The organism is Ruegeria sp. C9, from assembly GCF_056537585.1.
Genome location: NZ_JBQFRU010000006.1, coordinates 1 through 54,453, shown reverse-complemented (window position 1 = coordinate 54,453; position 54,453 = coordinate 1). Strand labels below are relative to the sequence as shown.

Annotated in this window: 66 protein-coding genes (1 of these 66 only partly in view); 39 read left to right on the top strand and 27 right to left on the bottom strand. The window is 58.7% G+C overall.

Annotation, left to right across the window (positions count from 1 at the left end; translation table 11 throughout):
• The 3 genes from ACR0NE_RS15990 to ACR0NE_RS15980 form a co-directional block, all read left to right on the top strand.
• Positions 1–3,370: the 3' portion of an AAA family ATPase gene (locus ACR0NE_RS15990; protein WP_170597440.1), read on the top strand. It extends 86 nt beyond the left edge of the window; only the last 3,370 of its 3,456 coding nucleotides appear in the window; its start codon lies off the left edge, out of view; the stop codon is at positions 3,368–3,370.
• Positions 3,371–3,423: 53 nt separating this feature from the next.
• Positions 3,424–3,777, top strand: coding sequence for a hypothetical protein (locus tag ACR0NE_RS15985; RefSeq protein WP_170597438.1), 354 nt, complete (start codon positions 3,424–3,426; stop codon positions 3,775–3,777).
• Between the two features lie 125 nt (positions 3,778–3,902).
• The gene (locus tag ACR0NE_RS15980; protein ID WP_170402350.1) at positions 3,903–4,700 is read left to right on the top strand and encodes a class II glutamine amidotransferase; all 798 of its coding nucleotides are present in this window, start codon (positions 3,903–3,905) and stop codon (positions 4,698–4,700) included.
• 10 nt (positions 4,701–4,710) lie between these two features.
• Here the strand turns inward: ACR0NE_RS15980 and ACR0NE_RS15975 are convergent, their stop codons facing one another.
• From ACR0NE_RS15975 to ACR0NE_RS15965, 3 genes are read right to left on the bottom strand one after another with little or no spacing between them, the layout of a single operon-like run.
• Entirely contained in the window at positions 4,711–5,874 is a 1,164-nt protein-coding gene (locus tag ACR0NE_RS15975; protein WP_170597436.1) for a lytic murein transglycosylase, read from the bottom strand.
• A gap of 12 nt (positions 5,875–5,886) precedes the next feature.
• Positions 5,887–6,807 (bottom strand): adenosylcobinamide-phosphate synthase CbiB, encoded by a 921-nt coding sequence (gene cbiB, locus ACR0NE_RS15970; RefSeq protein ID WP_170597434.1) that lies wholly within the window; start codon positions 6,805–6,807, stop codon positions 5,887–5,889.
• On the bottom strand, positions 6,804–7,769 hold the full coding sequence (locus ACR0NE_RS15965) for a threonine-phosphate decarboxylase (protein WP_170597792.1): 966 nt from the start codon (positions 7,767–7,769) through the stop codon (positions 6,804–6,806). Before ACR0NE_RS15965 ends, cbiB begins: the two co-directional genes overlap by 4 nt.
• A gap of 181 nt (positions 7,770–7,950) precedes the next feature.
• Between ACR0NE_RS15965 and ACR0NE_RS15960 the strand changes: the two genes are divergently transcribed.
• On the top strand, positions 7,951–8,313 hold the full coding sequence (locus tag ACR0NE_RS15960; protein WP_008756687.1) for a response regulator transcription factor: 363 nt from the start codon (positions 7,951–7,953) through the stop codon (positions 8,311–8,313).
• Here ACR0NE_RS15960 and ACR0NE_RS15955 read toward each other — a convergent pair.
• Positions 8,295–9,284 (bottom strand): glutathione S-transferase family protein, encoded by a 990-nt coding sequence (locus tag ACR0NE_RS15955; RefSeq protein ID WP_170597432.1) that lies wholly within the window; start codon positions 9,282–9,284, stop codon positions 8,295–8,297. The genes ACR0NE_RS15960 and ACR0NE_RS15955 overlap by 19 nt on opposite strands.
• A gap of 212 nt (positions 9,285–9,496) precedes the next feature.
• Between ACR0NE_RS15955 and ACR0NE_RS15950 the strand changes: the two genes are divergently transcribed.
• Positions 9,497–9,850 (top strand): hypothetical protein, encoded by a 354-nt coding sequence (locus ACR0NE_RS15950; RefSeq protein ID WP_170392635.1) that lies wholly within the window; start codon positions 9,497–9,499, stop codon positions 9,848–9,850.
• 91 nt (positions 9,851–9,941) lie between these two features.
• On the opposite strand, the gene ACR0NE_RS15945 is transcribed toward ACR0NE_RS15950, so the two are convergent.
• Both ACR0NE_RS15945 and ACR0NE_RS15940 read right to left on the bottom strand, forming a co-directional pair.
• The gene (locus ACR0NE_RS15945; RefSeq protein WP_170597430.1) at positions 9,942–10,640 is read right to left on the bottom strand and encodes a fumarylacetoacetate hydrolase family protein; all 699 of its coding nucleotides are present in this window, start codon (positions 10,638–10,640) and stop codon (positions 9,942–9,944) included.
• A gap of 29 nt (positions 10,641–10,669) precedes the next feature.
• Entirely contained in the window at positions 10,670–11,842 is a 1,173-nt protein-coding gene (locus ACR0NE_RS15940; RefSeq protein ID WP_170597428.1) for a PatB family C-S lyase, read from the bottom strand.
• Positions 11,843–11,936: 94 nt separating this feature from the next.
• On the opposite strand from ACR0NE_RS15940, the gene def (ACR0NE_RS15935) reads away from it, so the two are divergent.
• The 6 genes from def (ACR0NE_RS15935) (at position 11,937) to speB (ending at position 15,249) form a co-directional block, all read left to right on the top strand.
• Entirely contained in the window at positions 11,937–12,455 is a 519-nt protein-coding gene (gene def / locus ACR0NE_RS15935; RefSeq protein ID WP_170392632.1) for a peptide deformylase, read from the top strand.
• Positions 12,452–12,946, top strand: a complete 495-nt coding sequence (gene def, locus ACR0NE_RS15930) for a peptide deformylase (protein WP_170402334.1) — start codon at positions 12,452–12,454, stop codon at positions 12,944–12,946. Before def (ACR0NE_RS15935) ends, def (ACR0NE_RS15930) begins: the two co-directional genes overlap by 4 nt.
• A 23-nt stretch (positions 12,947–12,969) precedes the next feature.
• Positions 12,970–13,884 carry a methionyl-tRNA formyltransferase gene (gene fmt / locus ACR0NE_RS15925; protein ID WP_170597426.1) on the top strand — a complete coding sequence of 305 codons (915 nt, stop codon included), beginning with the start codon at positions 12,970–12,972 and terminating at the stop codon, positions 13,882–13,884.
• Positions 13,885–13,890: 6 nt separating this feature from the next.
• Positions 13,891–14,127: a hypothetical protein gene (locus ACR0NE_RS15920; protein ID WP_170392629.1), complete on the top strand. Its 237-nt coding sequence runs from the start codon at positions 13,891–13,893 to the stop codon at positions 14,125–14,127.
• 1 nt (position 14,128) lies between these two features.
• A complete protein-coding gene (locus ACR0NE_RS15915; protein WP_170392628.1) occupies positions 14,129–14,365 on the top strand; it encodes a GlsB/YeaQ/YmgE family stress response membrane protein in 237 nt (78 codons plus the stop codon).
• A 62-nt stretch (positions 14,366–14,427) separates the two neighbouring features.
• Positions 14,428–15,249: an agmatinase gene (gene speB, locus ACR0NE_RS15910; RefSeq protein ID WP_170597424.1), complete on the top strand. Its 822-nt coding sequence runs from the start codon at positions 14,428–14,430 to the stop codon at positions 15,247–15,249.
• Here the strand turns inward: speB and ACR0NE_RS15905 are convergent.
• The 7 genes from ACR0NE_RS15905 to ACR0NE_RS15875 all read right to left on the bottom strand — a co-directional run bounded on the left by ACR0NE_RS15905 (position 15,246) and on the right by ACR0NE_RS15875 (position 19,711).
• Entirely contained in the window at positions 15,246–15,845 is a 600-nt protein-coding gene (locus ACR0NE_RS15905) for a COG3904 family protein (RefSeq protein ID WP_170392626.1), read from the bottom strand. The two genes, speB and ACR0NE_RS15905, sit on opposite strands and share 4 nt — an antisense overlap.
• Positions 15,846–15,869: 24 nt before the next feature.
• The gene (locus ACR0NE_RS15900; RefSeq protein ID WP_170392625.1) at positions 15,870–16,493 is read right to left on the bottom strand and encodes a trimeric intracellular cation channel family protein; all 624 of its coding nucleotides are present in this window, start codon (positions 16,491–16,493) and stop codon (positions 15,870–15,872) included.
• On the bottom strand, positions 16,490–16,957 hold the full coding sequence (gene rnhA / locus ACR0NE_RS15895) for a ribonuclease HI (RefSeq protein WP_170402325.1): 468 nt from the start codon (positions 16,955–16,957) through the stop codon (positions 16,490–16,492). Before rnhA ends, ACR0NE_RS15900 begins: the two co-directional genes overlap by 4 nt.
• A complete protein-coding gene (locus tag ACR0NE_RS15890) occupies positions 16,950–17,537 on the bottom strand; it encodes a class I SAM-dependent methyltransferase (RefSeq protein WP_170565069.1) in 588 nt (195 codons plus the stop codon). The genes rnhA and ACR0NE_RS15890 overlap by 8 nt, the downstream gene beginning before the upstream one ends.
• The gene (locus tag ACR0NE_RS15885; protein ID WP_170597422.1) at positions 17,534–17,986 is read right to left on the bottom strand and encodes a DUF3429 domain-containing protein; all 453 of its coding nucleotides are present in this window, start codon (positions 17,984–17,986) and stop codon (positions 17,534–17,536) included. Before ACR0NE_RS15885 ends, ACR0NE_RS15890 begins: the two co-directional genes overlap by 4 nt.
• On the bottom strand, positions 17,983–18,933 hold the full coding sequence (gene ispH, locus ACR0NE_RS15880; protein WP_170392621.1) for a 4-hydroxy-3-methylbut-2-enyl diphosphate reductase: 951 nt from the start codon (positions 18,931–18,933) through the stop codon (positions 17,983–17,985). The genes ACR0NE_RS15885 and ispH overlap by 4 nt, the downstream gene beginning before the upstream one ends.
• 202 nt (positions 18,934–19,135) lie before the next feature.
• On the bottom strand, positions 19,136–19,711 hold the full coding sequence (locus ACR0NE_RS15875; RefSeq protein WP_039541714.1) for a LabA-like NYN domain-containing protein: 576 nt from the start codon (positions 19,709–19,711) through the stop codon (positions 19,136–19,138).
• A 126-nt stretch (positions 19,712–19,837) separates the two neighbouring features.
• Between ACR0NE_RS15875 and folK the strand changes: the two genes are divergently transcribed.
• From folK to ACR0NE_RS15800, 15 genes are all read left to right on the top strand, one after another.
• Positions 19,838–20,419, top strand: coding sequence for a 2-amino-4-hydroxy-6-hydroxymethyldihydropteridine diphosphokinase (gene folK / locus ACR0NE_RS15870; RefSeq protein WP_170597420.1), 582 nt, complete (start codon positions 19,838–19,840; stop codon positions 20,417–20,419).
• Positions 20,420–20,513: 94 nt separating this feature from the next.
• Positions 20,514–20,867: a DNA-directed RNA polymerase subunit omega gene (gene rpoZ / locus ACR0NE_RS15865; protein WP_010437681.1), complete on the top strand. Its 354-nt coding sequence runs from the start codon at positions 20,514–20,516 to the stop codon at positions 20,865–20,867.
• Positions 20,868–20,892: 25 nt separating this feature from the next.
• Positions 20,893–23,025, top strand: coding sequence for a RelA/SpoT family protein (locus ACR0NE_RS15860; RefSeq protein ID WP_170392619.1), 2,133 nt, complete (start codon positions 20,893–20,895; stop codon positions 23,023–23,025).
• Positions 23,026–23,041: 16 nt separating this feature from the next.
• Positions 23,042–23,740: a DUF2062 domain-containing protein gene (locus tag ACR0NE_RS15855; RefSeq protein ID WP_170392618.1), complete on the top strand. Its 699-nt coding sequence runs from the start codon at positions 23,042–23,044 to the stop codon at positions 23,738–23,740.
• Positions 23,733–24,479: a pyridoxine 5'-phosphate synthase gene (locus tag ACR0NE_RS15850; RefSeq protein ID WP_170392617.1), complete on the top strand. Its 747-nt coding sequence runs from the start codon at positions 23,733–23,735 to the stop codon at positions 24,477–24,479. The genes ACR0NE_RS15855 and ACR0NE_RS15850 overlap by 8 nt, the downstream gene beginning before the upstream one ends.
• A complete protein-coding gene (locus ACR0NE_RS15845) occupies positions 24,476–25,099 on the top strand; it encodes a LysE family translocator (RefSeq protein ID WP_170425202.1) in 624 nt (207 codons plus the stop codon). The genes ACR0NE_RS15850 and ACR0NE_RS15845 overlap by 4 nt, the downstream gene beginning before the upstream one ends.
• A gap of 16 nt (positions 25,100–25,115) precedes the next feature.
• The gene (locus tag ACR0NE_RS15840) at positions 25,116–25,442 is read left to right on the top strand and encodes a Dabb family protein (RefSeq protein ID WP_170565060.1); all 327 of its coding nucleotides are present in this window, start codon (positions 25,116–25,118) and stop codon (positions 25,440–25,442) included.
• Between the two features lie 16 nt (positions 25,443–25,458).
• Positions 25,459–26,436: an NADPH:quinone reductase gene (locus ACR0NE_RS15835; protein ID WP_170597418.1), complete on the top strand. Its 978-nt coding sequence runs from the start codon at positions 25,459–25,461 to the stop codon at positions 26,434–26,436.
• A 1-nt stretch (position 26,437) separates the two neighbouring features.
• Complete coding sequence (gene acpS, locus ACR0NE_RS15830) at positions 26,438–26,857, top strand: holo-ACP synthase (RefSeq protein WP_170392613.1); 420 nt, start codon at positions 26,438–26,440, stop codon at positions 26,855–26,857.
• A 59-nt stretch (positions 26,858–26,916) separates the two neighbouring features.
• Complete coding sequence (gene lepB / locus ACR0NE_RS15825; protein ID WP_170597416.1) at positions 26,917–27,756, top strand: signal peptidase I; 840 nt, start codon at positions 26,917–26,919, stop codon at positions 27,754–27,756.
• A complete protein-coding gene (rnc, locus tag ACR0NE_RS15820) occupies positions 27,753–28,430 on the top strand; it encodes a ribonuclease III (protein WP_170392611.1) in 678 nt (225 codons plus the stop codon). Before lepB ends, rnc begins: the two co-directional genes overlap by 4 nt.
• A 19-nt stretch (positions 28,431–28,449) precedes the next feature.
• Positions 28,450–28,962, top strand: coding sequence for a GNAT family N-acetyltransferase (locus ACR0NE_RS15815; RefSeq protein ID WP_170597414.1), 513 nt, complete (start codon positions 28,450–28,452; stop codon positions 28,960–28,962).
• Positions 28,963–29,130: 168 nt separating this feature from the next.
• Complete coding sequence (era, locus tag ACR0NE_RS15810) at positions 29,131–30,039, top strand: GTPase Era (protein ID WP_170392609.1); 909 nt, start codon at positions 29,131–29,133, stop codon at positions 30,037–30,039.
• Positions 30,040–30,094: 55 nt separating this feature from the next.
• On the top strand, positions 30,095–30,424 hold the full coding sequence (locus ACR0NE_RS15805; RefSeq protein WP_170402292.1) for a DUF1491 family protein: 330 nt from the start codon (positions 30,095–30,097) through the stop codon (positions 30,422–30,424).
• A gap of 110 nt (positions 30,425–30,534) precedes the next feature.
• Positions 30,535–30,858: a SemiSWEET transporter gene (locus ACR0NE_RS15800; RefSeq protein ID WP_170392607.1), complete on the top strand. Its 324-nt coding sequence runs from the start codon at positions 30,535–30,537 to the stop codon at positions 30,856–30,858.
• 9 nt (positions 30,859–30,867) lie between these two features.
• On the opposite strand, the gene ACR0NE_RS15795 is transcribed toward ACR0NE_RS15800, so the two are convergent.
• Entirely contained in the window at positions 30,868–31,257 is a 390-nt protein-coding gene (locus ACR0NE_RS15795) for a VOC family protein (protein ID WP_170402289.1), read from the bottom strand.
• Positions 31,258–31,425: 168 nt separating this feature from the next.
• On the opposite strand from ACR0NE_RS15795, the gene recO reads away from it, so the two are divergent.
• A complete protein-coding gene (gene recO / locus ACR0NE_RS15790; protein ID WP_170597412.1) occupies positions 31,426–32,151 on the top strand; it encodes a DNA repair protein RecO in 726 nt (241 codons plus the stop codon).
• Here recO and ACR0NE_RS15785 read toward each other — a convergent pair.
• The 3 genes from ACR0NE_RS15785 to ACR0NE_RS15775 all read right to left on the bottom strand — a co-directional run bounded on the left by ACR0NE_RS15785 (position 32,135) and on the right by ACR0NE_RS15775 (position 34,990).
• Positions 32,135–32,527, bottom strand: coding sequence for an META domain-containing protein (locus tag ACR0NE_RS15785; RefSeq protein ID WP_170597410.1), 393 nt, complete (start codon positions 32,525–32,527; stop codon positions 32,135–32,137). The genes recO and ACR0NE_RS15785 overlap by 17 nt on opposite strands.
• Before the next feature lie 12 nt (positions 32,528–32,539).
• Positions 32,540–33,082, bottom strand: a complete 543-nt coding sequence (locus tag ACR0NE_RS15780) for a hypothetical protein (protein ID WP_170402284.1) — start codon at positions 33,080–33,082, stop codon at positions 32,540–32,542.
• Between the two features lie 216 nt (positions 33,083–33,298).
• Positions 33,299–34,990, bottom strand: a complete 1,692-nt coding sequence (locus ACR0NE_RS15775) for an acyl-CoA dehydrogenase family protein (protein ID WP_170597408.1) — start codon at positions 34,988–34,990, stop codon at positions 33,299–33,301.
• Positions 34,991–35,134: 144 nt separating this feature from the next.
• On the opposite strand from ACR0NE_RS15775, the gene ACR0NE_RS15770 reads away from it, so the two are divergent.
• Positions 35,135–35,899 (top strand): sulfite exporter TauE/SafE family protein, encoded by a 765-nt coding sequence (locus tag ACR0NE_RS15770; protein WP_170392601.1) that lies wholly within the window; start codon positions 35,135–35,137, stop codon positions 35,897–35,899.
• Here ACR0NE_RS15770 and ACR0NE_RS15765 read toward each other — a convergent pair.
• The 3 genes from ACR0NE_RS15765 to ACR0NE_RS15755 all read right to left on the bottom strand — a co-directional run bounded on the left by ACR0NE_RS15765 (position 35,896) and on the right by ACR0NE_RS15755 (position 38,682).
• Positions 35,896–36,438 (bottom strand): hypothetical protein, encoded by a 543-nt coding sequence (locus ACR0NE_RS15765; protein ID WP_480459728.1) that lies wholly within the window; start codon positions 36,436–36,438, stop codon positions 35,896–35,898. The genes ACR0NE_RS15770 and ACR0NE_RS15765 overlap by 4 nt on opposite strands.
• A 32-nt stretch (positions 36,439–36,470) precedes the next feature.
• Entirely contained in the window at positions 36,471–36,761 is a 291-nt protein-coding gene (locus ACR0NE_RS15760) for a hypothetical protein (RefSeq protein WP_170392600.1), read from the bottom strand.
• Positions 36,762–37,083: 322 nt separating this feature from the next.
• A complete protein-coding gene (locus tag ACR0NE_RS15755) occupies positions 37,084–38,682 on the bottom strand; it encodes a phosphoenolpyruvate carboxykinase (RefSeq protein WP_170597407.1) in 1,599 nt (532 codons plus the stop codon).
• Between the two features lie 344 nt (positions 38,683–39,026).
• Between ACR0NE_RS15755 and ACR0NE_RS15750 the strand changes: the two genes are divergently transcribed.
• From ACR0NE_RS15750 to ACR0NE_RS15720, 7 genes are read left to right on the top strand one after another with little or no spacing between them, the layout of a single operon-like run.
• Positions 39,027–39,731 carry a response regulator transcription factor gene (locus ACR0NE_RS15750; protein WP_170392598.1) on the top strand — a complete coding sequence of 235 codons (705 nt, stop codon included), beginning with the start codon at positions 39,027–39,029 and terminating at the stop codon, positions 39,729–39,731.
• Positions 39,732–39,763: 32 nt separating this feature from the next.
• On the top strand, positions 39,764–41,473 hold the full coding sequence (locus ACR0NE_RS15745; RefSeq protein WP_170597405.1) for a sensor histidine kinase: 1,710 nt from the start codon (positions 39,764–39,766) through the stop codon (positions 41,471–41,473).
• A 3-nt stretch (positions 41,474–41,476) separates the two neighbouring features.
• The gene (locus ACR0NE_RS15740; protein ID WP_170597403.1) at positions 41,477–41,947 is read left to right on the top strand and encodes a phosphoenolpyruvate carboxykinase (ATP); all 471 of its coding nucleotides are present in this window, start codon (positions 41,477–41,479) and stop codon (positions 41,945–41,947) included.
• Positions 41,944–42,825 (top strand): RNase adapter RapZ, encoded by an 882-nt coding sequence (gene rapZ / locus ACR0NE_RS15735; RefSeq protein ID WP_480459726.1) that lies wholly within the window; start codon positions 41,944–41,946, stop codon positions 42,823–42,825. The genes ACR0NE_RS15740 and rapZ overlap by 4 nt, the downstream gene beginning before the upstream one ends.
• The gene (locus ACR0NE_RS15730) at positions 42,822–43,214 is read left to right on the top strand and encodes a PTS sugar transporter subunit IIA (RefSeq protein ID WP_170392594.1); all 393 of its coding nucleotides are present in this window, start codon (positions 42,822–42,824) and stop codon (positions 43,212–43,214) included. The genes rapZ and ACR0NE_RS15730 overlap by 4 nt, the downstream gene beginning before the upstream one ends.
• 16 nt (positions 43,215–43,230) lie before the next feature.
• Entirely contained in the window at positions 43,231–43,500 is a 270-nt protein-coding gene (locus tag ACR0NE_RS15725; protein WP_170392593.1) for an HPr family phosphocarrier protein, read from the top strand.
• A 34-nt stretch (positions 43,501–43,534) separates the two neighbouring features.
• Entirely contained in the window at positions 43,535–44,434 is a 900-nt protein-coding gene (locus tag ACR0NE_RS15720) for a lysophospholipid acyltransferase family protein (RefSeq protein ID WP_170597399.1), read from the top strand.
• 79 nt (positions 44,435–44,513) lie between these two features.
• Here ACR0NE_RS15720 and ACR0NE_RS15715 read toward each other — a convergent pair whose 3' ends face one another.
• The gene (locus ACR0NE_RS15715; RefSeq protein WP_170392931.1) at positions 44,514–45,389 is read right to left on the bottom strand and encodes a 3-hydroxybutyryl-CoA dehydrogenase; all 876 of its coding nucleotides are present in this window, start codon (positions 45,387–45,389) and stop codon (positions 44,514–44,516) included.
• Between the two features lie 163 nt (positions 45,390–45,552).
• On the opposite strand from ACR0NE_RS15715, the gene ACR0NE_RS15710 reads away from it, so the two are divergent.
• Entirely contained in the window at positions 45,553–46,371 is an 819-nt protein-coding gene (locus ACR0NE_RS15710) for a DUF6473 family protein (RefSeq protein ID WP_480459725.1), read from the top strand.
• A 63-nt stretch (positions 46,372–46,434) separates the two neighbouring features.
• Here ACR0NE_RS15710 and ACR0NE_RS15705 read toward each other — a convergent pair whose 3' ends face one another.
• The 6 genes from ACR0NE_RS15705 to ACR0NE_RS15680 form a co-directional block, all read right to left on the bottom strand.
• A complete protein-coding gene (locus tag ACR0NE_RS15705) occupies positions 46,435–47,364 on the bottom strand; it encodes an electron transfer flavoprotein subunit alpha/FixB family protein (RefSeq protein ID WP_170402252.1) in 930 nt (309 codons plus the stop codon).
• Positions 47,364–48,122: an electron transfer flavoprotein subunit beta/FixA family protein gene (locus ACR0NE_RS15700; RefSeq protein WP_170425241.1), complete on the bottom strand. Its 759-nt coding sequence runs from the start codon at positions 48,120–48,122 to the stop codon at positions 47,364–47,366. The genes ACR0NE_RS15705 and ACR0NE_RS15700 overlap by 1 nt, the downstream gene beginning before the upstream one ends.
• Before the next feature lie 185 nt (positions 48,123–48,307).
• Positions 48,308–48,880: a cob(I)yrinic acid a,c-diamide adenosyltransferase gene (locus ACR0NE_RS15695; RefSeq protein WP_170425243.1), complete on the bottom strand. Its 573-nt coding sequence runs from the start codon at positions 48,878–48,880 to the stop codon at positions 48,308–48,310.
• Between the two features lie 3 nt (positions 48,881–48,883).
• Positions 48,884–49,084, bottom strand: coding sequence for a twin transmembrane helix small protein (locus ACR0NE_RS15690; protein WP_170392587.1), 201 nt, complete (start codon positions 49,082–49,084; stop codon positions 48,884–48,886).
• 79 nt (positions 49,085–49,163) lie between these two features.
• Positions 49,164–49,991, bottom strand: a complete 828-nt coding sequence (locus tag ACR0NE_RS15685) for an SDR family NAD(P)-dependent oxidoreductase (RefSeq protein ID WP_170392586.1) — start codon at positions 49,989–49,991, stop codon at positions 49,164–49,166.
• Between the two features lie 69 nt (positions 49,992–50,060).
• Positions 50,061–50,702 (bottom strand): SH3 domain-containing protein, encoded by a 642-nt coding sequence (locus ACR0NE_RS15680; protein WP_480454364.1) that lies wholly within the window; start codon positions 50,700–50,702, stop codon positions 50,061–50,063.
• 200 nt (positions 50,703–50,902) lie between these two features.
• Here ACR0NE_RS15680 and parC point away from each other — a divergent pair, with 200 nt between their 5' ends.
• The 3 genes from parC to ACR0NE_RS15665 form a co-directional block, all read left to right on the top strand.
• Positions 50,903–53,251 (top strand): DNA topoisomerase IV subunit A, encoded by a 2,349-nt coding sequence (gene parC / locus ACR0NE_RS15675; protein WP_170513470.1) that lies wholly within the window; start codon positions 50,903–50,905, stop codon positions 53,249–53,251.
• A 97-nt stretch (positions 53,252–53,348) separates the two neighbouring features.
• Positions 53,349–53,939, top strand: a complete 591-nt coding sequence (locus ACR0NE_RS15670) for a hypothetical protein (RefSeq protein ID WP_170392584.1) — start codon at positions 53,349–53,351, stop codon at positions 53,937–53,939.
• 116 nt (positions 53,940–54,055) lie between these two features.
• Positions 54,056–54,453, top strand: a 398-nt coding sequence (locus tag ACR0NE_RS15665; RefSeq protein ID WP_480780083.1) for a GTP-binding protein, incomplete at its 3' end; no start/stop codon positions are given.

Below are 54,453 nucleotides of genomic sequence, written 5' to 3'. Positions count from 1 at the left end.
GGTTGGTCCGAATGGCTGCGGCAAGTCCAATCTGCTGGAAGCGTTGCGCTGGGTGATGGGTGAAAACCGTCCCAAATCCATGCGCGGTGGCGCGATGGAGGATGTGATCTTTGCGGGCGCTGCCACTCGGCCTGCGCGCAACTTTGCCGAGGTGGTCCTGACGATGGACAACTCGGAACGTTTGGCGCCATCCGGCTTCAACGACAGCGACCAGTTGGAAATTGTCCGCCGCATCACCCGCGATGTGGGCAGTGCCTACAAGACCAACGGCAAGGACGTGCGCGCCCGCGACGTTCAAATGCTGTTCGCGGACGCCTCGACCGGTGCGCATTCGCCTGCGCTGGTGGGGCAAAACCGCATTGCCGAACTGATCAACGCCAAACCCCGCGCACGACGTCGCATTCTGGAAGAGGCCGCCGGCATCTCCGGGCTTTATCAACGCCGCCACGAGGCAGAACTGAAACTGAAAGGCACCGAGGCCAACCTGACCCGCGTGGATGACGTGCTGGAACAATTGGGCGGGCAGTTGGCACAACTCGCCCGTCAGGCCCGGCAGGCGGCGCGGTATCGCGAGATCGGCGAGCTGTTGCGTCAGGCCGAAGGGATGCTGCTCTATCGCCGTTGGAAAGAGGCCGACATGGCCCGTCAGGCGGCCGAGGAAAAGCTACGCGACCGGATCACCGAAGCCTCTCGCGCCGAGGCATCCGCCCGTGAATCCGCCGCCAAACGCGCTGAGATCGAGGAAACCCTGCCGCCCCTGCGTGAGGAAGAGGCCATCGCCGCAGCCGTCCTGCAGCGCCAGCAGGTGCAGCGCGATCAGCTGTCGGATCAGGAAACCCGCGCACGCCAGACGATCGAGACTCTGACCAACCGTATCCAGCAATTGGGCAACGACATCGAACGCGAATCCGGTCTGAACCGGGACGCGGGTGAGATGATCGAACGGCTGGAATGGGAGGCCCGCGAGCTTGCAAAAGCCGCCGATGGCTATGACGAAAAGGTCGCTGAAGCTGCTGAAGTTGCGCGCGAGGCCGCGTCGGTGTTGCAGGATCGCGAAGATCACCTGTCGCAGGAAACCGAAGACATGGCCCGTCTGGTGGCTCGCCACCAATCGGCGCAACGACTGGTTGAAGACAGCCGCAAGACACTGGTTCGTTCCGAGGGCGAGGAAGAAAAGGCCCGCGCCGCCGTGGACGAGGCGCGCAATGCCCTTTCCCGTGCCAGCGAGGCGTTCGAGACCGCGCAAGAGGGTGAGGAAGAAGCTCGCGAAGCTGCTGAGGCAGCGGAAGAAGCACTGGCCGCCGCCGACGAGCTGCGCAACGATACACAGGCGCGTGAGGCCGAGGCCCGCGCCAAACGCTCCGAGGCCGAGGGTGAACTGGGCGCGATAAGGGCCGAGACCACCGCGCTGGCCAAGCTGGTCGAACGCGACACGGCTGAGGGTGGGCAAGTGCTCGACATGCTGCGGGTGGCAACGGGCTTTGAAAAGGCATTGGGGGCTGCGCTGGCGGATGACCTGCGTGCACCGTTGGTCGAGGGCGACGGACCTTCAGGTTGGGTGCAGGTAGCGGGCTATGACAGCGACCAGCCCTTGCCCGACGGGGCCGAGCCGCTGGCGTTGCATGTGTCCGGTCCCGACCGCCTGAGTCGCCGTATTGCGCAGATCGGTTTGGTCGATGCGGATCAGGGCGCGCGCTTGCAGGCGTCGTTGAAACCGGGTCAACGCTTGGTCTCACGCTCGGGCGATTTGTGGCGCTGGGACGGATTCCGCGCCTGGGCCGAGGATGCACCAAGCGCTGCCGCCCTGCGTTTGGAACAGCTCAACAAGCTTGAGGCGCTGAAACAGGAACTGACCCGCACCGAGGCGCAGGCCGAAGGTGCCCGCGCCGCGCATGAAGCGCTGTCACAGCAACTGGCCAATGTAACCGAGGCTGACCGCCGCGCCCGCGAGGCCCGCCGTGCCGCGGATCAGCGCATGGCGGAAACCGCGCGGATGCTCAGCCGGGCTGAGGCGGATCGAAATCTGGCGCAGGGCAAGCTAGAAACACTGACCCTCGCGGTCGACCGTCATAAGGAAGACGCCATGTCCGCCCGCGCACAACTGCGTGAGGCTGAAGGCGCGTTGACTGGCCTGGGCGACCTCGACAGCGCCCGCGCGCAGGTCGAAGATATCAAACAGACGGTCGAAGCGGCGCGGATCACCATGCTGACCCACCGCTCGACGCATGATGAATTGCGCCGCGAGGGCGAGGCGCGCACCCGGCGCACGCAGGAGGTGACTAAGGACCTCAGCGGTTGGCGGCATCGTCTGGAAACGGCGGAAAAGCGGATATCGGAACTGGCCGAACGCAAGGAAAGCTCGGAAGAAGAACTGACGGAGGCGATGGCGGCCCCCAGCGAAATCGCCGAGGCACGGGAAGAACTGAACGAGCTGATCGAAACCGCTGAGGCTCGGCGCGCTGAAGCCGCCGACAAGTTGGCCGAGGCCGAGACCCAGCAGCGCGAGGTGGTTCTTGCCGAGCGCGAAGCCGAACGTCTGGCCTCGGAGGCGCGCGAAAGCCGCGCGGCGGCTGAGGCGCGTTGCGACGCCGCCAAGGAAAGCGTAGTCGCCGCAGCAGAACGCATTGCCGAGGATCAGCAACTGACGCCGAACCAGCTGCTGAACCAACTGGACGTGAACCCTGACCAGATGCCCGCCGCCGACGCACTTGAAGCCGAAGTGAACCGCCACAAGCGTCAGCGCGACGCCATGGGCGCAGTGAACCTACGGGCTGAAGAGGACAGCAAAGAAGTTCAGGAAGAATTCGACACGCTGAACGGCGAAAAGGCCGATCTGGAAGAGGCGATCAAGGCCCTGCGCAGCGGCATCGCCAGCCTCAACCGCGAGGGTCGCGAACGCCTGCTGACCGCGTTCGAACAGGTGAATTCCAACTTCGCCATGCTGTTCAAGCATCTGTTTGGCGGCGGCGAGGCCAATCTGGTCATGGTTGAAAGCGACGATCCGCTGGATGCGGGCCTTGAGATCATGTGCCAGCCGCCGGGCAAGAAACTTTCGACTCTCAGCCTGCTTTCGGGCGGCGAACAGACCCTGACCGCGACGGCGCTGATCTTTGGCGTGTTCCTTGCCAACCCCGCGCCGATCTGTGTGCTTGATGAGGTCGACGCCCCGCTGGACGATGCCAACGTCACCCGCTTCTGCGACTTGCTGGACGAGATGTGCCGCCAGACCGATACGCGTTTCCTGATCATCACCCACCACGCGGTGACCATGGCGCGGATGGATCGGCTGTTCGGTGTGACGATGCAGGAACAGGGTGTCAGCCAACTGGTTTCGGTCGATCTGAAAAAGGCCGAGCAGATGGTCGCCTGAGCGATCACCGCAACGTTATGACCCATTCCCGGCTTGCCGGGTTAGGGTAGCGTATGACCCGATCACTGATCTTTTTTCTGCTATGCGCCACCCCACTTGCGGCCGCCGAATGGGCCACCAAACCCGGAGACCAGCCGCTTTCTCCGCAAGAGCTTGAGGCTTTGGCGGGCCAGACTCTGACATTCTATGATGACGGTCAGTCCAAATACTCGGCCGGAGGGGCCTATTCCTATACCTATGCCAGCGGCGAAACCGCCTTTGGCACCTATTCCATCGCCGGGGACGGCAGCGTTTGCATCGCATATCGTAACGGGTTCAGCCGATGCGACCTATATGTCCGCAGTGGCGAGCGGTTGATCCTGATTGATGAGAAAGGCAACCGCTATCCGGTCAGAGCGAGTAATTGATCTGTTTTTTCCGATCAATTAGATATTTTGATAGAGAGCTTGAGCAAAAACGGAAGAAAACGGGATAATCATCGTCAAATCAAGTTGTAGAATGCCCTGGATCGAAAAACTGATGGGGATGCCAAATGTGCCGTTTTTTGGCTTGGGTTGGGGAGCAGCGATATCTGGATGAATTGATCCAGGAGCAAGAGCAATCGCTTGTCATCCAAAGCCGCAACGCGTTGATCGGGAAGACACCAATCAATGCCGATGGGTTTGGACTGGCCTGGTATTCTGATCGCGAAACGCCTTGTTTCTACAAGGACACTCATCCCGCATGGTCCGATGCAAATCTCAAACAACTGGCTCATCACACACGATCACGACTGTTTTTGGCCCATGTAAGAGCGTCGACAGGCACTGCGACCTCGCGCAACAACTGTCACCCCTTTGGAGTTGGCAAATGGAGCTTCATGCACAATGGCCAGGCTGGAGGGCATGACCAAATCCGGCAGCAGCTCGATGCTATGATCCCGGCACATTTATACGGGCACCGAATGGGTGCGACAGAAAGTGAAGCGATCTTTTTGATTGCTCATGGCGAAGGTCTGGATTCAAATCCGATCGACGCAATGGCACGGGCCGTGGGGCGGGTGGAAGCGCTGTCCCGACAATGCGGATCGTCGCCTTATATGCGGTTTGCTGCGTGCTGGTCAGATGGCAGGCGTGTATTTGCGGCGCGTTATGCGTCTGACCGTTATGCACCCAGTCTGCATTACCGAACCTCAGAAGACGGGATAGTGATATCGTCCGAACCGCTTGATGCAGACAGTGACGGCTGGGTTGAAGTACAGCCCAATACCGCCATCGTCACAGAAGGCTCGCTGGTATCTATCCATGCGTTTGATCCGTCAGTGAAGCGTGAACCAGCAAAGGTCGCCTAGGCGCTGACCCTTATAGCTGGTTCAGCAGCTGTGTCGTTGGCCACGCATCCGCTGGCAAACCCAGACGCAATTGTTCAGCCTGCACAGCCGCACGGGTTCCGGCCCCAAGGATGCCGTCGATCTTGCCTACATCATAACCCCGTGCCTGTAGCTTGCTCTGCAACTGCTTCATCTGTGCGCCCGTCAGCCCCGGCGCGGGGTTGCCTGCGTCGTAGATCTGCGCGCCTTCCAGCCGTGTGCCGAAATAGGCGGCGGTCAGGACGTAAACGAAGCTCTGGTTCCATTCGAAATAGACGTCGAAATTCGGGTAAGCCAGAAAGGCGGGGCCCTTGTGCCCTTGTGGCAGGATCAGCGAGGCAGGCAGATTTGCCAACGACCCACTGCGCGCCTGCACGCCCATCGCCTGCCATTCGGACACCGAGCGGGGCTTGCCGGGGCCAGAGAGAGACCAGTCCATCTGCGCGGGCACGTTGACCTCTTGCAACCATGGCTGACCCGGTTGCCAACCCAGATGCGACAGCATCTTGGCCCCGGACATCAGTGCATCCGGCGCCGAGGTTTTTAGCGAAACCTTGCCGTCTCCGTCCCCATCCACGCCGTTTTCCAGAATGTCGCGGGGCAGCATCTGGACCATGCCGATTTCACCGGCCCAAGCCCCGGTGGTGCGGGCGGGGTCAAAATTGCCCTGGCTGTACAGCTCGATCGCGGCGAAAATCTGCGGGCGGAACAACTCGGGGCGGCGGCAGTCGTGGGCCAGCGTCACCAGCGCGTTGCGAGTGTTGAAATCGCCCTGAAAGGACCCGTAGTCGGTCTCGAACGCCCAAAATGCCAGTAGCACACCCCGCGAAATGCCGTATTCCTGCTCAATCCGGTCAAACACCGCGTCGTATTTGCCCGACATGGCCTTGCCCCGGTCGATCCGGTTCTGTGAAATCAGGCGCCGCGAGAAGTCGATGAATGGTTTCTGGAATACGCCCTGCGCGCGGTCGGCTTTCAGAACGGCTCCGTCCTGCTGCACGCCCTTGAAAAAGCTGTTGACGGTGGATTTGTCGTAACCCTGCTGAATGGCTTCGGCTTTCAGCCCTTTGACGAAGGTGTTGAACCCGCCGCCGCATTGGGCAAGCGCGGGCGAGGCGAAGAGGGCGGCGGCAATAAGGCCGGAAAGGAAACGCATAAGACTGATCCGTCAGAATATGAAGTTGAACCCAACCCACACCGACACGAGCCCAAGCGCAAGCCCCCATACCTGCCAGAGCATGTCTGATGCGCGAAAAACCTCCGCAGCGTCGATATTCTGCCGCGCATTCCCGTTCACCCAAGCAAGATCCCGCATCTGGCCATCATAGCTACGCGGTCCGGCCAGTGCGATATTCAGCGCGCGCGCCATCGCTGCCTCGGGCCAGCCTGCGTTGGGTGAGATATGGCGGCGTGCATCCTCTACCATTTCTCCCCAGCGCGACCATTGGCTGGACAGTGCCACGATCATTACAAAGGTCAGGCGTGCCGGGATAAGGTTCAACACATCATCCAGCCGCGCTGCTGCCCAGCCGAAGGCGCGGTATTTGTCGTTGCGATAACCGATCATACTGTCGGCGGTGTTGACGACCTTGTAAACCAGCAGCCCCGGCAGACCTGCGACCAGAAACCAGAAGGCAGGGGCAATCACCCCGTCGCTCAGGTTTTCGGCGGCGCTTTCGATGGCCGAGCGCGCCACCTGCGCCTCGGTCATATCTCGCGTATCGCGCGAGACAATCATGGCGACCTGCGCGCGCCCTTCGGCAAGCGAGGTCAACAGGCCTTGGCCAACTGCGCGAACATGGGTGATCAGGGATTTCTGGGCCAGAAGGATGGCGCAGACCACGATCTCGACGATCGGACCAAGCAGCTCCAGCAACCGGCCAAGGATGAGTGCCACCGCAACCAGGATGAGTACCGTCGCAACCCCTTTGAGGCGGCGATACGCTCCATGGTTCAGCCGGTTGTCCAGCCAGCCAATCGCGTTGCCCATCAACACGGCAGGGTGGCGAATCCGCGACCACAGCCAATCCGGCTCACCCAATGCTGCGTCCAGACACATAGCGCAGACCAATAGGAACGCGGTGCTCACAGCGCTGCTTCCAACCGGGCCCAACCATCTGCTGGCGGTAATCCAAGGCGCAGGTAGGTCCGGGAATAGGGGAAAATACGGCTCCAGATATGCGCCCGCGCCAATCGGTCTTGCCAGGCGGTCGCGTCATCAACGTCGTAGAGGCGGAACAGGCTGGTGCCGCCAATCAGCCGCGCATCCTTGGCCGTTACAAGCTGATCCAACCGTGTTGCTTCATTTGCCAGACGCATGCGCGTTTCATTAGCCCATTTTACATCGTGCAACGCTTGCGCGCCGATCCGCAGTGCCGGGCCGGATACGGCCCATGGTCCCGTCAGGTCATTCAACCGCGCAATAAGATCGGGATGGCCGATTGCAAAACCCAGTCGCAATCCGGCCAACCCCCAAAATTTGCCAAAGCTCTTCAGCACCACGATGCCGGGCCGCTGGGCCAGATGAATCAGCGAGGCTTCGGGCGTTACGTCGCAGAAGCTTTCATCGATCACCGTCAGCGGCGCGTCGACATCCGCGTCCTGCCAGATGCGCCCATCAGGATTGTTGGGGTTTACGATGACACGTGCCTGAGCCGGGCCGCTCTCGTGCACCGTCCAATCCTGAGCGGTGAATGCAGCGGCATGTTCGTTATAAGTGGGCATCGTGATCTGCACGCGGCCGGCTTTGGTCAGCGCGGGCACGCGGGCAATCACCGCAGAGGCACCAGGCGATGGCAGAATCTCGGCCCCATCAGGCACGTTCCAAAACACCCGCGCCGCGTCCGAGAGGCGTTCGAACGCGCCATGATCCGGCAGTTCCATCCAGTCCGGAGGCTGCAGGCCCGAGACCTCATAAGCATGCGGATTGATCCCCGTGGACAGATCGATCCAGTCTGCGCGCGTGCCCCCAAACAGAGTCATCGCGCCATCCAGCCCACCGCCATGATCGCGTGCAGCCCGAGGGTTCAATCTGTCATCCTGTCCAACCATCTGCCCCAGCCGGAATCGCCTATTTCTCATGCTTCAAGCGGATTTTTGCCGTTCTTACAAGCGAATCCGCCCGATCACGGCGCTGTGCGGGCCTTGTTAACACTTTGTTAAGGAAATCGCGTGATCACGGACAACAGGGGTCGGCACCACTCACCCATATCACGTGCCGAGGTTGTTGCAAATGAAAGTACTGATTGTTGAGAGTAACCCCGATCTAGGTCGGGTCTGGCAGCGGCATCTGCAAAGGCAGGAGGCCGAAGTCACGCTGGTCGAAACGCAAGAGGCCGCGATCCTGGCACTGTATGGTACCGCATTCGATATCATCGTGCTGGATCTGGTTCTGGAAACCGGCAGCGCCTTGGCGGTTGCCGATTTCGCAAGCTATCGCAGGCCCGAGGCGCGAGTGATCTTCGTCACCAACACCACATTCTTCTCGGACGGATCAATCTTTGCCCATAGCGCCAATGCCTGCGCCTATGTCCAAAGCTCGACCCCGCCCGAGGATCTGGCGGCCATGGTCGAACACTACGCCGCCGGGCGCTGATCCCGCCCATGGGGTTCTGAATAGTCCAATGTTGGATTCACTGGAATAATTCGGTGCGGATTGATGCTGTCATGGCTGAAGTGATAGTGGCGCACGATGTGGTTCATGTTCACTGTCTGCGCCACGCCGGGCCATTGATATAGCTCCCGCGTAAAGGCCCAGAGGTTCGGGTAGTCCACCAACCGACGCTTGTTGCACTTGAAATGTAAATGATAAACCGGGTCGAACCGGATCAATGTGGTGAACAGGCGCCAGTCGGCCTCAGTCACGCGGTCACCCATAAGATAGCGGTTCCGGGCCAGACGATCCTCAAGCCAGTCCAGCGTGTCGAACAGAGGGCCAACCGCGGCGTCATAAGCTTCTTGCGAGGTGGCAAAGCCGGATTTGTAGACCCCGTTATTGACATCGGAATAGATGCGCGCGTTGACCTCTTCGATCTCGTCCCGCATTGCCTCGGGCCAGTAGTCGTCTGTGTTGCCGGTGATCCCGTTGAAAGCCGAGTTGAACATGCGGATGATTTCCGAGCTTTCGTTCGACACGATCGTTTTCTCAACTTTGTCCCACAGGATCGGAACCGTAACGCGGCCCGAATAGTGAGGGTCGGCACGGGTGTAGATTTGATGGGCAAATTCTGATCCGAACAGTTTGTCGCCGGTCGCGCCATGGTCGTCGGTCTCAAAGGTCCAACCTTTATCCAGCATATCCGGATGCACGACCGAGACCGAGATGTGGTCGCTCAGCCCTTTCAACTCACGAAAGATCAGTGTGCGGTGCGCCCAAGGGCAGGCGTGCGAGACATAAAGGTGATAGCGCCCCGATTCCGCCTCGAACCCGCCGCGCCCCGAGGGGCCGGGCGCGCCATCGGCGGTGATCCAGTTGCGAAACTGTGCGGCCGAGCGTTTGAACGCCCCGCCTGTGGATTTGGTGTCATACCAGGTGTCATGCCATTCGCCGTCGACAAGCAGGCCCATCGTTATTCCTTTCGCATTGCGATTGGGTCAAAGATAGGCCGTCTTGCGTCACGATCCTATTTCACCGGGCGCGCATCAGGCCTGCATGCGCGCACAGGTGGGGTGCGGTGTCTGGGCACCAGAACCGCAATGCCAAAACTTATGTGACGCCGTTCACTGGATTTTTACAGGAATCGCGTCAGACTAATGAATGTTAAGGGGGGAAGTTTATTATGAGTACCTATGTTTCCAAGGAAATTCGCGCCGAATTGGATGCGGCCCGAATCGCTACCCTCAAGAAATCCAGCCGTTTGCGGGTGGAGGTTGGCGACAATAGCTTCAAAATTTTGACATTGTGGAAGGATGGTTTCACCGTCGAGGCCGAAACCACGCCGCGCCTGCGTGGGCTCGTCGATATCTATGACGGTGCCAACCACATGTATCAGTGCCTGATCATCGCAGACGAAGAAGCGGTGGGTGAAATGCGCTATGAGTTCAAGCGTAACACTGTGGCGACGGACAAGGCTCCACTGGATTTCTACCGCGCCCCGGATGCACCGATCGCATTGCTTGAAAACCGCGACTGACGCGCGCACCGTTTGATCTTTGGCACCGACGCGCCACCGGCGCTCGGGCGGTAATGGGGCCTCAAGATTCTCAGGGATCAGGCCGGACGGTTTAGTCGGAGGCCGTCAGGGTCAGGTGCACAGGAGCCAAACCATCGATGCCGCCTTCAATTCGGTCTCCGGCGACCACAGGCCCGACCCCGGCGGGTGTGCCGGTCAGGATCAGATCGCCGGGGCGCAAATTGTAGAAACCCGATAGATGGGAGATCAGTTCATCGATCTTCCAGACCAGCTCTGACAATGTGGCGTCTTGTACGACCCGCTCATTGACGCTCAGATAGATGCGCTTGTCATCAGATGGGCTCCAGTCATCGGCGCGGGTCAGCGGAGCGAAGACCGCGCCGTTTTCCACATCCTTGCCCAGATCCCAGGGGCGCTGCTTGTTGCGCTCACGAATCTGCAAGTCGCGGCGCGTCATGTCCAAGGCACAGCCGTAGCCAAAGATCGCTGCTTGGGCCTGCGCGGCCGTGGCCTGAAAAACCGGCTTGCCGATGGCAACGGCCAGTTCCATTTCATGATGATAATCCTCGGTCCCTGCCGGATACGGCACATGCGCTCCGGTCAAAACCGCGTTGGGCGCGGATTTGGTGAAGTAAAACGGCGCCTGACGATCCACCTCATGCCCCATCTCGGCAGCGTGGGCGGCATAGTTGCGGCCCACGCAAAAAATCCGCCCGATCGGATAGGTCGCCTGTTCCCCCTGCACCGGGATGCTTGGGATGTCCGGAAGCGTAAAAAGGTGGTTGGGCATGACGTGCCTCCGTTTTTTTTGAACGGGGTTCATTGTAAATCGCCAAAGGCTGTCTTCAATCGCGCACAGGCTTCTTCAACCCGCTCGCGTTGGGTGGCCAGATTGAAGCGCTCGAAGGTTTCTCCACCGGTGCCGAAACCGGGGCCTGAGGATGTCGCGATCCGCGCATCTTCGCGTAGGCGGCGGACAAACTCATCGTGGCTCATACCCGTGCCCGAAAAATCGACCCATGCCAGATAGGTCGCCTGCAGAGGCATCGACCACAGGCCCGGTATCTCGGCGATGGCAGCATCAAACAGCTTCCGGTTCGCGTCCAGGTGGGCAATTTGTTCATCGACCCATTTTGCACCTTCCGGCGAATAGGCGGCAGTGATCATCGCCACACCCAACGCACTGGGGTCATAGTCCAGCGTGGTGATCCGGTGCCGCATCTCGGCCCGCAGCTTGGCGTCGGGAATGATCATGTTGCCGGTACGCTGACCGGCGATGTTGAATGTTTTCGACGCCGCGGTCAGTGTCACCGTCCACGGGCGCGCATCGGGGGCGGCCGTATCCATCGGTACGAAGGTATTGCCCGGATAAACCAGATCATGGTGAATCTCGTCCGACACAAGGATCAGCCCGTTGCGCTCTGCAAACGCCGCCACAGCGCGCAGTTCATCCGGCGTCCAGACCCGACCTGACGGGTTCTGCGGAGAGCACCACAGCAGCAGCTTTTCTGATCCGTCCAACCGCGACTGCGCATCGTCCAGATCAAGCCCATAGCTGTCGCCATCGCGTACCAGCGGGCATTCCACCACGCGGCGGCCGGATTTGTTCACCTTATGGGCAAACTCATGGTAGACGGGTGTGAAGATCACGACGCCATCTCCCGGTTCACTCCAAACATCCAGACACAGGGCAATCGCATTGCCCAACCCTTGTGAGGTCAGAATCCAATAGGTATCGATCTCCCAGTTGTGGCGTGTCTTCATCCACCACTGGATCGCATTCAGATAATCCGGGTGCATCCATGAATATCCAAACGCGCCATGATCGGCCGCTTCCCGCACCGCCTCGATCACGCAAGGGGCCGTGGCATAGTCGGAATCAGCCGTCCACATGGCCAGCCCATCCTCGGGGGCGACACCGTAAAGCTGCTCCATCTTGTCCCATTTTGAAGAGTTGGTGCCCCGGCGGTCGATCAGGTCGTTGAAAGTCATGTCATCTCCATCTGTCGAGGCGAAAGCTAACCACAAATCCATAAGGTGCAAGGGGGCCGTTGCGGAGGCGGGCGCGATGGCCTAAATCAGCCCCATGAAACGCAATATCCTGATCCATCCCGATCCCCGCCTGAAAAAGGTCTGCGCGCCGGTGGCCGACATCACCGACGACCTGCGCAAACTGGCCGATGACATGCTGGAGACGATGTATGACGCGCCCGGCATTGGCCTTGCCGCGCCGCAGATCGGTGTGCTCGACCGGCTGATCGTGGTGGACTGTGTCAAAGAAGAAGGTGAGGCCCCACGCCCACTGGTGATGTTCAACCCCGAGGTCATCGCCTCCTCGGATGAGACCAACGTCTACGAAGAAGGCTGCCTGTCGATCCCTGAGCAATATGCCGAAGTCACGCGCCCGAAGACGGTTGATGTCACCTGGCTGGACCGTGACGGTAATCTGCAGCAGGAAACCTTTGATGATCTCTGGGCGACTTGTGTGCAGCATGAGATCGACCATCTGAACGGTAAGCTCTTCATCGACTATCTCAAACCGCTCAAGCGTCAGATGATCACGCGCAAAATGCAGAAGCTCAAGCGTGAAAAGGCCCGCACATGACGGTGCGGACCTGCCTGCCGTGGCCCGACAAGCGCTTGCGCACCAAGGCCGAGGATGTCACTGAAATCACCGACGACATCCGCACCATCTGGGATGACATGATCGATACGATGGAGGCGATGCCCGGTGTTGGCCTCGCTGCGCCGCAGATAGGAGTTATGCTGCGGCTGGCTGTCGTGGATGGCTCGACCCAGCGAGGCAAAGCTGTGCGACTGGCCAACCCCGAGATTCTGCACAGCTCGGTTGAGCTGCGTGAACATGACGAGGCCAGCCCGAACTTGCCCGGCGTGTCCGCCAAGGTAAAGCGACCGCGCGCAGTGACTGTGAAATTTCTCAACGAACAGGGCCAGATCGACCGCCGCGATTTTGTCGGCATCGAGGCCACCAGCGTGCAGCATCAGATCGACCACCTGAACGGGCGGATGTATTTCGACCGGCTCAGCAAGGTCAAACGCGACATGCTGCTGCGCAAAGCACAGAAGATGGGGTGAAACCCCATCCTACGGAGGGACGGATGCGTATCATCTTCATGGGAACGCCAGATTTCTCGGTGCCGGTGCTGGATGCGCTGGTCCGTGCCGGGCACGAAATCGCCGCCGTCTATTGCCAACCGCCACGCCCCGCCGGTCGCGGTAAAAAAGACCGTCCAACCCCGGTGCACGCGCGTGCCTTGGCGCTGGGCTTAGACGTTCGCCATCCGACCTCGCTGAAATCGCCCGAAGAACAGGCCAGCTTTGCCACGCTGAACGCCGATATCGCGGTGGTCGTCGCCTATGGCCTGATCCTGCCACAACCTATTCTGGACGCGCCAACCCATGGCTGCCTGAACATTCACGCCAGCCTGTTGCCGCGCTGGCGTGGGGCCGCGCCTATACACCGCGCGATCATGGCAGGCGATGTGCAAACCGGTGTTTGTATCATGCAGATGGAGGCCGGGCTGGATACCGGTCCCGTTCTGCTGCGCGAAGCCACCGAGATCGGGATTGAGGAAACCACGGCGCAACTCCATGACCGCCTGTCGGATATGGGCGCGGCTCTGATCGTTGAGGCTCTGGCCAAACTGCACAGCCTTACACCTGACCCGCAGCCCGATGAGGGCGTGACCTACGCCGCCAAGATCGACAAATCCGAGGCACGTATCGACTGGTCGGCCCCCGCGTCCGAAGTCGATAGAAAAATCCGCGGTCTCTCCCCGTTCCCCGGCGCATGGACCGAGGTCGAGGGTAATCGGATCAAACTACTGGCTTCGCGGCTGGCCGAAGGACGGGGCACTCCGGGCGAGGTGCTGGACGACCACCTGCGCGTGGCTTGCGGCGAAGGCGCAGTTGAGTTGCTGCGCTTGCAACGGGCAGGCAAGGGCGCGCAGGATAGGGAAACTTTTCTGCGGGGATGGCCCATGCCGGCCGGGACCCGCCTGTCATCGGAGTAGGCGTACATGATCATGATCATGATGGGCACGGTCGTGATTGCCGGGATCGTAGGCTATCTGTCTGAACAGACTGGCTTTACCCATAACGGCTATCTGCAGTCGATCATCATCTGCGTGGGTGGTGCTTTCCTGTTCTATTTCGTGCGCATCATGTTCGGCATCAGCTTTGGCCCGCCGGGGTTGGACGCGGTGCTGTCCTCGATCGGTGCGCTGATCATCGTCCCCACGCATTGGAGGAAATGATATGCCGATCATCGCCCTGATCATCGTCGGAGCCGCTGCAGGTTTCCTCGCCACCCGCCTAATGCGGATCGAGGCCGATATTCCAACCACCATGCTGATCGGCATTGTCGGCGCTTTGGTGGGCGGTTTGGTCCTACGCACGCTCATCACCGTGATGGGATGGCTCTCAGGGTTTATCGGCGCCGTTCTGGGCGCGCTTTTGGTGATATGGATTTGGCAGACATATATCCGCCGCTGATCGCTTGACCCGACCGTGATCTGCGACCAATGTCCCGTCAATTCTTTGTTGAAAGGCCTCTCATGTCGCATGATCTGACCGCCGGAGACGTCGCGCTGATGGGCGTGCCGTTGGACCTGCATTCCTCGTTCCTGCAAGGCCCCGCCTTTGCGCCGGGTCGCATCCGCGAGGCGTTGCATTCCGGCGCGGCCAACCTGACCGCCGAGGATGGCACTGATCTGGGCGCAACCGACCGCTTCAAAGACACCGGCGATCTGGATGTGTTCGAGATGATGGGGCAGGAACCCATCGACCGGATCGAGGCAGGGGCCGCCGCCCGGATTGAAACCGGCGCACGGCTGCTGTCATTGGGCGGTGATCACTCGGTGGCCTTTCCGCTGATCAAGGCCCATGCGGACCGGTACGAGGGGCTGAATATCCTGCATATCGATAGCCATCCCGACCTTTATGACAGCCAGCAGATTGGCCCGCTGGGCCATGGCTGCCCGTTTGCCCGCGTGATGGAAACCGGCAAGATCAGTCGCCTCGTTCAGGTCGGGATCCGCACCATGAACAAGCACCAACAGGAACAGGCCGACAAGTTCGGGGTCGAGGTGATCGACATGCGCAACTGGCGCCCCGATCTGGAGATCAGCTTTGACGGCCCGGTCTATCTGTCGCTGGACCTCGATGCGCTGGATCCAGCCTTTGCCCCCGGCGTTTCACATCACGAACCTGGCGGTCTCAGCACGCGCGAGGTGATCGACCTGATCCATCGGTTCAAAGGGCAGCTGGTCGGCGCGGATATTGTCGAGTTGAACCCGCACCGCGACCCCTATGGCATGACCGCCATGGTGGCGGCGAAATTCGTCAAGGAAATCGGCGCGCGACTGCTGACGCACTAACGTTCGTCGCAGATTGCGGCAGTGCCAAGGCGAGGGGCGGACCGTGTAGTCATGTCGAACCGGTTCGCCTCGGACGCCGTCATCCAGTGCATCTCTTCCTCGGATGCTGCATCCAGCGTGAACCAGTAGAAGTCGGGATCGACGCCGATATCTTCGAAATAGTTCAAATACCGGTCATGCTCGGGGTGATCTTCGGGTAGCTCCGCAGCGACATAGCCGCCGCCGCCCCAGCTGTGGACCCCCACGCAGGCGCCGGGTTCCAGCACGCGTCGGTTACCCGCTAGAAACAAATCGGTGCCGCCCGAGGCCACCAGCCCGTTTGACGGAACCACCGTGTCGAACCCTTCCTCACGCACTACGCGACTGAAGACCACATTCGAGTCATCATCGACCGAACCTTCGATATTTTGCAGCACCAGCGTCTTAATCTCGGGGTTCTCGTCCATCACTTCTTCAAACGCGCTGAGCGTTGTATGGTCGATCGTTCCGGACGCGACGATCTGATTGCCCACTGCCGTGAAGCTGACCGGGGCGTATTGCTCTGCACATGCCGTTAGCAGCAGTGCCGTGGCCAGAAACGAAAGTCTGTAGGTCATCGCGATCTCTTGTCCGTTTCTACCCTATTGCCGAGGCGGTCGGGCCTTGTAAACCGGCAACTGCCAACCGAACAGCAGAGATCCGGCGCGCAACGCCCAGCAAATCAATGCACATAAGCCCAATGCCAGCAGGCCTTCCAGCCCGAGGCGGGTGGCAAACACAGCGGTCAAGGCTCCGATAAAGGCGCAGGATACGTAAAGCTCACCTTGTTTCAGTACCAGCGGCACCTCGTTGCACACCACGTCACGCATCAAGCCGCCCAAACAGCCCGTGGTCACCCCCATCAGCACTACGATGATACCGGATTGATCCAGTGACAACGCTGCACCCGTGCCAGCAGCGACCGCGATGGACAGGGCGAAACTGTCCAACCAGACCAGCCAATTATACCGGCTTTCCACTAGGTGAGCGGTAAAAAATACCAGCACCGCAGCGCCGCAAGCGATCAGGATATAGGCGGGCTGACCGACCCAGAAGATCGGATGTCGGTCCAGCAGCAAGTCGCGTACGGTACCACCGCCCACTGCCGTCAGACAGGCGATGAAGGCAAACCCGACCAGATCAAGCTGCGCTCGGCTGGCCACCAGCGCACCGGTCAGCGCAAAGACCAAAACCGAGGCGTAATCCAGCAGGGCAAGCCCGCTCACGCCTGCGCCTTCTTAGGTTTGAACGGGGCCATGCCGGCGCGTGCCAACTCATCCGCGCGTTCATTTTCGGGATGGCCCGCATGACCCTTGACCCATTCCCATGTCACCTGATGCCGCTCTTGCGCCTCATCCAGCCGCTGCCACAGATCGACATTTTTGACCGGCTTCTTGTTCGACGTCTTCCAGCCGTTCCGCTTCCACCCGAAAATCCATCCCGTAACGCCGTTCTTCACATAAGCGCTGTCGGTGACGATAGTCAGTTTCGAGGGCCGCTCCAGCGTCTCCAAAGCACTGATTGCAGCCAGCAGTTCCATCCGGTTGTTGGTTGTCTCGGCTTCGCCTCCGCTCAGCTCGCGTTCTTTCAGGATGGTCTCGCCATCCATCGCGCGCAGCAGTACGCCCCAGCCGCCGGGGCCGGGATTTCCGGAACAGGCACCATCGGTATAGGCAAAGAGATCAGGCATGAGCGAATACCAGAATGAATCCGTCGTAAGACCCGGCCAAACCTTTCCCCATTCCCTGCATGGTACGATCAATGGTGAAACCTGCCGAGGTCAGGGCGTCCTTGATCTGGGTCTCTGAATAATAGGTATAGTAACGGTCCAAATCATCGCGATGCTCGCCCGTGCCCAGCTTCATTCCTAGAAACAGCTGCCCGCCCGGCTTCAGTGCGGTGTGGATCGCGTTCAGATGACGCGGGAAATCGGCGCGCGGGGCGTGCAGCAGGCAGAAACTGGCATAGACGCCGTCATACTCTGCCACCTCGGTGACGTCATCGAAGGTGCCAAGGTGGGCGTCAACACCGTTGCTCCGCGCATGTTCAACAAAGGCAGGGGTGGCATCCAGCGCCCGTACCTTCAGCCCTTGCCGCATCAAAAACGCGCTGTCTGATCCGGGACCCGAGCCCAGATCCAGCACATATCCACCCTCGCGGACCGCATCTACAAAAGCCTGACGCGCCTCTAGCTGCTCGGCGGGCAGGGGGATCCTTAGGTAATCCGCAACGCGATCCGTGTAGGCCTTGATAGTCCGTTCATCACTCACAGGTAAATTCCCACAGCAAGACAGGTCAGCACGACAGCGGTTAGCAGGGCGCGCAGCCGCATCCACCAGACCGGGGTCAACCGCCAATATGAGAACATGGCGTCCAGCAAAAGCAAGCCCGCAAACCCATACATCAGGTTGGTGCCCGCATTCACCGGACCGCCGCCGGTCGTGAAAAATGCCCAAAGTGCAGGCAACACCGACAAAGTGTAACAGGCCGCAGCTTTGCTGCCTGAGGTTTTGGTGGCGAAGCCCCACAGCACGCCCGACATGAAACTCAGGATCACCGAGCCATAGAATAGCTGAATATACGGCCCCACGAAGCGCGACCCCAGCGTCTGCCGACCCCAATCGTTCAAATCACCGTTCAGATAAGTCAGCGCGCCCCAGACAAACGGGATCAGCCCAGCCAAACCAAGGAATAACGGCGCGCGGGGGATGCCGCTCATGCTGGTTCCCGCAATACGCGGGGAACTTTGAACTCGACATTCTCGACAGCGGTTTCGACCAGCTCGACGGTGACATCGTAGTGGTCGCGGAATGCATCGATCACCTCGTTCACCAGCACCTCGGGCGCGGATGCCCCGGCGCTAACCGCAATGCTGGAAATTCCTTCCAGCGCACGCCAGTCGATCTCGGTCGCGCGCTGCACCAGCTGCGCATAACTGCATCCGGCGCGCGAGGCGACCTCGACCAGACGACGTGAATTCGATGAGTTCGGCGCACCCACCACCAGCAAGGCATCGGCTTTCGGAGCGACGGCTTTCACCGCTTCCTGCCGGTTGGTGGTGGCATAACAAATGTCTTCCTTGTGCGGCCCGACGATGGCGGGGAAGCGGGCCTCAAGCGCGGCAATAATGTCCTTGGTGTCATCCACCGATAGGGTTGTCTGGGTGACAAAGGCCAGCTTTTCGGGGTTACGCACAGCGACCTGCGCCACATCTTCTACCGTTTCAACCAGCAGTACCTCGCCATCGGGCAGCTGTCCCATGGTGCCGATTGTTTCGGGATGGCCCTTGTGACCAATCATGATCATCTGCAGCCCGGCATCCGCGTGGCGCTGCGCTTCGACATGCACCTTGGATACAAGCGGGCAGGTGGCGTCGACATATATCATCTCGCGCTGGGCTGCTGTGGCGGGCACCGATTTTGGCACACCGTGGGCCGAGAATATCACGGGGCGATCATCAGGGCATTCGTCCAGCTCCTCGACAAACACGGCACCCTTGGCGCGCAGACCGTCGACGACGAATTTGTTGTGAACAATCTCATGGCGCACATAGACAGGCGCCCCCCATTTTTGAAGGGCCATTTCCACAATCTTGATGGCACGGTCCACTCCGGCGCAGAACCCGCGCGGGGCGGCCAGATATAATGTCAGCGGCGGCTTTGTCATTCGGCGATCTCCTGGACCGAACACCTAGGTCTTTTCATTGCCATGGTCCAGACAGCACTGCGTCATTTCACTGACATGAATCGTTGTTAGCACAAGGGTGTTTTCAGCACCTATACCTTTAAAGTCGCGCGGCCAGGGCTTCTGGCCCTGGCCGCGCATATTCTTGCCAACCCCCATTGGTGAGTGGTGGGGTTTGGTGGGGTCAGTGCCCGCCTGCAGCTGCGACGCTGCGGGGTTCAGTCGGCATCTCTCGCGGAGGGCGGCCGATCACGTCGCGCAGGTCTTCCAGCTCAATGAAGTTATCGGCCTGGCGGCGCAGTTCGTCCGAAATCATCGGCGGCTGGCTACGGATGGTCGAAACAACGGAAACACGTACGCCCTGCCGTTGCAGGCTTGCGATCAGCGGGCGGAAATCCCCATCGCCCGAAAACAGTACGATATGATCAACGCGTGGTGCCAGTTCCATGGCATCGACGGTAAGCTCGATATCCATGTTTCCCTTGACCTTCCGACGCCCCATGCTGTCGGTGTATTCCTTGGCCGGTTTGGTGACCATGGTGAAGCCATTATAGTGCAGCCAGTCCACCAGAGGCCGGATCGGGGAATACTCGTCATTTTCCAGTAGCGCTGTGTAGTAGAAAGCTCTAAGCAGTTTGCCTCTGCGCATAAATTCCTGACGCAGCAACTTGTAGTCGATGTCAAACCCCAGTGCTTTGGCGGCTGCATAAAGATTCGAGCCGTCGATGAACAGCGCTAGCCGTTCGTCCTTGTAAAACATAAAATGGTCCTTCCGGTATAAGCCACCGCACCGTGAGCTCCGTGAGTGATAAAGTAATAGGTCAGTGCAATGGTGTCCTTAAAATAGGTGTTTTAGGCTTTATCGCAAGTATTCTCTGGTCCGAATATGGGGTCTGAAGTGGACAAAACCTTGTCAAAAGCGGTCATTGCCCTAGGGGCAAATCTCAGTCTGAGAGGTTGTGGGCCCAAGGTGACACTTGAGCGGTCGCTGATCGCGATGGCCGAGGCGGGCTTGGTGATTCGCAAGACAAGCCGGTTTTTTGCCACCCCATGCTTTCCGGCAGGGGCAGGGCCGGACTATGTCAACGCAGCGGTTTTGATCGAATCGGACCTCACGCCACAGGGTGTTCTGGACCTGCTGCACCGCATCGAACATGATTTTGAGCGCGCCCGTGAACAGCGTTGGGGCATGCGCACTCTGGACCTCGATCTGGTCTTTTGGGATGAACTTGTGCTGCCGGATGACGCCGAATACCAGCGCTGGCTGACCCTTCCCCCCGAAGATCAGACCAAATCTGCGCCGGAACACCTAATCCTGCCCCATCCGCGCTTGCAGGACCGCGCTTTTGTGCTTGTTCCCATGATGGATGTCGCCCCCGATTGGCGCCATCCCGTTCTGGACCGGACAGTGACGCAGATGGTTGCAGCCTTGCCACCCGATGAGGTGGCAGAGGTCAAGCCTCTGTGATCCTCGCATTTGCGGCATTTCTTGCTTGTCAAGGCGGGGATTCGCGCTTAGATAAACCCCTTCCTGCCACGGATTCATTTACGGAGAGCGCCCCATGGCCCGCGTTACGGTCGAAGATTGTGTAGACAAGGTCCCGAACCGGTTCGAACTGGTGATGCTTGCAGCCCACCGGGCGCGCGAGATTTCTGCTGGTGGCCCGATCACCGTTGACCGCGATAACGACAAGAACCCTGTCGTCTCGCTACGCGAAATCGCCGACGAAACCCAAAGCGCTGATGAGCTGCGCGAGCGTCTGATCGAAGCCAACCAGACCCAGATCGAGGTTGATGAGCCCGAAGAAGATCAGATGGCCCTGCTGATGGGTGCGGAATCTGACAAGCCTGCGGATGACGACATGTCGGAAGAAAAGCTCCTGCGCGCTCTGATGGAGGCCCAGGGCCAGGGGTAACCCAAGCGACAAAGGTGCGGACCGGATGATTTCAGAAGAAGACCTGATTGCGCTGGTCCGCAATTACAATCCCAAGACAAATGCCGACCGCATCGAAAGGGCCTATGAATTTGGCCAACAGATGCATGAAGGCCAGTTCCGCCATTCCGGCGAGCCCTATTTCTCGCACCCCGTTGCCGTTGCCGCCATCCTGACCGAACAGCGTCTGGATGATGCGACCATTATAACGGCCCTGTTGCACGACACGATCGAAGACACCAAAGCCAGTTATGGCAAGGTTACCGAACTGTTCGGGGATGAGGTCGCCAAGCTGGTCGATGGCGTCACCAAGCTGACCAACCTGCAGCTGTCCAGCCGTGAGACCAAACAGGCCGAGAATTTCCGCAAGCTGTTCATGGCCATGTCCAAGGACCTTCGGGTTATTCTGGTCAAACTCGCCGACCGCCTGCACAACATGCGCACGATCAAGGCGATGCGCCCTGAAAAGCAGGTGCAAAAAGCGCGTGAGACAATGGATATTTACGCGCCGCTTGCGGGCCGGATGGGGATGCAATGGATGCGCGAGGAACTTGAAGACCTTGCCTTCCGCGTCCTGAACCCCGAAGGCCGCCAGTCGATCATCCGCCGCTTTATCACTCTGCAACGCGAAACCGGCGACGTGATCCATCGCATTACCGGCGACATGCGGCACGAATTGGAAAAGGCGGGCATTGAAGCCGAAGTCTTTGGTCGCGCCAAGAAACCCTATTCGATCTGGCGCAAGATGCAGGAAAAGGATCAGGGTTTCTCACGTCTGTCCGACATCTACGGGTTCCGCATCATCACCCAGACCGAAGAAGACTGCTATCGCACACTCGGTGCCATCCACCAGCGCTGGCGCGCGGTGCCAGGGAGATTCAAGGACTATATCAGCCAGCCGAAATCGAACGGTTATCGCTCGATCCACACAACGGTTTCGGGGCGTGACGGCAAACGGGTCGAGGTTCAGATCCGCACCCGCCAGATGCATGACGTGGCCGAAACCGGTGTTGCAGCGCACTGGTCCTATCGCGACGGTGTGCGGTCCGAAAACCCCTTTGCGGTCGACCCGGCAAAGTGGATCGCAAACCTGACCGAGCAATTCGACAGTGAGGATGATCATGAGGATTTCCTCGAAGCTGTGAAGCTCGAGATGTATTCGGACCAGGTGTTCTGCTTCACCCCCAAGGGCGATGTGGTGAAACTGCCGCGTGGGGCGACGCCGATTGATTTTGCTTACGCAATCCATACCCGCATTGGTCATGCCTGCGTGGGGGCCAAGGTTGATGGCATTCGTGTGCCGCTTTGGACCCGGCTCAAGAACGGGCAGTCGGTGGACATCATCACCGCCGATGGCCAGAGCCCGCAGGTCACTTGGCTTGAGATCGCAGTCACCGGCAAAGCCCGCACCTCGATCCGCCGCGCCTTGCGCGAGGTCGACCGGGAACGCTTCATCAAGCTGGGTAAGGAACTGGCCCGCGCCGGGTTCGAAAACCTGGGCCGCAAAGCCACCGACAAGGCGCTGGAAACCGCTGCAAAACACCTGCGTTTAAAAGATCGGGACGAGTTGCTGGCCCGTCTGGGCAGTGCCGAGTTGACCGCCCATGAGGTGGTCGAAGCGGTATATCCCGAACTCACCAAGGATGATGGCGACGCGATCTCGCCCCGTCGTGCTGTGATCGGGCTTGAACCGGGCCAGAAATTCGATCGTGCCCCCTGTTGCCAGCCACTGCCGGGCGAGCGCATCGTCGGAATTACTTATCGTGGCAAAGGTGTTGTCGTGCACGCCATCGACTGCGATCGCCTGACCGAGTTTGAAAATGAACCCGAGCGCTGGGTTGATCTGCACTGGCATTCGGGCACCCACCCCGCCGTCTATGGCGCGACGCTGGATTTGACCATCGGCAATGATGCCGGGGTGCTGGGGCGTATTTGCACATTGATCGGCGAGAAAAAGGCCAATATCTCGAACCTCGAATTTGTCGACCGCAAACCGGATTTTTATCGGCTGATGATCAATGTCGAACTTCGCGATCTTGAACAGCTGCATTCGCTGATGCTGATGCTCGAGGCTGAAAGCGACGTTGCTGCGGTCGAACGGTACCGGGAAAGTGCGAAACCCGCCGTTGCGGCTGGCTGAAAAGGGGTGATCACGAGTGGTTTTCAAGCGCCGAGATCGCCGCTCGCCTGTCCAAGTCGCGTCAGAGTTCGTCTATCCGCGCGGCGGATGGACCCGTGCCTTTCACTATGTCAAACATCGGGTTCGGCGCCTGCCTGACAGCCCGGAACGCATCGCGCGTGGCATCGGGGCAGGGGTGTTTGCTTCGTTCACGCCTTTCTATGGCTTGCATTTCCTGGTCGCCGCCGTGCTGGCGCGGCTGCTGAACGGCAACATTCTTGCCGCGCTCAGCGGCACGTTCTTTGGCAATCCCCTGACCTATGTGCCGATCGCGGTCATCAGCCTGCAAACCGGGCATTTCCTGCTGGGGACCAAGTTCCGCAAAGACGATACCGATGGGTTGATGGGGAAATTTGCGGATGCGATGGGCGATCTCAAGGACAATTGCATCGCCATGTTTACCCATCGCGAGGCGGACTGGCACGGGCTTAGCCGGTTCTATGACGATGTGTTCTTTCCTTATATGATCGGCGGGGTCATTCCAGGCATCGTGGCCGGAGTGATCTGCGCCTATCTCAGCCTGCCACTCATCCGTACTTATCAGCAGCGCCGCCGCGCCAGAATCAAAGCGAAGTTTGAACAAATCAAACGCCTTGCTCAGGCAGAGGCTGACGTTCCCCCGACAAAACCACTAGGCTCGACCTCAGGGACAATGAAGGATTCGAAAGATGTCTGACAACCGTTTGCGTCTGGGCGTGAATATCGACCACGTAGCCACCGTGCGGAATGCGCGCGGCGGGGCCTATCCGGACCCACTACGCGCCGCCCGGATCGCGGAAGAGGCCGGGGCCGACGGCATCACAGCACATCTGCGCGAAGATCGCCGCCACATCTCGGACGCCGATATCGACGGGTTGATGGAGATCCTGTCGGTGCCGCTGAACTTCGAGATGGCCGCAACGGACGAGATGCAGAAAATCGCCCTGCGCCACAAGCCGCACGCTGTCTGCATCGTTCCCGAAAAGCGCGAGGAACGCACAACCGAGGGCGGGTTAGAAGTCGCGCGCGAGGAAAATAAGCTGGCCCATTTCATTGCGCCCTTGCGCGATGTGGGCTGCCGCGTGTCCATCTTTATCGCCGCCGACCAGCGCCAGATCGACGCCGCCCACCGCATTGGGGCCGAGGTGATCGAACTGCACACCGGTGCCTATTGCGATTTCCACGCCGAAGGCAAACTGGACGACGCCGCGCGCGAACTGGAAGCCCTGCGCGAGATGTCCGCCTATGCCCATTCGCTGGGTCTTGAAGTTCATGCGGGTCACGGGCTGACTTACGACACCGTACAACCGGTGGCAGCCTTCCCTGAAGTGCGAGAGCTGAATATCGGCCACTTCCTGATCGGCGAGGCCATCTTTCGCGGCCTCACCCCGGCGGTTCACGAAATGCGCCGCCTGATGGACGAGGCGCGGGCATGATCACACCCGGTTTTGTGGCGATCTGGTTTGCATGGCTCATGGCCGGGGGCTCTCCGGGCCCTGCCACCATGGGCATCGCCGGAACCGCCATGAACGAAGGCCGCACCGCCGGTCTGGCCTTTGCGCTGGGCATCTGCGCCGGGTCCGCCGCGTGGGGCATCGCCGCCGCACTGGGGCTGTCGGCGATCATGCTGGCCAATGTCTGGGTGTTCGAGGTGATCCGCTATATCGGCGTCGCTTATCTGGGCTGGCTGGCGCTCAAGGCGCTACGTCGCGCGCTGACTTCGGATGAGGTCGCGCTGGGCAATCCGGTCACCGGCTCATTGGGCACGATATTTGCCAAGGGTGCAGCGATCCACCTGACCAACCCCAAGGCGATCCTCAGCTGGGGCTCGATCTACGCCATCGTTGCGCCAAATGACGCCAGCCTTGCTATGCTGCTGGGTTACTTCGCCATGCTCTATGCGGGTTCACTGCTGATCTTCATCGGCTACGCCTTCTTGTTTTCGTCTGCGCGCATGGTCAACGCCTATCGCCGCGCCCGCCGCTGGTTTGATTTTGCCTTCGCGGGTTTCTTTGGCGTGGCCAGCTACAAGATCCTCACGGTGCGCCTGTCATGACCTCTGAGGTGCAAGGATGATCCGACATTGCGTGATGCTGCGACTCAAGCCCGATCACGACACCGCAGAGCTTGCAGCTGTGATGGATGGGCTGGGCGCGGTCGCAGACCGTTTGTCTGGCTGCGGTGGCTTCACCCACGGCCCCAACCGCGATTTTGAGGCAAAATCCCCAAGCTATCCCTACGGCTTCACACTGGATTTCGCGGCTCAGGCCGACCTGCGGCGCTACGCCAGTGACGAAACCCACCAGCAGCTGGGCGCTCGGCTTGTCGCTTTGTGCGTGGACGGGGCCGAGGGCGTTTTGGTGTTCGATCTGGAAATGCCCGACGCGGTTGACCAATAGGAGACGAGGGACTTTCATGAAAGCAATTACTTATCGCGGATTCGGTGCGGCGTCGGACGTCCTAGAATTGGTCGACCTGCCCACGCCCAACCCCGGCCCAGGCGACGTTCTTGTCCGGGTCCATGCCAGCGGCATCAACCCCTCAGACGTCAAGCTGCGCGGCGGCGCGCGCCCTGGCGCCGTGATGCAATACCCGATGGTTGTTCCCCACTCGGACGGGGCCGGAGTGATTGAGGCCGTAGGCGAAGGGGTCGATCCCGCGCGCGTCGGCGAACGTGTCTGGATCTGGAACGGCCAATGGCAACGCGCTTTTGGCACTGGGGCCGAATACATTGCGCTACCCTCCGAACAGGCCGTATTCCTTCCAGATACGACCGGCTTCGCCGAGGGCGCGTGTTTTGGTATCCCAGCCTTGACTGCATGGTACGCGCTCTATTGTGACGGACCGATCACTGACCAGACCGTGCTTGTGACCGGCGGCGCAGGCACGGTCGGACGCTACGCCTGCCAGATGGCCGCACTGGGCGGCGCACGCGTTATCACAACGGTCAGTTCAGATGAAAAAGCCGCCCATTCCGGTGCATCCGAATGGATCAACTACCGCACGCAAGACGTGGCCGAGGCGACGATGGACATGACCAACGGCGCAGGCATAGACCGCATTGTCGAGGTTGATTTCGCCGCCAACCAACCCGCTTCCCTTTCTATGATCCGCCCCTGTGGCACCATCGCCAGCTATGCCTCGGCTTCGCAAATGAAGCCCGAACTGGATTTCTATGGCTTCATGTTCAAGAATATCCGCCTGCATATGCTGATCGTCTACCAACTCGACGCCGCGGCCCGCCGTCGCGGCGAGGCGCAGTTGGGCCAGTGGCTGGAACAAGGCGCACTGTCCCACGCCGTCGTCCCTGGCGGAGGGCTGATGGATGCGGCAAATGCACACGCAATGGTCGAGGCGGGGCAAAAGCTCGGGACCGTTGTGTTGGAGGTCTGACATGATCCTCGGCATCGGCACCGACCTCGCAAATATTGATCGCATTCAGGGCACGCTCGACCGGTTCGGCGACCGCTTCCGTAACCGTGTCTTCACTGAAACCGAACAGCGCAAGGCTGAGCGTCGCGCCGATACTGCGGGCACCTACGCCAAACGCTGGGCCGCGAAAGAGGCGTGCTCGAAGGCGTTAGGCACCGGCCTGCGGATGGGGATCGCGTGGAAGGACATGGCGGTGACCAACCTGCGCACCGGCCAGCCCGTCATGCATGTCACCGGCTGGGCCGCAGAGCGACTGAAAGAAATGACTCCCGAAGGCCACGAGGCGATCATCCACGTCACCCTGACCGATGATCACCCCTGGGCGCAGGCCTTTGTGGTGATCGAGGCCCGCCCACTTCAAGAAGCGCCCGCGCAGCCTTGACTTGCCCCCAACTGACCCGCATGTAGCACCCCAACCACGCAGAGACTGGAGAGAGCAGTATGGCCGAGGAAGCCAAATCCGGAAACGCCATTTGGGAGACGATCAAAACCATCGTCTATGCCCTGCTGATCGCGGGCATTTTCCGCACCCTGTTCTTTCAGCCGTTCTGGATTCCTTCCGGGTCGATGAAGCAAACCCTACTGATCGGGGATTTCCTCTTCGTCAACAAGATGGCCTATGGCTATTCCTATGCCTCGTGCCCCAGCCTTATCATCCCCAGCGTTGGCCTCAACATCGATGCCGAAGACATCTGTGGCTGGATGCAGAGCGATGACAACTCGCGTCTGATCGGCGGCGACCCTGATCGCGGCGATGTCATCGTCTTCCGCCATCCGGTGACAGGGCGCGACTATATCAAGCGACTGATCGGCCTGCCGGGTGATCGTATCCAGATTCGTGGAGGCCAAATCATCCTCAACGACACTCCTGTGCCGCAGCAACCCGATGGTGTGTTCACCGAAGTTGCTGAACCGCAGGGCCCACAAGGCCTGCGCCCGCGCTGTTCCAACGGTCCCGTCGGGATCGGCGGTGTTTGCGAAAAGAACCGCCTGATCGAGACCTTGCCAAATGGCGTTTCCTACGACGTGCTGAACATCGGCAATCAGGGCTCCGACAATACCGGGGTCTATACCGTACCCGAGGGCCATTATTTCTTCATGGGCGACAACCGCGACAACTCAGCCGACAGCCGTCTGCCGCAATCCGCCGGAGGCGTTGGCTTTGTGCCGTACGAAAACCTGATCGGTCGCGCCGACAGGATCATGTTCTCCTCCGCTGGCCGGTCCATGCTGTTCTTCTGGACATGGCGCGGTGACCGCTTCTTCAAGGCGGTCAATTGAAGCTATCGGCTGAGATAAAGGCGTTCCAGCAGCGCTTGGGGTATGAGTTTTCCGACCCTGAACTGCTGGTGCGTGCGCTGACCCACGGCTCGGTGTCCTCTGCCACGCGCCCCGACAATCAGCGTCTTGAATTTCTGGGCGACCGCGTCCTGGGCCTCGTCATGGCCACTGCTTTGCTTGAGGCCGACAAGAAAGCTTCCGAAGGCCAACTGGCCCCCCGTTTCAACGCGCTGGTGCGCAAGGAAGCCTGCGCCGATGTGGCCCGCCAGATTGATCTGGGTGCGGTGCTGAAACTGGGCCGGTCCGAGATGCTGTCCGGAGGTCGTCGCAAGCAGGCCTTGCTGGGCGACGCGATGGAGGCGGTCATCGCGGCCATCTACCGCGACGCAGGATTCGAGGCTGCCCGAGACGTGATCCTCGCCCTCTGGGGCGATCGCATCCACAAGGTCGAGGCCGACGCCCGCGATGCAAAAACCGCCCTGCAGGAATGGGCACAGGCCCGCGGCCAGAAACCACCCAGCTATGTCGAGGTCAAACGCACCGGCCCTGACCATGCTCCGATCTTCACGATCGCCGCTCGTCTGCAGAATGGTACCGAAGCTCAGGCCACCGCAGGCTCCAAGCGACAGGCCGAACAGGCAGCGGCAAAGGCGTTGTTGGAACAGTTGTCTTGATCCTCTGCGCAGCCAGATCATGAAAATCAGACCCGCCCAAAAAACCGACGCCGCCAGCCTTGCGGCCCTGTCAATTGAGGTCTGGATCGGAACCTATCTAAAGCGAGGTGTGAATTCCTTCTTTGCCGAATTCGCACTGTCCGAATTCACAACCGCCCGGTTCGAAGCCATATTGGACGACGGCCAAGATCTCTTGATGGTTTCTGAAAACGAAGACGGGATCGACGGCTATATTCGGCTTGCGGAAAGTCGCGCCGCACCCGTGGACGGGCTTTCTGATCTGGAGATCGTAACGTTCTACGTCCAGCCCCGCCATCATGGTAAAGGCATCGGCTCAGCGCTGCTGGACGTCGCGGTCGACTACATGCATGAAAAAGGGCGCCCTTCGATTTGGCTGACAACCAATTCTGAAAACACGCCCGCAATCGACTTCTATCTAGCCAAAGGGTTCCGGCAGGTCGGAGTCACAGATTTTCGGATCGGGGACCAAGCCTATCCGAACCAAGTTCTGGCGTTGAACACTACAACCTGATCGCGCGATCAAGCCCGGCCAATGCCGGCACCGGCCGACCGGGCAGCGTCGCCCTATGGGCCGCAGACTGGCCTTCGCTCACTGATATCCGCAATGCGACAAATCCCTCTGGCCCGTCCGCGCATTCTGCTATAGGGGTGCGCACTTGCAAACAGGATCGCAGGACACATGAGCACACGCGCCGGATTTATCGCCCTGATCGGAGAGCCCAACGCAGGCAAATCCACCCTTCTGAACCGCATGGTCGGAGCCAAGGTCTCGATCGTGACGCATAAGGTGCAAACCACCCGTGCTCGCATCCGTGGCGTGGCGATGGAGGGCGATGCGCAACTGGTCTTTGTCGACACGCCGGGCCTCTTCAAACCACGCCGCCGTCTGGACCGTGCCATGGTCGCCGCCGCTTGGGGCGGGGCTGCGGATGCGGATGTGGTCGTGCTGATGATCGAGGCGCATCGCGGTATCACCGAAGGTGTCGAACGCATCCTCGAAGGCCTCGAAGAGATCGGGCAGGGCCGCACCATCGCACTTGCGATCAATAAGATCGACAAGGTGCCCTCGGAAAAGCTGCTGGCGCTGACCAGTGACCTGAATGCGCGTTATCCCTTTGCCGAGACCTTCATGATCTCGGCCGAAAAAGGCCACGGTGTCGACGACCTGCGCAAATGGCTGGCCTCGGAACTGCCCGAAGGCCCGTGGCTCTATCCAGAAGACCAGATTGCGGATCTGCCTCTGCGCATGATCGCGGCTGAGATGACGCGCGAGAAACTGACCCTGCGCCTGCATCAGGAACTGCCCTACCAGCTGACCGTCGAGACCGAGAACTGGGAAGAGCGCAAGGACGGCTCGGCCAAGATCGATCAGGTCATCTATGTTATGCGTGATGGCCACAAAGGGATTGTGCTGGGCAAACGTGGTGAGACCATAAAGGCCGTCAGTCAGGCGGCGCGTGCCGAGCTGGAAGAGTTTTTGGACCGCAAGATCCACCTGTTCTTGCAGGTGAAAGTCCGGCCCAACTGGCTGGAGGAGTCCGAGCGCTACTCGGAAATGGGTCTGGATTTCAAAGACGGCAACGCATGACCCGGGCCAAGAATTTTCGTCGAAAATTCTCAACCCCAACGGAAAGGTCAGAACCATGACCCGGTTGACGGCTGAATTCTGGGTGCATGCCTATCTGGCGCGGCTGCGGTTTCAGGAAATACCGGCTTTTGTTGTGGCGCATGGGGATGACACCGCAGGGGCGGTGCTTATCAAACTCAACACACTCAACGGGCGGGCCGCAGCCTTTCAGCGCAGTTTTGATCTGATGAGTGGCGAGCGCAAATGGGTGGAGCTCTCATCCGGAGAAGAGGCAGACGTAGATGCCGCCATCACCCGCCAACGCAGTTTTGACCCCGACCTTTGGGTGATCGAGGTGGAAGACCGCCAAGGCAGGCACCTGCTGGGTGAAGAAGGTCTGGACTAACCCGCGCCAAATGATCTTGGACGTACGGCGCAAAGCGACTATTTTGCTTTGCAATCGGCTGAATGAAACGGCCCAATCTTCCGGGGGCCGCAGGAACAGGAGGGGGTTGAGTGGCTGAAACGCTTGCCCAGAAACTGGAAAACTCAAATCTCGGTCACTGGATGCAGCGGTTCGAGGGGTTCATGGTCTTCATCGGCGTCGTTGGCCCCTTCGCCACGCTTCCACAACTGATTAAGCTTTATTTCACCCACTCCGAACACGCGACCGGACAGTCGCTGCTGTCCTGGTCTCTGTATGCTGGGCTGTCGTTTTTGTGGTTCGCCTATGGGCTGGTGGTGGGCAAGTTGCCCATCTATGTGGGCAACGGTATCTCAATGGTGCTGAACCTGCTGATGGTTATCGGCATTCTGATTCACGCAGGTATGACGTTCTAGGGCGCGCGATCAGCCTGCATCGCTAAAATAGACAAAGCTCATCTTGTTGCCATCAGGATCGCGCGCATAAGCGCCATAGAAGTTCGGGCCATATTGAGGTCGATCTCCGGGATCACCTTCATTTGTTCCGCCATTGGCAAGAGCCTCGGCATGCACCTCGCGAACTTCCGCTTCACTTTCGCAAAGCAAGCCAACCATGTTACCGTTTCCAACCGTCGCGGCCTCTTTGTCAAAGGGCGTCGCGACCCACATGGACCCACCGCCCCGCAGCTCGTAACAAACAGCGTGGGGCATATATTCAGCAATAACCTTGCCGCCGATTTTGGGTACAACCGCATCGTAAAAGCTTCGCGCTTTGACGACATCATTTGAACCGATCATGACATAGTTAAGTGACATTTCTTAAATTCCTCCGTGCAGAACATAAAGTGAACACTATTGCGTGAACAGATGTCACGCAACGTGTTTTTGGTGTTCCACAGGGTCAACCTAACGCGTTTCTACCTTGAACCTGCAACGGCCATAAGATTTCCTGCGTATATATCTGGTGACCTAACGAGGCCAAACTTGGACTGGCGTGATCACGGCATTCTTCTGACCTCTCGCCGTCATGGTGAGACAGCGGCGATTATCGAGGTCTTTACCGAAGCCCATGGTCGTCACGCCGGCATTGTGCGCGGTGGCACCAGCCGCAAGATCGCCCCGATCCTGCAACCCGGCGCGCAGCTGGACGTGCTCTGGCGGGCGCGGCTCGAAGAACATCTTGGCACCTTTCAGGTCGAACCCCTGCGTTCGCGCGCTGCAGCGGCGTTTTCAGGGCGGCTGGCGCTGACCGGATTAAATGCGGTGGTGGCGCTGCTGTCCTTTTGCCTGCCCGAACGCGAGCCTCATCCGGCGATCTATCAGCAAACAGAACAGTTGATGGACCTGCTGGGGCAGGATGACGTCTGGCCACTGGCCTATCTGCGCTGGGAACTGGCGCTGCTGGAAGAGCTGGGCTTTGGCTTGGATCTTTCGGCCTGCGCAGTGACAGGGGCGACCGAGGGGTTGGTCTATGTCTCTCCGAAAACCGGTCGCGCGGTCAGTGCGGCGGGGGCAGGGGACTGGGCCGATAAGCTGCTGCCTTTGCCCCCCTGCCTGCGCGGCGAAGGCGCGGCTCCGGATACCGAGATTGCTGAAGCCTTACGCACAACCGGGTATTTTCTGGAAAACCATCTGGCTCCGTCGCTGGGTCATACGCCGTTGCCGGACGCACGCGCGCGATTTGTGGCGCAGTTTACTCGGCGGCTTTGAACACCATTTCGTGCCCGTCCTCATTGCGCAGGATCAGCACATCGCCGGACACCTCGGACTGGGTCATCGCCATCAGTGCGGCGAAATAAAACCCCTCGGCTTCAAGCCCGGCGCAAGCCGCGCGGGTGGCGACAAGATCGGTGATCTCAAACCACGGGTAGGGTGCATACAGTGTACCTGAATAAGTGTTGCACGGGGCATTGCCCTCAATCCGACCCTCTTCGGGGAATCGCAAAAGGGCGCTGGCCTCAAAAGGCTGCCCGTCGATCTCTTGCAAAGCCCATGTCTGATCCGCTGCGCCATAGGCGGCGACAGTCTCATCCTTGTCGCATTGGAACAGGGTCAAAAGGGGCAGGAACAAGGCCAGACGTAACATCGCAATATCCTGTCAGTAGGGGTTCACACCGCTGATTAACTCTTCGCGCACTTCAAGGCGGGGGCGCCAGTTGTATTTGGTGTCCTCGCGCACCTGATCCCAGTAAAGCACCCCGCTGTTGCGCCACGGGTCAAGGATGATGCCTTCATACATTGAATCTCCCTTAGCGCTGATCAGAGCCGAATGGTGGATGATCCGGAACGCAGTTGGAGGCGACGTGGCCCAGTGCAGGTCCAGCGTGCGAAAGTTCTCTTGCTTCAAACGCGTGGTCATGGCCTGCGCCCAATCATTGCACAGACCTTTTTCGCGAAATCCGTTGATGACCTTTGCGTTGTGGATGATGGCTGGATCGGTGACGTTCCAGTCCTGTTTCAGTTGATTGGAATAGGCATAAGATATCTCGGCTGCACGCCGCGCCTCGGCAGGGTCAACCTTGGGGTCAAGCTGCTGGATCGCTTGTGCCAACTGGTCCACATCATCGGGCCCGGTGTTTGGTGCCATGGCGCATCCGGCAAGGGCCATGCAGGTGGCCAAAACTGCGATGATGATCTTCACGCTCGATTCTCCTCTGGCCAGCTTGGGCGCTGGGTTTGGTTGACGCCCTTTACCCGATTTCTGCGCTCGATCCGAGGGGGAAGTTTCGCCCATTAAGCCCTGAAACCGAGTTGTACAACTCGGAAGAAATAGGCCTGAAGGTCCGTACAACACGGAAGAAAAAGAAAACCCGGCGCAAGGCCGGGTTCAGTTGGGGAAACCGCGTCGCTTCGGGCGTCAGCCCAGCAATCGACGCGCGATGACTTGCGCCTGTATTTCTGCGGCGCCTTCAAAGATATTTAGGATGCGCGCGTCACAAAGCACGCGGCTAATTTTGTATTCCAGAGCGAAGCCGTTGCCGCCATGAATCTGCAGCCCGTTATCCGCCGCAGCCCAAGCAACTCGAGCGCCCAGCAGCTTGGCCATCCCGGCCTCAAGGTCGCAACGTTGACCGTGATCTTTTTCCCAAGCAGAATAATAAGTTAGCTGTCGCGCGATCATGATCTCGACCGCCATCATCGCCAGCTTGCCCGAGACGCGCGGGAAATTGATCAGAGATTTGCTGAACTGCTTGCGGTCTTGTGCATATTGCATGGCAATGTCCAAAGCACTCTGCGCTACGCCGATGGCGCGGGCAGCCGTTTGGATGCGGGCAGATTCGAAGGTTTCCATTAACTGCTTGAAACCTTTGCCTTCTTCGCCGCCCAGCAGGTTTTCACCCTTCACTTCGAAGCCGTCAAATCCCAGCTCGTATTCCTTCATGCCACGATAACCCAACACCTCAATCTCACCACCAGTCATGCCGGGCGTGGGGAAAGGGTTCTCGTCGGTTCCAGGTGTCTTCTCAGCCAGGAACATGGACAGCCCACGGTGATCGGTACTGTCGGGATTAGTCCGCGCCAACAAGGTCATCACATGGGTGCGCGCCGCGTGTGTGATCCATGTTTTATTTCCTGTTATCTTATAGTTACCATCTTCACCCTTGACGGCCCGCGTGCGCAGGCTGCCCAAATCCGATCCGGTATTGGGTTCAGTGAAAACAGCGGTTGGTAGGATCTCGGCGCTGGCCAGTTTTGGCAGCCAGTTAGCCTTTTGTTCATCCGTACCGCCCGCGATGATCAGTTCTGCGGCGATTTCGGACCGTGTGCCCAGAGAACCCACGCCGATGTACCCGCGCGAAAGCTCTTCCGAGACCACACACATTGAGGCTTTGGATAGGCCGAACCCGCCGAATTCTTCGGGGATGGTCAGACCGAACACGCCCATCTCGGCCAGTTCCTCGATAATCTCGATTGGGATCAGTTCGTCCTTCAGGTGCCATTCATGGGCATTAGGCTCAACCTTTTCAACGGCATAGCGGCGAAACTGGTCTCGGATCATCTCCAGTTCTTCGTCCAGACCAGACGCACCAAACATGGTGGCACCGGACTGGTCCTGCATCAACTCAACCAGACGCGTGCGCGCGGCCTGAGAGTTGGCTTGCGCCATCAGTGTCTGCACTTCGCTGCATTGGAATCCCGACAGAGCATCCCAGCCAAGGCCAAGATCCTGCAAACGTACAACCTCGCCCTGGTTCATCGGAATACCACCGGCGATCTGATGCAAGTATTCCCCAAAGGCGATCTGATGCAAAAGCTGCTCCATCTCGCCGAATTTTCCCTCGGCCTGAAGCGCCTCGGCCCAGCGCTGCATCTGCTGCAGCGACTGGTGGTATGTGGCCAGCCAAGCCAGCCCATGGGCGGCTGTCTGATTGGCCTCGATCAGTGCGCCCGATATGCGCCCTTCGCTAGTCACCTGCGCGCGAACCGATTCGACCGCCTTATCGAACACCGCTTGAACGCCGGGCAGGGCGGCTGCGCTGAGTGTTAGAAGATCGGGCAAAACCGCTGGCTGCGTCATGTTCGTCACATCCTGTCCGTCATGGGCCATGAATCACGTCCTCTGCTGGGTTGTCTGGTCATATCATGCTGCACATGCAGCGCAACAAAAATACGCAAATCATCCATAAAAAGTTCAAAAATTGCTTAGTGACTTTTGCAGTGCAGAAATTTTTTGGGCTGGTATGAAGGGTCGATGGGACTGTTTTCACTTATGTCGCCGCAGGATTTCTGTCTGGCTTTGGTCGTTGCCTTCGTCGCGGGCTGGGTCAAAGGCATGGTCGGTTTTGCCATGCCAATGGTGCTTGTTTCTGGTCTTAGCATGATGCTGCCGCCTGAGCTGGCGCTGGCAGGTCTAATCTTGCCCACGCTGGTGACCAATGGGGTGCAGGCCTTGCGGGAAGGTTTACCTGCGGCGGCGGCGTCAGTTCGAAAGTTCAAGGTATTTCTGAGCGTTGGACTGGTCTGTCTATTGGCCAGCGCGCAGCTGATCAACATCTTGTCGCCCAAGGCATTTCTGCTGATCTTAGGCGCACCAGTTTCGTTCTTCGCTCTGATGCAACTACTGGGGCTGAAACTGACGCTGCAAGCGCCCTCAATGCGGGTTGAGGCTATGGTGGGTGCGGTGGCCGGTGCTGTCGGCGGCATCTCGGGCGTGTGGGGACCACCAACCGTGGCCTATCTGACAGCCTTGAATACACCGAAGAAGGATCAGATGCGGGTACAGGGCGTGATATACGGTCTGGGCGCCGTGGCGCTTATTGTGGCGCATCTGGGTTCGGGTATTCTAAGGACTGACACAGCGGTGTTCTCAGCGCTGCTGATTATCCCTGCCTTGGTGGGAATGCGCGGGGGTCAGTTTCTGCAGGATCGTATCGATCAGGCACAGTTCCGCAAACTCACTCTGCTTGTACTGCTGATTGCAGGGCTGAACCTGCTGCGCAGGGGTCTTTTGGGTTAATTGCGTCTTTCAGCAAACCGAAAGGCGAAATAGAGGCCCAACATTAGGAAAAAAAGTCCTGAGATATCACCGATCAGATAGGCGATATACTCGGCCGTTGCGCTGCCGAAGGCCATGTTGGTGAGAACGGACACCAATACCGATGTGATGATTCCAACGCCCATCACGCACAGCCAGCATGGCTTCCGATCGATGCGCGGAAACAAATCCCAGCCCAACGCCTTGCAGACATAAAAAACCGCTGGAACTGTGGTGACCGCGATAGTGATCGCCAGCAATCTGCTGGGCAGAAGAACATCCCAACCGCCCACAAGGGCAAAGACGATGGCAACGCCGGGCAACAGTGCGAATATCGCCCTCCATCCCAATAACCAGGCCGACAGAACCCGCACGCCGTGCGGCAGGAACAATAAGCTGGCATAGCTAGGGTATGCGGGAAAAAACACGTTCTGAAGCGGCATCAGCACCTGGAATGTTAGGAACGATGCAGCGACATAGGCCAAAGAGGCATAGAATGTTTCAGAGGCCCATCTGCGCACGGGGTCAGCCGATTACAGATCTGGGGTGGCGATCACCTGGGCGCATGAACCAGATACCGTCCGCGATTGGCGCTGCCGCTTTGCGACAGATAACCCTTTTGAACCAGAGACTTCAGCGCGCGGAAAAATGTCGGGCGAGATACGCTTTTGACCAGCGTGTGTTCGATCAGACCAAAGGTGCGTACTTCGCGATCATCTTTCGACAGTTCTTCGGCGGCATAGTAGATGTCGCGCTCGACCGGTGAGAGTTCTTCCAGCCCAAGAGTGCGCTCCATACTTTGCATCAATTTGCGCAGTTCGGTGAGTTTTGAGATTTCAGTCATTACTTGCCTATAGTTTCCGTGACGGACCGAGGCAGTTCGAAAGGCTGACCTTTGGAACACATCACGCCGACACCCATCCCCGTGTAGAAATAATCATTACCTTGTTGAACGGCCCGAGACATGATGTGAGTAAGATAGCCCGGATCGCCCGATGTTCAAATTTAACAGAAGCCGCTGCCAAAGGACGCCGGGCTTCGAAGCGTCTTGGGTAAATTGCGATAGCGCATGTTGCACGTTATCGCAATGAACTTGTCTGTGTGCACACAAGGTGCCGAAGCGTAAGCTTTGGTGGGTCAGGGGCCATGATGGCCCCTAAATTCTATCAACCGATCGCGACAGCTTTGATGTCTTCGTCGATGAAGGGCAGGTACTGCTCGAAGTTTTCCGCGAACATGTGCACCAGCTTTTCCGCCTGTTTGTCGAACGCTTCCTGATCGTCCCAGGTGCGGCGCGGATCCAGCAAGACCTCGGGCACACCAGGGACAGAGACCGGCACATCGAAGCCGAAATTGGCGTCCTTGCGGAATTCCGCATCGGTCAGTGATCCTTCCAGCGCAGCCGTCAGCAGCGCGCGGGTGGCCTTGATTGGCATGCGACTGCCCACGCCGTAGGCACCTCCAGTCCAGCCGGTGTTGACCAACCAGCAGGTCGCGCCATGCTGAGCAATCTTATCGCGTAGAAGGTTGCCATAAGCCTCGGGGCGGCGTGGCATAAAGGGCGCGCCAAAGCAGGTCGAGAAGGTGGGCTGCGGTTCGGTCACGCCACGTTCGGTCCCGGCGACCTTCGAGGTAAAGCCGGAAAGGAAGTGATACATCGCCTGCGCAGGCGTCAACCGAGCGATCGGAGGCAAAACGCCGAACGCATCGCAGGTCAACATGATGATGTTCTTAGGATGCCCGCCTAATGCAGTTTTCGACGCGTTGGAGATGTATTCCAACGGGTAGGCGCAGCGCATATTCGCAGTCAGAGAGTCGTCGTTGAAATCCAGCTCTTTGGTCTCGGGATCAAAAACCATGTTCTCGATCACAGTGCCAAATTTCGAGGTGGTGGCGTAGATTTCTGGCTCGGCTTCGGCATTCAGGTTGATGGTCTTGGCATAGCAACCACCTTCAAAGTTGAAGGTGCCTCGATCCGACCAACCGTGTTCGTCATCACCGATCAAGGTGCGCGACGGGTCGGCAGACAGGGTGGTCTTGCCGGTGCCGGACAGGCCGAAGAATACGGCGGTGTCGACCGGGTTGCCAACCGCGTGGTTAGCCGAGCAGTGCATCGGCATCACGCCTTTTTCGGGCAGCATATAGTTCAGCAGGGTGAAGACGGACTTCTTGTTCTCGCCGGCGTATTCGGTGCCGCCGATCAGGATCAGCTTGCGATCAAAGTTCAGTGCAATCACCGTTTCGCTGCGGCAGCCATGCTTTTGGGGGTCCGCCTGGAAGCTGGGACAGTTGATGATGGTAAAGTCAGCCGTGAAATCATCCAGATCCTCACGATCCGGACGGCGCAGCAGGTGGCGGATGAACAGGTTGTGCCACGCCAGCTCGGTTACCATGCGCACATTGATCGAGTAGCTGGGATCAGCCCCGCCCACGAGGTCCTGAACGAAGTAGTCGCGGCCTTTCATATGGGTCAGCATATCTTCATAGAGCGCGTCAAAACCTTCAGGGCTCATGGCGGCGTTGTTTTCCCACCAGATGCTGTCGGCAACACTGTCTGTCTTGACGACATGCTTGTCCTTGGGCGAGCGGCCAGTGAATTTGCCGGTGGTGACCAGAAAGGCGCCGCCATTGCCAAGGGTGCCTTCGCCGCGCTTCAGCGCTTCTTCGATCAGCGCCGGTTCCATGAAGTTGTAATAGACATTGCCCAGACCCTCGATGCCCTGATCTTCGAGGCAGAATTGCGGGTTAACCCGTCCAGATGTCATGTGTGTCTTCTCCTGTGGCGGCGCGAGGGCCTTGGGCCGGGTGCACCATTGGGGCGGATACCGGAAAGAGCCGGCGGTCAAGCGCCTCTTATCACGGTATTTTGGGACATGAACAGGAGGGTTGGGGGTAGTTAGCGCAACCAAGTTGAGGTTTAGCGCCATCACGATTTGTCTGCCGTAAATCAAGGCAGCTATTTGGGCGCAGCAAGGCAAATTTGCCGCATACCTGCCGCAAGAATGGCACGATTCGAGGTTACGAGTTGATTCGGTGGCTCAAAACCGCCAACAATGCCTTACAAAAAAGCGTATTATTGCGCGAGTGAGCAGGAATAGGGGTGAACCCGATGTCAAAGATTGCACTGGTGGACGACGACAGAAATATCCTGACGTCCGTGTCCATGACACTCGAAGCCGAAGGGTTTGAGGTCGAAACATACAACGATGGTCAGGCTGCGCTGGACGCTTTCAACAAAAAGCTACCAGACATGGCCGTACTGGATATCAAGATGCCGCGGATGGACGGCATGGATCTGCTGCAAAGGCTGCGGCAGAAAACCCAGATGCCCGTGATTTTTCTGACCTCCAAAGATGACGAGATTGACGAGGTTCTGGGTCTGCGCATGGGTGCAGATGACTACGTCAAAAAACCATTCTCTCAGCGGCTGCTGGTCGAACGGATTCGCGCCTTGTTGCGCCGTCAGGAAGCGGTCGATGGTGATGTGACCAACGCGGCCTCGGGCGATACAAAAGTGATGGAGCGGGGCGAGCTGCGGATGGACCCGCTGCGCCACGCAGTCAGCTGGAAAGGCAATGATGTCTCGCTGACAGTTACCGAGTTTCTGCTGCTGCAGGCCTTGGCGCAACGTCCGGGCTTTGTCAAAAGTCGCGATCAGCTGATGGATGTGGCTTATGATGATCAGGTCTACGTGGATGACCGCACCATTGACAGTCATATCAAGCGACTGCGTAAGAAGATGCGCGCAGCCGATCCCGAGTTTTCGGCGATAGAAACGCTGTACGGTATCGGGTATCGTTATAACGAAGAATAGGCGCGGCCGTTTTATCAAGCCGAAGGGGTCTCGTGCGCGATACTGAACAAGCCAACCAAGTGCACGACGCAGACGTCGTTCTTGGGGATGACTGGGTCATCCCCCAAGACCCTGATGCTGCCGAGCTACAGGCCAAGCGTTCGCGACGAAACCTGTTTTCTATGCGCTATTCGCCCCTGGCGCGCAGGATCATCACCTTCAACCTCATTGCCCTTGTCATTTTGGTGGCAGGGCTGCTGTATCTGGACGACACGCGAAAAGAACGGGTTCAACAGACCGCGCAGAACCTGGTCGGTGATGCGCAACTTGTCAGCAACGTTTTTGAAACCCAGCTGCGTCAACCCTCTGCCAATGGTGCAGGCACATTGGATGTCCGTGATACGCTAGCGGGTCTCAGCTTGCCCGAAGGCGGCGAGGTTTTTGTTTATGACGGCACGGGCACTCTGATCGGTTGGACACGCGGGGCGTCCATGGCCGACAAATTGCCCAGCCTTTTGCATCAGGACGCCGACAGCGCCACTGGAAGCACTTTGATCAGCGACGCATTGAATGCGGTTTGGAATGGTGTGTCTGCGGTCTTTAGCGGTTCTTCCGAAAGCGAGGCTCCGACGCTGGCGCAACGGGTGCAGGAAATGATCCCGCAGGCGCTGAACGGCGGATTGCAAGTACAGGCCGTGCTCGACGATAAAGGCAAGACGGTGATTGTCGCCGTGGCCCCGATCCTATTGGACGATACGCCTGTGGGTGCCGTTGCTATGGCGGGCCCGGCGGGCGAGATCGATGCGCTGGCCCGCAAGGAGCAAGAGCGGATCCTGCAGATGTTTGTGGTGGCACTGCTGGTCTCGATCGGTCTGAGCCTCGTTTTGGCCTCAACGATTGCCAATCCTCTTGCTGATCTGGCCGCCGCTGCCGAGATGGGCAAGGACCGCGGAGCCGGAGTGAACCCCGGACGTATCCGCATCCCGGATCTCAGTGCGCGTCCGGATGAAATCGGCCGCCTGAGCCAGGCTTTGCGCGGGATGGTCACGGCGCTTTACAACCGCATTGACGCGAACGAACAATTTGCGGCCGATGTCGCGCATGAGATCAAGAACCCACTGGCCAGCCTGCAATCCGCCGTGGGCACCATGCGCATGGTAAAACGCGATGATCAGCGCGAAAAGCTATTGGGCGTGATTGAGCATGATGTGCGGCGATTGGATCGACTGGTCAGCGATATCTCGAACGCATCGCGGCTGGACGCGGAACTGGTGAAAGAAGAAGAGCAGCCCTTTGACCTGCTCAATCTGCTTGGCAATATCAGTCAGTTTCTGGGTGAAGATGCCCGTTCGAAAGGCATCGAATATATCACAGACCTTCCCTCCGACCCCATCGTGGTCAACGGGCTCGAGGCGCGTCTGGCGCAGGTCTTTGTCAACCTGATCACCAATGCGATTTCGTTCTGCGAAGACAAAGACGCCATCCGGGTCTGGGTCCGCCGTCGTGACAACCGCGTGCTCGTTGTGGTTGAAGACACCGGTCCCGGCATTCCTGATCAGGCGCTGACCAAGATCTTCAAGCGTTTCTATTCCGAACGCCCCGAAGAGCATTTCGGCAACAATTCGGGCCTTGGATTGGCGATTTCGAAACAAATCGTCGAGGCGCATGGTGGTGTGATCTGGGCAGAAAACATCCGTCCGACCGAAGCCGATATCACCTCGGACCCGCTAGGTGCGCGGTTTGTTGTCGGGCTTCCCGTCTAGGTTATGACGATCACCCCACTTTCTGAGATAGCGGATCAAGGGTCGGCCTGCATTCATGGAACCTGTGTTGCGGTTCAGGAAAAAGGCTTATTGATCATTGGCGCCTCGGGTACTGGCAAATCTTCTTTGGCGCTACAGATGATGGCGCTTGGGGCGCAGCTTGTCGCTGATGACCGGGTCGAATTGACCGGACAGGCCGATCACGTGATGGCAGCTGGACTTCCGCAGATCCGCGGCCTGATTGAAGCGCGCGGCATTGGGTTGCTGCGAGCTGAAGCCGCGAGGCCGGTCCGATTGGCATTTGTTGTGGATATGGACCAAGCCGAGCCTGCGCGGCTGCCTGAACCCACTGAAATTCTTGTGCTGAAGCAAACTGTTCCCTTGCTTCGGGGGGCTGGCGTGCCCAATTTGGCTGCAGGACTTATTCAACTTGTGAAAATGGGGCGCGTAGCCCCGGAATGGCCGAATACATGACAGCACAACAGCGCGTCGTTCTGATAACAGGTCCTTCCGGTGCAGGGCGATCGACCGCAATTCATGTGCTTGAAGATCTGGGGTTTGAGGCGATTGACAACCTGCCGATGGGGTTGCTGGCTCGCCTCGTCGACAATTCGGAGCCTGCGCGCCCAATGGCTTTGGGTATCGACGCGCGCAACCGCGATTTTTCAACCACCGGGTTTATCGAACTTGCCGCCAAACTGGGCCGGATGGAGAATGTCGACCTGACGATCCTCTATCTGGATTGCCGGGACGAGGTGCTGCTGCGTCGCTTCTCGGAGACCCGCCGCCGTCACCCGGTTGCGACTGATGCCAGCCCGGAAACCGGCATTTGTCAGGAAAAGGAACTGTTAGCCCCAATTCGCGAGTTTGCCGACACGCTGATCGACACCAGCGCGTTGAATGTGCATCAGCTGCGGGAAGAGGTCGAACGCTTGTTCGCCCCAAAGGGCGGGCGGCATCTGGCGGTGTCGATCGAATCCTTCTCGTACAAGCGGGGCTTGCCGCGCGGTTTGGACATGGTGTTCGATTGCCGGTTTCTGGCCAATCCATACTGGCGGCCTGAACTGCGGGATGCGGATGGTCGAAACTCGGATGTGGCGGCCTATGTTCAATCAGATGCAAACTATGGCGTCTTCTTTGACCGGGTGGTCGACCTGCTGATCGAACTGCTTCCGGCCTTCCGTGAGGAAGGCAAAGCGCACCTTTCAGTTGCATTTGGGTGCACCGGAGGGCAGCACCGCTCGGTCGCGGTGGCTGAAGCAGTTGCAAAGGCCCTTGCAGAAGGGGGGCAGCAGGTGGCAATTAGGCATCGCGAAATGGAACGACGCGCGTTGAATGTGAGGCCGGGGTGATCGGGATTGTAATTGTTGCACATGGCGGGTTGGCGCAGGAATATCTGGCCGCCACGCAGCATGTGGTTGGAAAGCAACCCGGACTGGTGGCCATCCCGATAGAAGCCGACCATGATCGCGAAGCGAAACAAGTTGAAATCTGCCGCGCGGCGGACGAGGTCGATATGGGCGATGGCGTCGTTGTGGTGACCGATCTGTTTGGCGGCAGCCCCTCGAATCTGAGCCTGCGCGCATGTGCGCCACAAGACCGGCGAATCCTTTACGGGGCCAACCTTCCCATGCTGATCAAACTGGCCAAAAGTCGCCACTTGCCACTGGCCGAGGCCGTGCGTTTGGCTTTGGAAGCTGGACGAAAGTACATCAATGCGCAAAATGTGACATTGGATTGACACCGGATAGACTCATATGACGACCAAGAGTTTGAAAATTATCAATGAAAAGGGCCTTCACGCCCGCGCTTCTGCCAAGCTGGTCGAGGTGGTCGAAGGCTTTGATGCGCGCGCCGAGGTGTCACGAGACGGGCTTTCTGCCTCGGGCGACAGTATCATGGGCCTTTTGATGTTGGCAGCGTCGCGCGGAAGCACTATTGACGTCGAGACGTCCGGCCCGGATGCTGAGGCGTTGGCAGAGGCTTTGGAAACATTGGTGAACGATAAGTTCGGCGAAGGGTTCTGACAGCCACGACACCAAGGACGGAAAGACAAGGCAATTGGCGGAAACCACGCACGATACCAAGACAGGTCCTGTAGTGGATCAAGACACCGATCAGGGTGAAATCTACGACCGCAGAACCCTGACCTACGCCAACTCGTTTGACGATGCCTGGACGTCTACGGCCATTCGCGCCATCGAATGGTGCACAGGCAAGCTGACCATCTTGCGCATGGTCAACAAGTTCGAGAAGCAGAACGAACGCTATCGAGGTCAGAAGTTCTGGGGCGGTGCGCTCAAGACCATGGGTATCGAGCTGACAACCCCAGCCGAACAGATCGCCCGCATCCCAAAAGAAGGCCCCGTAGTGGTCGTCGCGAACCATCCGCACGGCATGGTTGATGGCATGATCTTCGCTGAACTCATCGGCCGGGTCCGCAGTGACTATCGCATCCTGACCCGCTCAGTCCTGACTGGGTTGGATGAAGCTGCGACCTCATTCATGATCCCGGTGCCGTTCCCGCATGATCCTGAAGCGCAGGCCAAGATGCTCGAGATGCGCAGCAAGACGATGAAACATCTGGCAGATGGGGGCGTTGTCGCGTTATTCCCGTCAGGTGTTGTGATGTCTTCGGATGATTGGTTCGGACCAGCCATCGAGCGGGAGTGGAATGTCTTCACCGCGAAGATGATCCGTAGGTCGGGTGCCAAGGTCGTGCCGATCTTCTTCCCCGGCAGCAACTCGCGCTGGTATCAAATTGCCAACCGGATATCGCCCATCCTGCGCCAGGGCCTGCTGCTGCACGAAATCGTCCGCTCCTGCAACAAACCCCAGTCTCCGGTCATCGGTGATCCGATATCGGATGAAGACATGGCGCTGCTGGAACGCGACCCACGCGGCTTCATGGCCTGGCTCCGGGATCACACCATGGCGCTGGGCAAGACGCTCAAATCCTGATCCGCCCCTTCATCTGGCCAAAAATATCTCGGGAGTGAATTGAGCCATAGGCTCAAGAGAGGGCTGGCCCTCTCAGATTCTACCGTGTGGGTACCGGAACCTCGCCTCGATAATCATAAAACCCGCGTTCGGTTTTGCGTCCCAGCCATCCGGCTTCGACATATTTCGTCAACAGCGGGCAGGGGCGATACTTGGTGTCTGCCAGCCCGTCATGCAGCACGTTCATGATCGCCAGACAGGTATCCAAGCCGATGAAGTCCGCCAGTTCCAATGGGCCCATAGGGTGGTTTGCGCCCAGTTTCATCGATTGGTCAATGGACTGCACATTCCCGACACCTTCATACAATGTGTAAACCGCCTCATTGATCATGGGCATCAGAATGCGATTCACGATAAAGGCCGGAAAATCTTCGGCGCTGGCTGAGGTTTTGCCAAGCCGGTCCACTACGGCTTTACAGGAGTTAAAGGTTGCTTCATCGGTGGCGATGCCCCGGATCAACTCGACGAGCTGCATCACAGGGACCGGGTTCATGAAGTGGAATCCCATGAAACGTTCGGGCCGGTCGGTGCGGCTGGCCAGCCGGGTAATTGAGATCGACGAAGTGTTCGATGTCAGGATCGTATGTGGCTGTAGGTGCGGCAACAGGTCTTCAAAGATTGCCTGTTTCACCGTTTCCCGCTCGGTCGCGGCTTCGATTACAAGATCGGTCTGCCCCAAATCCGGCAGATTCAGCGTCGTCGTGATCCGACCCAACGCGGATTTCACTGCATCATCCGAGATTTTGCCGCGCGACGCTTGACGCGCCAGGTTGGTTTCAATGGTTGCCATCGCGCTGTTTAGCGCGTCCTGGCTGACATCGTTCAGTAGAACATCATACTCTGCCAACGCCATAACATGAGCAATCCCGTTGCCCATCTGTCCAGCGCCGATCACTCCGACTGATTTTACGTCCATTTGTTCGATGCCCTTGTTCGCAGAATATGGCGACATTATCGGCAGTTCCCTATGGGCGGCAAGGGGACGGGGACAGTCAATTTCACTTCAAATGCGCGCATTAGGACTTTCTCAAGACTTGCGGCGGCAAAATGGCGGTTGGGTGAATATTTGGGTGAGTGTGATGAGCTATCAATCGATCAATGCGGTCCATTCCGCGGAAACAACGTGCGAATATGAAAATTCGAAACTACGTTTCAGGGGCCCCCAAAGGGCGTTGAACAACCCCTATGTTGCATGTTTGGGGGGCGAAGAGACTTTTGGCCGTTTCGTAGAAACCCCCTTTCCCAATGAGTTGGAACGTCGTTTGGATCGCCGCTGCCTCAATCTGGGCAGCCTGTTCTGCGGTGCCGAGGCGTTGACGCAGGACAAAGGGCTACTGGAGATCGCAAACCGGTCTGATATATGCGTCCTGCAGTTACCCGGCATGCTGGGGCTATCGAACCGATTCTACCGGGTGCACCCACGACGCAATGACCGTTTCGTTGCGCCGAATGCCGATCTGGTTGCGCTGTATCCCGAAGAAGATTTTACGGATGTCCATTTTGTACAGCACTTGCTGAACCGCCTGTCGGCACGCTCGGATGCCCGTATTGAACTTGTGGAACAAGAGCTGCGCAATGTCTGGATCGAAAAGCTCGGCAAGTTTCTTGCAGAAGTAGGCCCGCCCGTCCTGCTTTTGCATCTGCAAGTGGAGAGAAGCGATTTGGATTCGACACCGGGTGACGGCTTTGCAATCAACCCCGAGATGATTGAGCCTTTGAGACCCCATTGTACGGATATTTTGTCCTTGCAGGTTCAGGTATCCGGCGTATCCGATGAGCTTGAAGACATGTTGTTTGGCACCCTGCAACAACCGATTGCCGAGCATATGATCGGCCCAGCTACACATCGCAATATCGCTGGCTCACTTGCACAAGTGATCAACGACCTGGGCGCATAAACAGCAAAGGCCCGCCGGTGGCGGGCCTTCTAAGATTTTTCGTCGAAAAATCTTTGTCTGAAATCAGCCGAGTTTTTCGGTGAGTTCCGGTACGGCCTGGAACAGGTCTGCGACCAGACCGAAGTCTGCGACCTGGAAGATAGGCGCTTCTTCGTCCTTGTTGATCGCAACGATGACCTTGGAGTCCTTCATGCCCGCCAGGTGCTGGATCGCACCCGAGATGCCGACTGCAACATACAGGTCAGGGGCAACAACCTTGCCGGTCTGACCCACCTGCCAGTCGTTCGGGGCGTAGCCCGAGTCAACTGCGGCGCGTGAGGCACCAACGGCGGCTCCCAGCTTATCGGCTAGGCCTTCGATCAGTTTGAAGTCGTCTTCCGAGCCAACACCACGGCCACCCGAAACAACAACACCAGCCGAAGTCAGTTCAGGACGGTCGCTTTCAGCAACCTTGTCCTCGACCCACGACGACAGGCCGGGGTTTTCGCCGACCGAGATGGTCTCGACCGCCGCCGAACCACCTTCGCCCGCCGCATCGAAGCTGGCGGTCCGGATGGTCACGACTTTCTTGGCGTCGTTCGATTTCACGGTCTGGATCGCGTTACCCGCATAGATCGGACGCTCGAAGGTCGTGGCATCGACCACGCCGGACGCGTCCGAGATCACCATCACGTCCAGCAGGGCTGCAACGCGCGGCATCACGTTCTTGGCGTCGGTGGTGGCAGGGGCAACGATATGCTCGTACCCATCGGCCAGACCCACGATCAGGGCTGCGGTCGATTCCGCCAGGCGATGACCCAGCGAGGCGTCTTCAGCGACCAGAACCTTGGATACGCCATCGATCTTGGCAGCGGCCTCACCAGCAGCAGCGGCAGAACCACCTGCGGCCAGAACGGTGATGTCGCCCAGCGATTTGACGGCGGCAACGGTCTTGGCTGTGGCGTCAACCGACAGCTCACCATTGTTAACCTCTGCGAGAAGAAGAACAGCCATTACACAGCCCCCGCTTCTTTGAGTTTCTCGACCAGCTCATCAACCGAGCCCACGATGATACCTGCGGCGCGTGCCGGCGGCTCTTCGGTCTTGACGATTTCCAGACGCGGCGTGACGTCGACGCCATAATCGGCGGCGGTTTTTTCATCCAGCGGCTTTTTCTTCGCCTTCATGATGTTCGGCAGCGACGCATAGCGCGGCTCGTTCAGGCGCAGGTCGACGGTGACGATGGTCGGCATTTTGACAGAGATGGTCTGCAGACCGCCGTCAACCTCACGGGTGATCTTGGCGGTGTCGCCTTCGATGTCCAGCTCGGACGCGAAGGTGCCTTGCGACCAGCCCAGCAGGGCCGACAGCATCTGGCCGGTAGCGTTCATGTCGTTGTCGATCGCCTGCTTGCCCGCCAGAACGATGCCGGGCTGCTCTTCTTCGACCACTTTGGCGAGGATCTTGGCAACTGCAAGCGGTTCGATGTCCTGATGCACGTCATCCGCCGCGACAACCAGAATGGCACGGTCGGCGCCCATGGCCAGTGCGGTCCGCAGGGTTTCCTGCGACTGTTTCACACCGATCGAAACGGCAACAACCTCATCGGCCTTGCCCGCCTCTTTCAGGCGGATCGCCTCTTCCACGGCAATTTCGTCGAACGGGTTCATCGACATTTTTACATTGGCGAGATCAACGCCGCTGCCATCCGCTTTCACACGAACTTTCACGTTGTAGTCAATCACGCGCTTGACAGGCACGAGTACCTTCATTTTTGCGTATGCTCCTTACAAAAACGGCAAGCCGCGCAGCGACTCCACCAATGCTCTCGCTGGCTTAGATAGCGGGTCGTGATGTTCTGCGACAGAGCAAAATCGTCACGTCATGGTTTCGAGACGTCGCGTTTTGTCATTTTTTGGACCAGAAACGAAATTTAGTTTCCCGACGGCAGGCGCGATCACCGGTTTGCGCCGGGAATCCAGAGCACATCATCGTGCCCGCCGTTGTTGGCACAGCGCGCGGCGACAAAGAACCAATCGCTCAGGCGGTTGAGGTATTTGACAGCCACCTCATTGACCGGTTCCATGTTTGTCAGCTCAACCGCCAACCGCTCGGCCCGGCGCGAAACTGTTCTGCACACATGCAGATGCGCGGCCAAACGTGAGCCACCGGGCAGGATGAAACTGCGCAAGGGCTGGAGCGCTTCGTTCATCGCGTCGATCTCTGCTTCAAGCCGGTCGATCTGAGCGGAAACGATACGCAGGGGCGGGTAGTCGGCCTCGGCATCCTTATCCATGTCGGGGCGGCAGAAATCGGCACCCAGATCAAACAGGTCATTCTGGATACGGGACAAGGCGGCTTCGACTTCTCCGTCTGCTTCGGTCCGTGCCACGCCGACAAAGGAATTAAGCTCATCCACAGTGCCATAGGCCGCGACACGCCCGGAATATTTGGCGACGCGCTCGCCATTGCCCAGAGCGGTTTTCCCATCATCGCCGGTGCGCGTGTAAATCTTGTTGAGAACAACCATGCCTTACCCTCCCTGCCCACGCAGATAGACGTAAAGTACGATCAGCAGCACCGCGATGAACTGAAACAGGATACGCAGGCGCATCAGCTTGTTGCTTTTCAGCGCGGCCTCTTTGCCGGGTTTTCCAAAATTGGCAATGCCCATCACCAGCACGACGACGACCGCCGCCATGGCCAGAAGCAGTATGACCATCGTCAGGTCCATAGCTCACCGTCCGTGTTTGTTCAGTTGTTGAGCCGTCATCTAGCGTTGATAGCGGCAAAAGCGAACAGGTAATTTCGCCTCATATGTCCGAGAGGATGCGATCAATGGCCCGGGTAGGCAGAATACGGCGCAGATATCCGGCGATATAGGTGGGCGTCGTCACATAGTATCGCGGACGTGGGCGCTTGGATTCAACCGCATGCGCCAATTTGGCGGTAACAGCCGAGGCAGGCAGTTCGAACTTGTCAGGTCCGGAGGATTCGTAGAGGCGTTTCAGCAGCGTATCCTCGTATCTCTGTCGCAGGGCTGAGCTTTTCCAGTCAATAAAGCGTTCGAAGACAGGGATCGCGTTCACACGGATCTTCGAGGTGACCGGGCCTGGTTCGATCAGGATGACCTTGATGTCGGTGTCTCGTAGCTCTAGGCGCAAGGTATCGGTCAGGCCTTCGATGGCGTATTTGGTGGCGACGTATGCCCCGCGCCAGGGAAACGCGACCAGTCCCAACACTGATGAGTTCTGCACGATGCGTCCATGGCCCTGAGCCCGCATCACGGGAATCACTTGCCGGGTCAGTTCGTGCCAGCCAAATACGTTGGTCTCGAAAATTAGGCGAAGCCCTTCGATTGGGACATCTTCAACCGCGCCGGGAAGGCCGTGAGCGCCATTGTTGAACAACGCATCCAGCGTGCCACCGGTCGCGTCCAAAACCTGCTGCAGGCCTGAGGTAATGCTATCGGAATCGGTATAGTCGATCAGCGGGCTGTCGAAACCCTGTGCCCGTAGCCGATCACAGTCACGCTGTTGACGGCATGAGGCAAAAACGCGCCAACCGCGCGCGCGCATCCCGTGTGCCGCGTCCAGACCGATCCCGGATGAGCAGCCTGTGATCAGAATTGATTTCTGCATATTGCCCCCGCCTGTGTATTTCGCCCATAGCTATGGCGAGCTTTAGGTCAGGACAATGACACAGTTGCGTCAGTTTGTTGGTTTCCGAACCAGTGAGGCAGAAATCCAACCCACCCGCTGATCAGGGTATAACCGCAACCGCAGCCAGCCGGTGCCGGAATCACTGAGAACCTCAACGCGCTGGCCAAGTTTGGCTTTGGCGATGATGGGGTAAATCGTTCCGGGCCCATCGCGCATATTGACCCGCGTGCCCGAGATTTCGCGGATATCTTTCTCGGGCTCGATGACCTGATTCACAGGTGTGATGTCATCCTGCACCTCGGCCTCGACCTGCAACAGTCCGGCGGCTCCGTCTTCAAGCGAAGCCAGAGTAAAGCTGACGCCGTTCTCGTCAAATGCAGAGAACTGAGACAGCGGATCGTTGGTGACTTGTGACAGGACGACTGCGGCATCCTCCTCTACTTGTGGCTCGGGCTGAGCGCGCGCCTGTACAATGCGCGCGGCAACGTTGGTCACAAGGTCTTCAGCCCGAGGTGCGTGGTCGTCTTTAGCCCGAGGTGCGTGGTCGGATGCAGGCTCATGTTCTGGCACAGAGGCAACGCGAACCGGTTGCTCGGTGCGGGTGCCCCGCGGTTCGAAATCCGGGCCCCCGCTCATCACATAGAAGCTCCAGCCGAGCATGGCGAAAGTGATAACAATAACACGCTTCATGGCGCACCCCCTGGCAATCGTAACATCAATAAAAGGCAGCAGTCTTAATGTTCGAAACCCTACCATAGATTCAGCTTCGAGTCGAAAAGCGGGGGAAATCCGATACTTGCCTCCCCCTGTTGCAAAAAGCCCGACTTGTCCCCAGCAAAATATGCGCCGATTGCTTTACCCGCGCGCGCTTGCGTCGTATCACATCATGTATGAACGATACGATCGACGACCCCAATATGGAGACCCCTGACAATGGGGGCGAGGTAGCCGAGCCGCTGCGCCGCGCAATTGGCGAGCGCTACCTGACCTATGCGCTTTCCACCATCATGCACCGCGCTTTGCCAGATGCGCGCGATGGATTGAAGCCGGTTCACCGGCGAATCCTCTACGCGATGCGCGAGTTGCGACTCAGTGCGACGGGCGGTTTCCGTAAGTCAGCGAAAATCTCTGGCGATGTGATGGGTAACTATCACCCTCATGGCGACGCGGCGATTTACGACGCAATGGCGCGACTGGCACAGGACTTCAACGTCCGATATCCACTGGTCGACGGGCAGGGGAATTTTGGCAATATCGACGGCGATAATCCGGCGGCCTCTCGATACACCGAGGCGCGGATGACCATCGTGGCCGAAGCCCTGTTGGAAGGGTTGAACGAAGACGCTGTCGATTTCCGCGACAACTATGACGGCACACTGACCGAACCGGTCGTGTTGCCCGCACAGTTCCCGAATCTACTGGCCAATGGCGCCAGCGGTATCGCGGTGGGCATGGCGACGAATATCCCGCCGCATAATATTTCTGAGTTGTGCGACGCTTGTCTGCATCTGATCAAGACGCCGGATGCGCGTGACGATACGCTATTGAATTATGTTCCCGGCCCGGATTTTCCGACCGGCGGCGTCATTGTCGAGCCGCCCGAAAATATCGCGCAGGCCTACCGCACCGGGCGTGGATCCTTCCGGCTGCGCTGTAAATACGAGGTTGAAGATCTGGGGCGTGGCCAGTGGCAGATCATCGTCACCGAGATTCCCTATCAGGTTCAGAAATCCAAGCTGATCGAAAAGATCGCGGAACTGATCCAGACCAAGAAGATCCCGATCCTCGCTGATGTCCGCGACGAATCCGCTGATGACATCCGCCTGATCCTTGAACCACGCTCTAAGAATGTGGACCCCGAGGTGCTGATGGGCATGCTCTATCGCAACTCGGACCTTGAGGTGCGCTTCAGCCTCAACATGAACGTGCTGATCGACGGGGTGACGCCTAAGGTCTGCTCGATGAAGGAAGTGCTGCGCGCGTTCCTTGACCACCGGCAAGAGGTGCTGATCAGGCGGTCGCGTCACCGCATGGCCAAGATCGACCACCGCCTTGAGGTATTGGAGGGCTTTATCGTCGCCTTCCTGAACCTCGACCGGGTGATCGATATCATCCGCTACGACGACGACCCCAAGGCCGCTCTGATGCGCGAAGATTGGGGCATCGATCACGTCCGCGCAACCGATGAGTCCGATTACGTCTCGCCGAAGCCGGGTGAGGGCGAACTGTCCGAGGTGCAGGTCGATGCAATCCTCAACATGCGCCTGCGCAGCTTGCGCCGTCTGGAAGAGATGGAACTGGTACGCGAACGTGACGAACTGATGCTGGAACGCGCCAACCTCGAAGACCTGCTGGCCGACCCCGCCCTGCAATGGGCCAAGATCGCCGAGCAACTCAAAGAGACCAAGAAGACCTTCGGCAAAGACTATGAAGGCGGCGCGCGCCGGACACAATTTGCCGAGGCAGGTCAGGTCGAGGAAGTGCCGCTTGAGGCGATGATCGACAAGGAACCGATCACGGTCGTCTGCTCTCAGATGGGTTGGATCAGGGCAATGACCGGCCATATCGATCTGAAGCGCGAGTTGAAGTTCAAAGATGGTGACGGCCCACGTTTCATTTTCCACGCGGAAACTACGGACCGCCTGCTGGTCTTTGCGTCAAATGGCCGATTCTATACAGTCAGCGCCGCTAACCTGCCCGGCGGGCGTGGCATGGGCGAACCGCTACGTCTGATGGTCGACCTGCCGAACGAGGCGCAGATTATCGACATCCTGATCCACAAACCGGGGCGCAAGCTGCTTGTGGCCTCGGATGCGGGCAACGGCTTTATGGTGCCGGAAGATGACGTTCTGGCGCAGACCCGGAATGGCAAACAGGTGCTGAACGTCAAAGGAGACGAGACGGCGATGATCTGTAAGCCGGTTGAGGGCGATCATGTTGCTGTTGTCTCGCAGAACGGGAAATTCCTAGTGTTCCCGACAGAGGAACTGCCCGAGATGACCCGTGGTAAGGGTGTCCGCTTGCAGAAGTACAACATGGCGCGTGGGCGGCAGGGCACACTGGAATTGGATGGTGGGTTATCCGATATCACCACCTTCAACTGGGAAGAGGGCCTGAAATGGTCCATGGGCGGCGACAAAACCCGGCACGAGGCAGATATGTCCCAATGGTTGGCCAAGCGTGCGGGTGTTGGGAAAAAAGCACCTTATGGCTTTCCGAGGGATTACAAGTTCTCGTGATATGCTGTCCGCTTGGTGAAAATCTGCCGATACGGCTTGGCACAACCCGTATCGGTGCGCTACATCCAAAGAAAACAGGCCTATCGAGACGAGAGACATGCTGCGCATTCTGACACTGATCACCGGGTTGGCCCTGATGGGCGCATGCACCCAAACGCAGGTTTATGAAGACCCCGAGTCGCTGGGTGAATTCAAGCTACGCGTGAATTATGCCTTTGCGGAAAAGGCCGTTCAGGGACCGGTTTCGCGGGATGCTACGCCGGATGAATGGACCAAAGCGATCCAGAATGCAGTGGACATCAGGCTTGGCCGGTATGAAGGTTCACAGGAATACGACATTGGCATCAGTCTCGAGGGCTACATGTTGGCACCTCCGGGAATTCCTGTGATTTACAACCCCAAAAGCACCGCCATCGTTCTGGTAAACGTCTATGACGTCGAAAAGAAAGAGTTCCTTGCTAAAGGCAAGCAGTTTCAGGTGCTCGAAGATACCACCGGTGAAAGCGCCCTTACTGGATCAGGAAATGCGCGCACCCGAGAAGAACAGATGAACGGTCTGGCCTTGAAGGTTGCCGACCGGGTTGAGGAGTGGCTGGCCGAAGAGCACAAGGATGATGGCTGGTTTGACAAGCGCCCCAGCTTGATCCAGCCGCTTGAAACCGAAGCTGTCACACAAAATCCGGCGTGATGGATGCATTTCCCTCAGGATGTGCTTGATTTTCCCCCCTGAACCAAATATCTCGCGCGCGCAGATGTAACCACGGGACCAAGGGTCCCCCAAATTGCAAAAAGGGCGCCTGAGGAATGGCAAAGGAAAAGTTTGAGCGTAATAAGCCGCACGTCAACATCGGCACGATTGGCCACGTTGACCACGGCAAGACCACGCTGACCGCAGCAATCACCAAGTATTTCGGTGACTTCAAAGCGTATGACCAGATTGACGGCGCGCCTGAAGAAAAAGCACGTGGCATCACCATCTCGACCGCCCACGTGGAGTACGAGACCGACAACCGCCACTATGCGCATGTCGACTGCCCCGGCCACGCCGACTACGTCAAGAACATGATCACCGGTGCCGCTCAGATGGACGGCGCGATCTTGGTTGTGAACGCAGCTGACGGCCCGATGCCGCAGACCCGCGAGCACATCCTGCTGGGCCGCCAGGTTGGCATCCCGAAGATGGTCGTGTTCATGAACAAAGT

Bases quoted from the DNA above. Each gene is read 5' to 3' on its own strand.
- ACR0NE_RS15850 (WP_170392617.1), top strand. From the start codon at position 23,733: ATGTCTGACAACCGTTTGCGTCTGGGCGTGAATATCGACCACGTAGCC.
- ACR0NE_RS15920 (WP_170392629.1), top strand. From the start codon at position 13,891: ATGATCATGATCATGATGGGCACGGTCGTGATTGCCGGGATCGTAGGC.
- ACR0NE_RS15950 (WP_170392635.1), top strand. From the start codon at position 9,497: ATGAGTACCTATGTTTCCAAGGAAATTCGCGCCGAATTGGATGCGGCC.
- acpS (WP_170392613.1), top strand. From the start codon at position 26,438: ATGATCCTCGGCATCGGCACCGACCTCGCAAATATTGATCGCATTCAG.
- ACR0NE_RS15775 (WP_170597408.1), bottom strand. From the start codon at position 34,990: ATGGCCCATGACGGACAGGATGTGACGAACATGACGCAGCCAGCGGTT.
- speB (WP_170597424.1), top strand. From the start codon at position 14,428: ATGTCGCATGATCTGACCGCCGGAGACGTCGCGCTGATGGGCGTGCCG.
- ACR0NE_RS15805 (WP_170402292.1), top strand. From the start codon at position 30,095: ATGACCCGGTTGACGGCTGAATTCTGGGTGCATGCCTATCTGGCGCGG.
- parC (WP_170513470.1), top strand. From the start codon at position 50,903: ATGAACGATACGATCGACGACCCCAATATGGAGACCCCTGACAATGGG.
- ACR0NE_RS15770 (WP_170392601.1), top strand. From the start codon at position 35,135: ATGGGACTGTTTTCACTTATGTCGCCGCAGGATTTCTGTCTGGCTTTG.
- ACR0NE_RS15915 (WP_170392628.1), top strand. From the start codon at position 14,129: ATGCCGATCATCGCCCTGATCATCGTCGGAGCCGCTGCAGGTTTCCTC.
- ACR0NE_RS15975 (WP_170597436.1), bottom strand. From the start codon at position 5,874: ATGCGTTTCCTTTCCGGCCTTATTGCCGCCGCCCTCTTCGCCTCGCCC.
- ispH (WP_170392621.1), bottom strand. From the start codon at position 18,933: ATGACAAAGCCGCCGCTGACATTATATCTGGCCGCCCCGCGCGGGTTC.
- def (WP_170402334.1), top strand. From the start codon at position 12,452: ATGACGGTGCGGACCTGCCTGCCGTGGCCCGACAAGCGCTTGCGCACC.
- ACR0NE_RS15985 (WP_170597438.1), top strand. From the start codon at position 3,424: ATGACCCGATCACTGATCTTTTTTCTGCTATGCGCCACCCCACTTGCG.
- ACR0NE_RS15980 (WP_170402350.1), top strand. From the start codon at position 3,903: ATGTGCCGTTTTTTGGCTTGGGTTGGGGAGCAGCGATATCTGGATGAA.
- ACR0NE_RS15940 (WP_170597428.1), bottom strand. From the start codon at position 11,842: ATGACTTTCAACGACCTGATCGACCGCCGGGGCACCAACTCTTCAAAA.
- ACR0NE_RS15705 (WP_170402252.1), bottom strand. From the start codon at position 47,364: ATGGCTGTTCTTCTTCTCGCAGAGGTTAACAATGGTGAGCTGTCGGTT.
- fmt (WP_170597426.1), top strand. From the start codon at position 12,970: ATGCGTATCATCTTCATGGGAACGCCAGATTTCTCGGTGCCGGTGCTG.
- rnhA (WP_170402325.1), bottom strand. From the start codon at position 16,957: ATGCCTGATCTCTTTGCCTATACCGATGGTGCCTGTTCCGGAAATCCC.
- ACR0NE_RS15715 (WP_170392931.1), bottom strand. From the start codon at position 45,389: ATGGACGTAAAATCAGTCGGAGTGATCGGCGCTGGACAGATGGGCAAC.
- ACR0NE_RS15860 (WP_170392619.1), top strand. From the start codon at position 20,893: ATGATTTCAGAAGAAGACCTGATTGCGCTGGTCCGCAATTACAATCCC.
- ACR0NE_RS15905 (WP_170392626.1), bottom strand. From the start codon at position 15,845: ATGACCTACAGACTTTCGTTTCTGGCCACGGCACTGCTGCTAACGGCA.
- ACR0NE_RS15725 (WP_170392593.1), top strand. From the start codon at position 43,231: ATGACGACCAAGAGTTTGAAAATTATCAATGAAAAGGGCCTTCACGCC.
- ACR0NE_RS15795 (WP_170402289.1), bottom strand. From the start codon at position 31,257: ATGTCACTTAACTATGTCATGATCGGTTCAAATGATGTCGTCAAAGCG.
- ACR0NE_RS15845 (WP_170425202.1), top strand. From the start codon at position 24,476: ATGATCACACCCGGTTTTGTGGCGATCTGGTTTGCATGGCTCATGGCC.
- rapZ (WP_480459726.1), top strand. From the start codon at position 41,944: ATGACAGCACAACAGCGCGTCGTTCTGATAACAGGTCCTTCCGGTGCA.
- ACR0NE_RS15740 (WP_170597403.1), top strand. From the start codon at position 41,477: ATGACGATCACCCCACTTTCTGAGATAGCGGATCAAGGGTCGGCCTGC.
- ACR0NE_RS15695 (WP_170425243.1), bottom strand. From the start codon at position 48,880: ATGGTTGTTCTCAACAAGATTTACACGCGCACCGGCGATGATGGGAAA.
- folK (WP_170597420.1), top strand. From the start codon at position 19,838: ATGGGGTCTGAAGTGGACAAAACCTTGTCAAAAGCGGTCATTGCCCTA.
- ACR0NE_RS15785 (WP_170597410.1), bottom strand. From the start codon at position 32,527: ATGTTACGTCTGGCCTTGTTCCTGCCCCTTTTGACCCTGTTCCAATGC.
- ACR0NE_RS15875 (WP_039541714.1), bottom strand. From the start codon at position 19,711: ATGTTTTACAAGGACGAACGGCTAGCGCTGTTCATCGACGGCTCGAAT.
- ACR0NE_RS15680 (WP_480454364.1), bottom strand. From the start codon at position 50,702: ATGAAGCGTGTTATTGTTATCACTTTCGCCATGCTCGGCTGGAGCTTC.
- ACR0NE_RS15700 (WP_170425241.1), bottom strand. From the start codon at position 48,122: ATGAAGGTACTCGTGCCTGTCAAGCGCGTGATTGACTACAACGTGAAA.
- ACR0NE_RS15945 (WP_170597430.1), bottom strand. From the start codon at position 10,640: ATGCCCAACCACCTTTTTACGCTTCCGGACATCCCAAGCATCCCGGTG.
- ACR0NE_RS15690 (WP_170392587.1), bottom strand. From the start codon at position 49,084: ATGGACCTGACGATGGTCATACTGCTTCTGGCCATGGCGGCGGTCGTC.
- ACR0NE_RS15670 (WP_170392584.1), top strand. From the start codon at position 53,349: ATGCTGCGCATTCTGACACTGATCACCGGGTTGGCCCTGATGGGCGCA.
- ACR0NE_RS15960 (WP_008756687.1), top strand. From the start codon at position 7,951: ATGAAAGTACTGATTGTTGAGAGTAACCCCGATCTAGGTCGGGTCTGG.
- ACR0NE_RS15815 (WP_170597414.1), top strand. From the start codon at position 28,450: ATGAAAATCAGACCCGCCCAAAAAACCGACGCCGCCAGCCTTGCGGCC.
- ACR0NE_RS15750 (WP_170392598.1), top strand. From the start codon at position 39,027: ATGTCAAAGATTGCACTGGTGGACGACGACAGAAATATCCTGACGTCC.
- def (WP_170392632.1), top strand. From the start codon at position 11,937: ATGAAACGCAATATCCTGATCCATCCCGATCCCCGCCTGAAAAAGGTC.
- ACR0NE_RS15965 (WP_170597792.1), bottom strand. From the start codon at position 7,769: ATGGTTGGACAGGATGACAGATTGAACCCTCGGGCTGCACGCGATCAT.
- era (WP_170392609.1), top strand. From the start codon at position 29,131: ATGAGCACACGCGCCGGATTTATCGCCCTGATCGGAGAGCCCAACGCA.
- rpoZ (WP_010437681.1), top strand. From the start codon at position 20,514: ATGGCCCGCGTTACGGTCGAAGATTGTGTAGACAAGGTCCCGAACCGG.
- ACR0NE_RS15835 (WP_170597418.1), top strand. From the start codon at position 25,459: ATGAAAGCAATTACTTATCGCGGATTCGGTGCGGCGTCGGACGTCCTA.
- lepB (WP_170597416.1), top strand. From the start codon at position 26,917: ATGGCCGAGGAAGCCAAATCCGGAAACGCCATTTGGGAGACGATCAAA.
- ACR0NE_RS15885 (WP_170597422.1), bottom strand. From the start codon at position 17,986: ATGAGCGGCATCCCCCGCGCGCCGTTATTCCTTGGTTTGGCTGGGCTG.
- ACR0NE_RS15760 (WP_170392600.1), bottom strand. From the start codon at position 36,761: ATGACTGAAATCTCAAAACTCACCGAACTGCGCAAATTGATGCAAAGT.
- ACR0NE_RS15685 (WP_170392586.1), bottom strand. From the start codon at position 49,991: ATGCAGAAATCAATTCTGATCACAGGCTGCTCATCCGGGATCGGTCTG.
- ACR0NE_RS15710 (WP_480459725.1), top strand. From the start codon at position 45,553: ATGAGCTATCAATCGATCAATGCGGTCCATTCCGCGGAAACAACGTGC.
- ACR0NE_RS15955 (WP_170597432.1), bottom strand. From the start codon at position 9,284: ATGGGCCTGCTTGTCGACGGCGAATGGCATGACACCTGGTATGACACC.
- ACR0NE_RS15755 (WP_170597407.1), bottom strand. From the start codon at position 38,682: ATGACATCTGGACGGGTTAACCCGCAATTCTGCCTCGAAGATCAGGGC.
- ACR0NE_RS15840 (WP_170565060.1), top strand. From the start codon at position 25,116: ATGATCCGACATTGCGTGATGCTGCGACTCAAGCCCGATCACGACACC.